General features: G+C 71.1%; 35 protein-coding genes and 1 pseudogene (1 of these 36 running past the window's edge). 21 read left to right on the top strand and 15 right to left on the bottom strand.

What is annotated here, in order from left to right; translation table 11 throughout:
* Nucleotides 1-200: 200 nt before the first annotated feature.
* The 5 genes from rpsL to EL493_RS31990 all read left to right on the top strand — a co-directional run bounded on the left by rpsL (nt 201) and on the right by EL493_RS31990 (nt 5578).
* Complete coding sequence (rpsL, locus tag EL493_RS32010) at nt 201-575, top strand: 30S ribosomal protein S12 (protein ID WP_019049359.1); 375 nt, start codon at nt 201-203, stop codon at nt 573-575.
* Between the two features lies 1 nt (nt 576).
* Nucleotides 577-1047, top strand: coding sequence for a 30S ribosomal protein S7 (gene rpsG / locus EL493_RS32005; RefSeq protein ID WP_019049358.1), 471 nt, complete (start codon nt 577-579; stop codon nt 1045-1047).
* Nucleotides 1048-1197: 150 nt separating this feature from the next.
* Complete coding sequence (fusA, locus tag EL493_RS32000) at nt 1198-3300, top strand: elongation factor G (protein WP_019049357.1); 2103 nt, start codon at nt 1198-1200, stop codon at nt 3298-3300.
* A gap of 114 nt (nt 3301-3414) precedes the next feature.
* Nucleotides 3415-4605 (top strand): elongation factor Tu, encoded by a 1191-nt coding sequence (gene tuf / locus EL493_RS31995; RefSeq protein WP_019049356.1) that lies wholly within the window; start codon nt 3415-3417, stop codon nt 4603-4605.
* Between the two features lie 157 nt (nt 4606-4762).
* Nucleotides 4763-5578 carry an alpha/beta fold hydrolase gene (locus EL493_RS31990; protein ID WP_022566208.1) on the top strand — a complete coding sequence of 272 codons (816 nt, stop codon included), beginning with the start codon at nt 4763-4765 and terminating at the stop codon, nt 5576-5578.
* Nucleotides 5579-5801: 223 nt separating this feature from the next.
* Here the strand turns inward: EL493_RS31990 and EL493_RS31985 are convergent, their stop codons facing one another.
* Nucleotides 5802-6230 carry a PPOX class F420-dependent oxidoreductase gene (locus tag EL493_RS31985; protein ID WP_019049354.1) on the bottom strand — a complete coding sequence of 143 codons (429 nt, stop codon included), beginning with the start codon at nt 6228-6230 and terminating at the stop codon, nt 5802-5804.
* A 187-nt stretch (nt 6231-6417) separates the two neighbouring features.
* Here EL493_RS31985 and EL493_RS31980 point away from each other — a divergent pair, with 187 nt between their 5' ends.
* Together EL493_RS31980 and fusA (EL493_RS31975) are read left to right on the top strand one after the other, a co-directional pair.
* Nucleotides 6418-7230: a hypothetical protein gene (locus tag EL493_RS31980; RefSeq protein WP_019049353.1), complete on the top strand. Its 813-nt coding sequence runs from the start codon at nt 6418-6420 to the stop codon at nt 7228-7230.
* A gap of 204 nt (nt 7231-7434) precedes the next feature.
* The gene (fusA, locus tag EL493_RS31975; protein WP_019049352.1) at nt 7435-9519 is read left to right on the top strand and encodes an elongation factor G; all 2085 of its coding nucleotides are present in this window, start codon (nt 7435-7437) and stop codon (nt 9517-9519) included.
* A 98-nt stretch (nt 9520-9617) separates the two neighbouring features.
* Here fusA (EL493_RS31975) and EL493_RS31970 read toward each other — a convergent pair whose 3' ends face one another.
* Complete coding sequence (locus tag EL493_RS31970; RefSeq protein ID WP_019049351.1) at nt 9618-10499, bottom strand: helix-turn-helix transcriptional regulator; 882 nt, start codon at nt 10497-10499, stop codon at nt 9618-9620.
* Between EL493_RS31970 and EL493_RS31965 the strand changes: the two are divergent.
* A pseudogene (locus tag EL493_RS31965) lies at nt 10435-11769 on the top strand (MFS transporter); the annotation flags it as partial. The gene EL493_RS31970 and the pseudogene EL493_RS31965 overlap by 65 nt on opposite strands.
* Nucleotides 11770-12039: 270 nt before the next feature.
* Here the strand turns inward: EL493_RS31965 and EL493_RS31960 are convergent.
* Nucleotides 12040-12657, bottom strand: coding sequence for a TetR/AcrR family transcriptional regulator (locus tag EL493_RS31960; protein ID WP_074965444.1), 618 nt, complete (start codon nt 12655-12657; stop codon nt 12040-12042).
* A complete protein-coding gene (locus tag EL493_RS31955) occupies nt 12657-13013 on the bottom strand; it encodes an SPW repeat domain-containing protein (protein WP_019049349.1) in 357 nt (118 codons plus the stop codon). Before EL493_RS31955 ends, EL493_RS31960 begins: the two co-directional genes overlap by 1 nt.
* Before the next feature lie 248 nt (nt 13014-13261).
* Here EL493_RS31955 and EL493_RS31950 point away from each other — a divergent pair, with 248 nt between their 5' ends.
* The 4 genes from EL493_RS31950 to EL493_RS31935 all read left to right on the top strand — a co-directional run bounded on the left by EL493_RS31950 (nt 13262) and on the right by EL493_RS31935 (nt 16428).
* On the top strand, nt 13262-14461 hold the full coding sequence (locus tag EL493_RS31950; protein WP_019049348.1) for an NAD(P)/FAD-dependent oxidoreductase: 1200 nt from the start codon (nt 13262-13264) through the stop codon (nt 14459-14461).
* 65 nt (nt 14462-14526) lie between these two features.
* On the top strand, nt 14527-14736 hold the full coding sequence (locus EL493_RS31945) for a KOW domain-containing RNA-binding protein (RefSeq protein WP_019049347.1): 210 nt from the start codon (nt 14527-14529) through the stop codon (nt 14734-14736).
* A 56-nt stretch (nt 14737-14792) separates the two neighbouring features.
* Nucleotides 14793-15557 (top strand): glutamate racemase, encoded by a 765-nt coding sequence (locus tag EL493_RS31940; protein ID WP_019049346.1) that lies wholly within the window; start codon nt 14793-14795, stop codon nt 15555-15557.
* Nucleotides 15558-15687: 130 nt separating this feature from the next.
* Nucleotides 15688-16428, top strand: a complete 741-nt coding sequence (locus tag EL493_RS31935; RefSeq protein ID WP_019049345.1) for a DNA alkylation repair protein — start codon at nt 15688-15690, stop codon at nt 16426-16428.
* 16 nt (nt 16429-16444) lie between these two features.
* On the opposite strand, the gene EL493_RS31930 is transcribed toward EL493_RS31935, so the two are convergent.
* Both EL493_RS31930 and mftR2 read right to left on the bottom strand, forming a co-directional pair.
* Complete coding sequence (locus EL493_RS31930) at nt 16445-17500, bottom strand: ferredoxin--NADP reductase (RefSeq protein ID WP_019049344.1); 1056 nt, start codon at nt 17498-17500, stop codon at nt 16445-16447.
* A gap of 37 nt (nt 17501-17537) precedes the next feature.
* Nucleotides 17538-18176, bottom strand: a complete 639-nt coding sequence (gene mftR2 / locus EL493_RS31925) for a mycofactocin system transcriptional regulator MftR2 (protein WP_022566209.1) — start codon at nt 18174-18176, stop codon at nt 17538-17540.
* 173 nt (nt 18177-18349) lie between these two features.
* On the opposite strand from mftR2, the gene mftA reads away from it, so the two are divergent.
* The 9 genes from mftA to EL493_RS31880 all read left to right on the top strand — a co-directional run bounded on the left by mftA (nt 18350) and on the right by EL493_RS31880 (nt 46863).
* Entirely contained in the window at nt 18350-18430 is an 81-nt protein-coding gene (gene mftA / locus EL493_RS31920) for a mycofactocin precursor MftA (protein WP_126406630.1), read from the top strand.
* A gap of 2 nt (nt 18431-18432) precedes the next feature.
* Nucleotides 18433-19926, top strand: a complete 1494-nt coding sequence (gene mftC, locus EL493_RS31915; RefSeq protein ID WP_019049341.1) for a mycofactocin radical SAM maturase — start codon at nt 18433-18435, stop codon at nt 19924-19926.
* A gap of 139 nt (nt 19927-20065) precedes the next feature.
* Nucleotides 20066-21463 (top strand): mycofactocin biosynthesis glycosyltransferase MftF, encoded by a 1398-nt coding sequence (gene mftF / locus EL493_RS31910; RefSeq protein ID WP_022566212.1) that lies wholly within the window; start codon nt 20066-20068, stop codon nt 21461-21463.
* A gap of 10 nt (nt 21464-21473) precedes the next feature.
* Nucleotides 21474-22874 (top strand): mycofactocin dehydrogenase MftG, encoded by a 1401-nt coding sequence (gene mftG, locus EL493_RS31905; RefSeq protein WP_019049339.1) that lies wholly within the window; start codon nt 21474-21476, stop codon nt 22872-22874.
* Nucleotides 22875-22979: 105 nt separating this feature from the next.
* Nucleotides 22980-24356, top strand: a complete 1377-nt coding sequence (locus EL493_RS31900) for a GAF domain-containing protein (RefSeq protein ID WP_022566214.1) — start codon at nt 22980-22982, stop codon at nt 24354-24356.
* Nucleotides 24357-24823: 467 nt separating this feature from the next.
* The gene (locus EL493_RS31895) at nt 24824-42673 is read left to right on the top strand and encodes a non-ribosomal peptide synthetase (RefSeq protein WP_022566215.1); all 17850 of its coding nucleotides are present in this window, start codon (nt 24824-24826) and stop codon (nt 42671-42673) included.
* Complete coding sequence (locus tag EL493_RS31890; RefSeq protein ID WP_020684144.1) at nt 42673-45768, top strand: AMP-binding protein; 3096 nt, start codon at nt 42673-42675, stop codon at nt 45766-45768. The genes EL493_RS31895 and EL493_RS31890 overlap by 1 nt, the downstream gene beginning before the upstream one ends.
* A complete protein-coding gene (locus EL493_RS31885) occupies nt 45765-45980 on the top strand; it encodes an MbtH family protein (protein WP_019049337.1) in 216 nt (71 codons plus the stop codon). The genes EL493_RS31890 and EL493_RS31885 overlap by 4 nt, the downstream gene beginning before the upstream one ends.
* Before the next feature lie 19 nt (nt 45981-45999).
* Nucleotides 46000-46863 carry a hypothetical protein gene (locus EL493_RS31880; RefSeq protein WP_019049336.1) on the top strand — a complete coding sequence of 288 codons (864 nt, stop codon included), beginning with the start codon at nt 46000-46002 and terminating at the stop codon, nt 46861-46863.
* A 12-nt stretch (nt 46864-46875) separates the two neighbouring features.
* Here EL493_RS31880 and EL493_RS31875 read toward each other — a convergent pair whose 3' ends face one another.
* From EL493_RS31875 to EL493_RS31835, 9 genes are all read right to left on the bottom strand, one after another.
* Complete coding sequence (locus EL493_RS31875) at nt 46876-48300, bottom strand: DUF1254 domain-containing protein (RefSeq protein ID WP_019049335.1); 1425 nt, start codon at nt 48298-48300, stop codon at nt 46876-46878.
* 103 nt (nt 48301-48403) lie between these two features.
* Nucleotides 48404-48880 carry a hypothetical protein gene (locus tag EL493_RS31870; protein WP_019049334.1) on the bottom strand — a complete coding sequence of 159 codons (477 nt, stop codon included), beginning with the start codon at nt 48878-48880 and terminating at the stop codon, nt 48404-48406.
* Nucleotides 48881-49008: 128 nt separating this feature from the next.
* Nucleotides 49009-50235, bottom strand: a complete 1227-nt coding sequence (locus tag EL493_RS31865; RefSeq protein ID WP_030201160.1) for a TetR/AcrR family transcriptional regulator — start codon at nt 50233-50235, stop codon at nt 49009-49011.
* 12 nt (nt 50236-50247) lie between these two features.
* A complete protein-coding gene (locus EL493_RS31860; RefSeq protein ID WP_019049332.1) occupies nt 50248-52191 on the bottom strand; it encodes an acetoacetate--CoA ligase in 1944 nt (647 codons plus the stop codon).
* 97 nt (nt 52192-52288) lie between these two features.
* Nucleotides 52289-53107, bottom strand: a complete 819-nt coding sequence (locus EL493_RS31855) for an HpcH/HpaI aldolase/citrate lyase family protein (protein WP_019049331.1) — start codon at nt 53105-53107, stop codon at nt 52289-52291.
* Nucleotides 53104-53580, bottom strand: a complete 477-nt coding sequence (locus tag EL493_RS31850) for a MaoC family dehydratase (protein ID WP_019049330.1) — start codon at nt 53578-53580, stop codon at nt 53104-53106. Before EL493_RS31850 ends, EL493_RS31855 begins: the two co-directional genes overlap by 4 nt.
* On the bottom strand, nt 53577-54737 hold the full coding sequence (locus tag EL493_RS31845) for an acyl-CoA dehydrogenase family protein (RefSeq protein ID WP_019049329.1): 1161 nt from the start codon (nt 54735-54737) through the stop codon (nt 53577-53579). Before EL493_RS31845 ends, EL493_RS31850 begins: the two co-directional genes overlap by 4 nt.
* Nucleotides 54734-56866 (bottom strand): acetyl/propionyl/methylcrotonyl-CoA carboxylase subunit alpha, encoded by a 2133-nt coding sequence (locus EL493_RS31840; RefSeq protein WP_022566217.1) that lies wholly within the window; start codon nt 56864-56866, stop codon nt 54734-54736. Before EL493_RS31840 ends, EL493_RS31845 begins: the two co-directional genes overlap by 4 nt.
* A gap of 5 nt (nt 56867-56871) precedes the next feature.
* Nucleotides 56872-57671 carry the final stretch of a carboxyl transferase domain-containing protein gene (locus tag EL493_RS31835; RefSeq protein WP_019049327.1) on the bottom strand. Its footprint extends 808 nt past the window's final position, so only the last 800 of its 1608 coding nucleotides appear in the window; the start codon falls outside the window, past its right edge; its stop codon occupies nt 56872-56874.

Here is a 57671-nt window from a genome sequence, read left to right as displayed (position 1 = left end):
TCGTGCGTGAACGTAGGCCAGCGAAAGCGGCCGGAACGTTCCAGCGTGCCCAGAAAAAGGGCCCTGAGCTGCGCGCGACACGCCCGACCGCGGGTCAACGGAAACACGGTCGGACGTGCGAGTGAAAGCTCGATGAACTGAAGACATATGTTCTGCCCACCGCAAAACAAGCCGCAATTACCAATAAGGAAAGCCGGTCTATGCCAACCATCAACCAGCTGGTCCGCAAGGGTCGCCGCGACAAGGTCTCCAAGACCAAGACTGCGGCCCTGAAGGGGAGCCCGCAGCGTCGTGGCGTGTGCACTCGCGTGTACACCACCACCCCCAAGAAGCCGAACTCCGCGCTCCGTAAGGTCGCGCGTGTTCGCCTGACCAGCGCAGTCGAGGTCACGGCGTACATCCCCGGTGAAGGCCACAACCTGCAGGAGCACTCGATGGTGCTCGTGCGCGGCGGTCGTGTGAAGGACCTCCCCGGTGTCCGCTACAAGATCATCCGTGGCTCGCTCGACACCCAGGGTGTGAAGAACCGCAAGCAGGCCCGCAGCCGCTACGGCGCCAAGAAGGAGAAGAGCTGATATGCCACGCAAGGGCCCCGCACCCAAGCGTCCGCTGATCAACGACCCGGTCTACGGGTCGCCGCTGGTCACTCAGCTGGTCAACAAGATCCTGCTGGACGGTAAGAAGTCCACCGCCGAGCGCATCGTCTACGGTGCCCTGGAGCAGGCGCGCGAGAAGACCGGCACCGATCCGGTCGTCACCCTCAAGCGCGCGCTGGACAACGTCAAGCCCGCCCTCGAGGTGAAGCCCCGTCGTGTCGGTGGCGCCACCTACCAGGTGCCGGTCGAGGTCCGTCCGGGCCGCGCCAACACCCTCGCGCTGCGCTGGCTGGTCAGCTACTCCCGCGCCCGTCGCGAGAAGACCATGGTCGAGCGTCTCGCCAACGAGCTCCTCGACGCCAGCAACGGCCTCGGCGCTTCGGTGAAGCGTCGCGAGGACACCCACAAGATGGCCGAGTCGAACCGGGCCTTCGCGCACTACCGCTGGTGATTGCCGCCCGGCCCGTCGCTAGTGTCGGCGCCGGAAGGCTTTCAGTCGGGACGCGGCACTTCGGTGCCGCCCCCGGCGTTGACATTGTGACGACCCGAACCAGGGTCGTTCCCGAGAATCCCAACTAGCTAACGAGCGGGGAAGATTTCCGTGGCACAGGACGTGCTCACCGACCTGAACAAGGTCCGCAACATCGGCATCATGGCCCACATCGATGCGGGCAAGACCACCACTACCGAACGCATCCTCTTCTACACCGGTATCACGTACAAGATCGGTGAGGTCCACGACGGCGCCGCCACGATGGACTGGATGGAGCAGGAGCAGGAGCGTGGTATCACCATCACCTCCGCCGCTACCACCTGTTTCTGGAAAGACAACCAGATCAACATCATCGACACCCCCGGGCACGTCGACTTCACCGTCGAGGTGGAGCGTTCGCTGCGCGTGCTCGATGGTGCTGTCGCCGTGTTCGACGGCAAAGAGGGTGTCGAGCCGCAGTCCGAGCAGGTGTGGCGTCAGGCCGACAAGTACGACGTGCCGCGTATCTGCTTCGTCAACAAGATGGACAAGCTCGGTGCGGACTTCTACTTCACCGTGCAGACCATCAAGGACCGCCTCGGCGCCAAGCCGCTGGTGATCCAGCTTCCGATCGGTGCCGAGAACGACTTCGAGGGCATCGTCGACCTGGTCGAGAACAACGCCAAGGTCTGGAAGGGCGAGACCAAGCTCGGTGAAGAGTACGAGGTCATCGAGATCCCGGCCGATCTGAAGGACAAGGCCGAGCAGTACCGCCAGGAACTGCTGGAGACCGTCGCGGAGTCCGACGAGGCGCTGCTGGAGAAGTTCTTCGGCGGTGAGGAGCTCTCGATCGAGGAGATCAAGGGCGCCATCCGCAAGATGACGGTCAACTCCGAGCTGTACCCGGTGCTGTGCGGTTCCGCGTTCAAGAACAAGGGCGTGCAGCCCATGCTCGACGCGGTCATCGACTACCTGCCCTCCCCGCTGGACGTCGAGGCCACCACCGGCCACGTGCCCGGCAAGGAAGAGGAGCTCGTCACCCGCAAGCCGAACGTCGACGAGCCGTTCGCGGCGCTGGCGTTCAAGATCGCGGTGCACCCGTTCTTCGGTGAGCTCACCTACGTCCGCGTGTACTCGGGCAAGGTCGACTCCGGCTCGCAGGTCGTCAACTCGACCAAGGGCAAGAAGGAGCGCCTGGGCAAGCTGTTCCAGATGCACTCCAACAAGGAGAACCCGGTCACCACGGCCTCGGCCGGTCACATCTACGCCGTGATCGGTCTGAAGGACACCACCACCGGTGACACCCTCTCGGACCCGCAGAATCAGGTCGTCCTCGAGTCGATGACGTTCCCGGACCCGGTCATCGAGGTCTCGATCGAGCCCAAGACCAAGTCCGACCAGGAGAAGCTCGGCACCGCGATCCAGAAGCTGGCGCGCGAAGACCCGACGTTCTCGGTCAAGCTGGATGCCGAGACCGGCCAGACCGTCATCGGCGGCATGGGCGAGCTCCACCTCGACATCCTCGTCGACCGCATGAAGCGCGAGTTCAAGGTCGAGGCGAACGTCGGTAAGCCGCAGGTGGCCTACCGTGAGACGATCACCAAGGCCGTCGAGAAGCTCGAGTTCACGCACAAGAAGCAGACGGGTGGCTCCGGCCAGTTCGCGAAGGTCATCATCGCGGTCGAGCCCTTCGTCGGCGAGGACGGCGCGCACTACGAGTTCGAGAACAAGGTCTCCGGTGGTCGCGTGCCCCGTGAGTACATCCCGTCGGTCGACGCGGGTGCCCAGGACGCCATGCAGTACGGCGTGCTCGCCGGCTACCCGCTGGTGAACCTGAAGGTCACCCTGCTCGACGGCGCCTACCACGACGTCGACTCGTCGGAAATGGCGTTCAAGATCGCGGGCTCGCAGGCCCTCAAGGAAGCGGCCCGTAAGGCCGGTCCGGTGATCCTCGAGCCGCTCATGGCGGTCGAGGTCATCACGCCCGAGGATTACATGGGCGACGTGATCGGCGACCTCAACTCCCGCCGTGGCCAGATCCAGGCCATGGAGGAACGCAGTGGTGCCCGTGTCGTCAAGGCGCTGGTTCCGCTCTCGGAGATGTTCGGCTACATCGGTGACCTGCGGTCGAAGACCCAGGGTCGCGCGAACTACTCCATGGTGTTCGCCCAGTACGCGGAGGTTCCGGCCAACGTGTCCAAGGAGATCATCGCCAAGGCGACCGGCGAGTAATTCGCTTGCCGGGGCCAAGTACGCTTGGCCCCGGCAACCGGGCGTCAGCACGACCCCCTTTAATAACCGCACTGCTGCAAAAAAGCACGCACTAACTAGTCCAGGAGGACAACAGTGGCGAAGGCGAAGTTCGAGCGGACGAAGCCCCACGTCAACATCGGCACCATTGGTCACGTCGACCACGGCAAGACCACGCTGACTGCCGCGATCACCAAGGTGCTGGCTGACAAGTACCCGGATCTGAACGCCGCGTTCGCGTTCGATCAGATCGACAAGGCGCCGGAGGAGAAGGCTCGTGGTATCACGATCAACATCTCCCACGTCGAGTACCAGACGGAGAAGCGCCACTACGCGCACGTCGACGCCCCGGGTCACGCCGACTACATCAAGAACATGATCACCGGTGCGGCCCAGATGGACGGCGCCATCCTCGTGGTCGCCGCCACCGACGGCCCGATGCCGCAGACCCGCGAGCACGTGCTGCTCGCCCGCCAGGTCGGCGTGCCCTACATCCTGGTCGCGCTGAACAAGTCGGACATGGTCGACGACGAGGAGATCCTCGAGCTCGTCGAGATGGAGGTCCGCGAGCTGCTGGCCTCGCAGGAGTTCGACGAGGACGCGCCGGTCGTGCGTGTCTCCGGTCTGAAGGCCCTCGAGGGCGATCAGAAGTGGGCCGACTCGGTCCTCGAGCTGATGGCTGCCGTCGACGAGTCGATCCCGGACCCGGTCCGTGAGACCGAGCTCCCCTTCCTGATGCCGGTCGAGGACGTCTTCACGATCACCGGTCGTGGCACCGTCGTCACCGGTCGCGTCGAGCGCGGCATCGTGAACGTGAACGAGGAAGTCGAGATCGTCGGCATCCGTCCGGAGAAGACCAAGACCACGGTCACCGGTATCGAGATGTTCCGCAAGCTGCTCGACCAGGGCCAGGCGGGCGACAACGTCGGTCTGCTGGTTCGTGGCATCAAGCGCGAGGACGTGGAGCGCGGCCAGGTTGTCGTGAAGCCGGGCACCACCACCCCGCACACCGAGTTCGAGGGCCAGGCGTACATCCTGTCGAAGGACGAGGGCGGCCGCCACACCCCGTTCTTCAACAACTACCGTCCGCAGTTCTACTTCCGTACGACTGACGTGACGGGCGTTGTGACCCTGCCCGAGGGCACCGAGATGGTCATGCCCGGTGACAACACCGAGATGTCCGTCAAGCTGATCCAGCCGGTCGCCATGGACGAGGGCCTGCGTTTCGCGATCCGTGAGGGTGGCCGCACCGTCGGTGCCGGTCGCGTCACCAAGATCATCAAGTGATTTCCTGAATCACTGACACCGCAACGGCGTCGCTCCCCCCGGGGAGCGGCGCCGTTCGGCGTTTTCCGGCGCGGCCGTGACCTCGGGGGTCATCGTGTCGCGCCGCCGGGGTCGGTAGCGTCCAGGGCAATTGCTGGTCCGGATCGGAGGGTGGCGCGTGGCTGAAGTGCAGGGGTTCGAGGTCACTGAGGGTGTGCTCGAGCACGGGATGCCGTATCTGGCGTTCGGGGCGGGGCGGCCGCTGGTGTTCCTGCGATGGTTCATGCCCGATCACGCGAATCCGACGGGGTGGATCCGGAAGTCGGAGGTGAAGACGCTGGCGCCGTTGGCGCGGCACTTCCGGGTGTACGCGGTGAACCGGGCGCCGGGGATGGCGGTGGGGACGACCATGGCCGATATCGCGCGGGAGCACGCGGAGGGACTGGCGGCCGAGTTCGGCGGGCCGGTGGACGTGCTGGGTATCTCCTCGGGTGGGTCGCTGGCCTTGCAGCTCGCCGCGGATCATCCGTCGGCGGTGCGGCGGCTGGTGATCGCGTCGTCGGGGTATCGGCTCGAGGACGAGGCGCGGGCATCGCAGATGCAGTACGCGACGGCCGCCGCCGCGGGCAGGCGATCGCTGCACCACCTGGCCACCCAGGGGATCGAGTCGCCGGTCAAGCGCCGGCTGGTGAGCGCTTTCGCCTGGCTCGCCGACCCGCTGGTGCGACCGAAGAATCCCGCCGACACCCTCGCGTTCGTGCGCGCCGAGGACGCCTTCGACGTCGACGGCGAACTCGCCGCCATCACCGCACCGACCCTGGTGATCGGCGGTGACCGCGACGAGTTCTACTCCGTCGACACCTTCCGGCACACCGCCGAGGGCATCCCCGGCGCCCGCCTGGTGCTCTACCCGGACACCACCCACCTCGGGGCGATCAAGCACCCACGGTTCGCGCCCGAGGTCACCGCGTTCCTCGACGCCCCGGAAGACTGACGCGCGAGCTCAGGCCGGAGCCAGGAGCCGGACCCGCACGGTGACCCGGCCACCGTCGCGGTGGGTGACCGCGTGGCCCGCGTGGTCGACACCCGCGATACGCAGCGTGACCGGGCCGCCGCAACGGCTTCTCCTGTCTGTGAAGGGCGGGCACGTGCGGCCCACGGTACCGAGCCCGCCTGGCAAAGCTCTGAGACTCGTTGGCGCCGAGCGGGTTACCGCGTCAGCGGATCTTGGCGCCGTAGACGTGGTCGACGGCCAGGGTCATGAGGACGCGGCGGTCGGCGACCATGACGTCGCGGTATTCGGTCCAGTCGGGGTGTTCGCCCGCGGCGGCGCGGTAGTAGTCCACGAGGGCTTCGACCTCGGGGCCGTTCGGGTCGGTGCCGGGGCCGGTGAGGGTGACGGTGCCCTCGGCGGTGGCCCAGGACCAGCCGTCGGGAGCGGTGACCTCGAGGGCGGCGCGCGGGTCGCGGCGCAGGTTGACGGTCTTGGCGCGGCCCTCGGTCATGGAGACGTAGATGCGGCCCGCCGCGCGGTCGTAATAGGGGGTGACCGGGGACAGCTGGGGACGGCCATCGGCCTTGATGGTGGCGAGCACGCCGAGCCTGGCGGCCGCGAGCAGATCGTGCGGGTCGAATTCCGCTGTCATCGGGGGACTCCTCTGCGTGGGCGGATCGCTGATCGGGGGCAGCGGCGAACCCGCGATGTCCCCTCGCTGTGACGAACGGCGTGGCCGGGGTATTTATGCCCGGCGGCTCGGTTCGAATCCGGTGGCCCGGCCCAGTACTCTCGCTGCGGGGGCGGGAGAGAGCCCTGTTCGTCTCGGGAGGGGAATCATGACGTATCCACCGCAGCAGGGCCCTGGCTGGGCGCCGAATCAGGGACAGTCCTACGGCGCGCCACCGCAGTACGGCGGTCAGCCGGACCCACGCTATGCCGCCCAGCCGTTCCCGTCGCCGGAGCAGGCCTACCAGCAGGGCTGGGGGCAACCGCAACCGCCGCGCCCCGATCCGTTCTGGAAGAACCCGCTGGTCCTGGCCGGCGCCGCGGTCGTCCTGGTGGGCGCCGTCGTGATCGGCCTCATCGCGGTCGCCGGCGGGGACGACGACAAGGGCACGGTGGCCGCCGTGACCTCGACCGCCCAGGCCGCGCCGTCCCCGGCCGCCGCCGCGCCGGCCACCAGCACCGGCAAGACCACGACGTCCCCGAGCAAGGCCGCCGCGCAGACGGTTTCGGCGAACGCGCAGGCGGTGCTCGACGCCATGCCCGCGCCGCTGCGCAAGGTCGTCGCCGCGAACAAGATCACCGAGAAGGAGCCGGTCGGCTCCGACACCTACAAGGTGCGGGTGGTCGGCACCGTGCCCGCCAAGGACGCGCTGACCGTGGGCCTGCTCAAGACGATCGACATCGACCGCTACCCGATCTCCTGGATCGACACCGATCCCGATCGCCTGCTGCGGATCTGGAACTCCCAGCACCCGGACTGGCTGATCGACAAGGGCGAGAAGAAGATCCGGGTCGACACCTCGATCCCGGGCGGCGGCGCCACCGTCGAGACGTTCGACACCACCACCAAGCTGTACTCGGTCATGTCGGGCTTCAAGGACAAGGAGTCGGCGCTGAAGTACGTGGAACGCGCCGGTTTCTGAGGTCGCGCGGAAAACCCGTCGACAGCGCGGCGGGCGAGCGCGTAGAACTGGTCGCATGGTTACAGCACGTCCGCAGTCGCGGTTCTAGCTCGCATCGGGTCCTCGGGCGCCGGTGTGGCGCCGCGTGATCCGACGCCCGTGCCGTCACCGGAACGCCCTACCGGCGAGCGTCGATCCATCGACGCGACCAGCTGGGGGATTCCCATGACCAGACCACGCACCGACCTCGCCCGCCTGCGCAATATCGGCATCGCCGCCCACATCGACGCGGGCAAGACCACCACCACCGAACGAATCCTGTTCTACACCGGCGTCACCCGCGTCCTCGGTGAGGTGCACGACGGCACCGCCGCCATGGACCGGATGATCCAGGAGCGCGAGCACGGCATCACCATCGCCGCCGCCGCGACGACCTGCGCGTGGCGCGACCACGAGATCACCATCATCGACACGCCCGGCCACGTCGACTTCACCGTCGAGGTCGAGCGGTCGCTGCGGGTACTCGACGGCGCGGTGGCGGTGTTCGACGCCAAGGAGGGGGTCGAACCGCAGTCCGAGCAAGTGTGGCGACAGGCCGACCGATACGGCGTGCCGCGGATCTGCTTCGTGAACAAGATGGACAAGCTCGGTGCCGATTTCGGGTTCACCGTGCGGACCATCGCCCAGCGGCTCGGGGTGCGGCCGTTGGTGATCCAGCTGCCCATCGGTGCCGAACGCGACTTCGAGGGCATCGTCGACCTGGTCGAGATGACCGCGAAGGTGTGGCGTGGCGACACCGGCCACGGTGCGCGCTTCGAGGTCGTCGCGATCCCGGACGAGTTGCGGACCGAGGCCGAGCAGTACCGCGAGGCGCTGATCGCCACGGTCTCCGATGCCGACGAGGCAGTGCTGGAGCGCTACCTGTCCGGCAGGCCGATCCCCGTCGACCTGCTGAAGGCGGCCATCCGCACGATGACGATCGACGCGCGCGCCTACCCGGTGCTGTGCGGCTCGGCGCTGGCCAACATCGGGGTGCAACCGCTGCTGGACGCCGTCGTCGACTACCTGCCGTCGCCGCTGGATGTGGCTGCGGTGCACGGCTTCTCGCCCGAGGGCGAGAACATCGAGCGCGCGCCCGAGCTCGCCGAGCCGTTCGCGGCGCTGGCGTTCAAGGTCGCGCTGCACCCGTTCTTCGGCAAGCTCGTATACCTGCGGGTGTACGCGGGTCGGGTGGAACCCGGTGCGGCCGTGCTGAATTCCGCCAACGGACGAAAGGAGCGCCTGGGCAAGCTGTTCCAGATGCAGTCGAGCACCGAGATCGCGGTCGATCGGGTCCACGCCGGACAGATCTGCGCGGTGATCGGGCTGAAGGAGACGAGCACCGGCGACACCCTGTGCGATCGGAACGCCCCGATCGTGCTGGAGTCGATGTTCTTCCCCGAGCCCGTCCTCTCGGTCTCCGTCGAACCGCGGACTCGCGCGGATCAGGACAAGCTGGGCACCGCCCTGGCGCGCCTGGCCGAGGAGGATCCCACGTTCACGGTGCACGTCGACGCGGAGACCGGTCAGACGGTCCTCGGCGGGATGGGCGAGCTGCACCTGGAGATCCTGGTCGACCGCATGAAGCGGGAGTTCCGGGTCGAGGCCGAGATCGGCGCGCCGCGGGTGGCGTATCGCGAAACCGTCACCGCCGCGGTCGAGCGGTTCGAGTACACCCACCGCAAGCAGGTGGGTGGGCACGGGCAGTTCGCCAAGGTGGTGATCGCGGTGCATCCGCACGTGGCCGAGGACGGCGCGGTCTACGAGTTCGAGAGCCGGGTGAGCGGCGGGCGTGTGCCGCGGGAGTATCTCCCCGCGGTCGACGCGGGCGCGCAGGACGCGCTGCGGGTCGGCGCGCTCGCCGGGTTCCCCCTGGTGAACGTGCGGGTGACGCTGCTCGACGGCGCAGCCCACGTGCAGGATTCGTCGGACCTCGCCTTCCGGCTGGCCGGTGCGGCGGCGGTGCGAGCCGCGGTCGCGCTGGCGAAACCGGTGCTGCTCGAACCGGTGATGGCCGTGGAGGTCGTCACCCCGGAGGAGTACCTCGGTGAGGTGATCGGTGACCTGAACGCCCGGCGCGGGCGAGTCACCGAGCTCACCGAGCGGGCGGGCGCGCGCGTCGTGCGGGCCCTGACCCCGCTCCAGGAGATGTTCGGCTACATCGGCGATCTCCGGTCGAAGACCCGGGGCCGGGCCACCTACGCCATGGTGTTCGACTCCTACGCGCCGGTTCCGCCCGGCGTCGCGGCGTCGATCATCGCCGGCGGATGAAAGACACCGGTGGCGTCGCGTCCACGGATGCGGCGCCACCGGTGCCTGCCGCGCGCGGTCGGACGACTTCGCGCGCACCCGGTGCCGGTGACGACCGACTACTCGGCGGCCACGTGGCCCCGTGTGTCCGTCGTCTCGGGCGTCGCTCCGCCGAGCAGCCGCAGTGCGTCGGCCGAGCGGGCGTCGTGCGGGGTGTAGACCTCGAGCCGATGATCGGGGCTGTCCGGTTGGAGCCACACCTGATAGTCGACGTCGACGCCGCCGACGGTCGGATGATGCAGCCGCATCGCACCGACGGTGCAGTCGGCCACCTCGCCCTCGGCCCACAGCGTCGCGAATTCCGCACTGCGCATGGCGAGTTCGCCGATCAGTTCGGCCAGGTGCGCGTCGGTCGGATAGCGGCCCGCGGTGAGGCGCAGATAGGCGACGTGGACGCGGGCCAGTTCGGCCCAGTTGCGATGCAGGTCGCGGGTGAGCGGGTCGAGGAAGAACATGCGCGGGATCGAGGGCCGCAGGGCCGGGTCGGCGGGTGCGGCGAAGTCCAGGTGTTCGGCGAACAGCGCGTGCCCGGTGCGGTTCCAGGCCAGCACGTCACCGCGTCTGCCGAGCACGATCGCGGGCATGGTCTCGCCGAGCGCGTCGAGCAGGGTGAGCACGCGTGGATGCGGGCGTTCGGGTTCGGAGCGGGTCAGGCGGGGCGCGGCGGGTCGTCCGGCCAGATTGTGCAGGTGCGTCGTCTCCGCCGCGTCGAGTTGGAGTACCCGGGCGATGGCCGCGACGACCTGCGGTGACGCGGTGCCCGCCTGGTCCTGTTCCAGCCGCGTGTAATACCCCGCGCTCACGCCGGCCAGCTGGGCCAGTTCCTCGCGGCGCAGCCCGGGCACCCGGCGGGTGGCGCCGTAGGTCCGCAGCCCGATGCGGTCGGGGGTGATCCGGTCGCGGCGGGTCTTGAGGAACGCGCCGAGGCTTTCCAGTTCCATACCGTCCCAGCGTAGGCAGCGCGGCGGGTCCGTGGGTATCCCGGCGAGGTGTACCCATGAGCGGGTCTGGTTGCCGGGCGCGTGGCGCCGCAGATTCGAGGTCATGACTCGAACCGACACAGCCCCACTGCGGGCCTGGCTGGGCCTGCTGGTGATCCTGGGCCCCGTCCTGCTGGTCGCCATGGACGGCTCGGTGCTGTTCCTGGCCATGCCCGCGATCACCGCCGCGCTCACCCCCACCGCCGACCAATCCCTGTGGATCCTGGACAGCTACGGCTTCGCCGTCGGCGCGCTGCTGATCGCGTTCGGCGCGCTCGGCGACCGGTACGGCAGGCTGCGCCTGCTGCTGACCGGTGCCACCGTCTTCGGTATCGCCTCGGCGGCAGCGGCTTTCGCGCCCAGCCCGGAGATCCTGATCGGCCTGCGCGTGCTGATGGGGGTGGCGGGAGCGACGCTGCTGCCCTCGGCGCTGGCCATTCTCAGCACGCTGTTCGCCGATCCGCGGCAGCGCGCGCAGGCGATCGGCGTCTTCGCCGCCACCTTCGCGGCCGGCTTCGCCCTGGGTCCGATCGTCGCGGGACAGCTGCTCACCCGGTTCTGGTGGGGTTCGGTGCTGTTGATCAATCTGCCGGTGCTGCTGGTGTTCCTGGTCCTCGCGCCGCTGCTGCTGCGTGAGGTGCGGGAGGCGCGGACCGGGCGGGTCGACGTGGCGAGCGTGCTCGCCTCGGCCGCCGGGCTGCTGCTCACCATGTACGCGGTGAAGCACGCGGCGGCGGCCGGGCTGTCCGGGAGCGGCCTCGGCGCCGGGTTCGTGGGGCTCGCGCTGCTGACGTGGTTCGCGCGCAGGCAGTCGCGGATCGCGAACCCGCTCGTCGACTTCGGGTTGTTCCGCAATCCGGTGTTCGCGATCGCGATCGTCACCGGGTTCCTGCCGCTGGCCGCGTGGTCGGCGACCGCCTATCTGGCGAGCGCCTACCTGCAATCGGTGCTCGGGCTGTCGGTCGCCCGCGCGGCGCTGCTGGCGGTGCCGGGCGCGGTCGTGCTCACCGTGGCCGCGGTGCTCACGCCGGTCGTGGTGGGCCGGACCGGCCGGTCGGCGGCGCTGATCGGCGCGCACTTCTTCATCGCGGCGGGCCTGTTCCTGCTGCTGTTCGCCGGGACCGGCGGCGGGACCGGCTGGTATGTCGCGTCGACCGCGGTGGCCGGGATCGGCTACGGCATCTCGTTCAGCGTGGTCGCCGATATCGCCGTCGCCGCGGTGCCCCCGGCGCGGGCCGGTTCGGCCGCCGCGCTCGCCGAGACCGGCAACGAACTCGGCAACGCCGTCGGCATCGCGGTCTTCGGTTCCCTGGCGGCCCTGCTGTTCCGGCTGACCGGCCCGGAGCTGGCCCCGACGCTCGGCGAGACGGCGCAGGTGGCGGGGATCGCCCCGGCCGCTCTCGCGGACGCGCGCGTGGCCTTCGTCACCGGCCTGCACGCCGTCGCCGCTGTCGCGGGCGTGCTGCATGTCGTCCTGGGCGTGGTCGCGGTGCGGGTCCTCTCAGCCCAGCTGGGTCATCCCCGCCGCCACCACCTGGGCGACATCGAGCAGGTCGTCGGGCGTCGGCACCGGGACGCCGTCGAGGGCGTGCAGGCGGTCGGTGCTGGCGATGGCGAACATGGCCGAGACCCACGCCGACGCGCAGGCGTGCAGCGTGCTGGGGCGGATGGGGGTGGGGACGCTGGCCTGGAGGACGCGGGCGGTGGCGTCGAGGAGCTGATCGCGCAGGACGCGCAGGGTGCGCCGGACGTCGGGGTGGGTGTCGGCCTCGCGCCACATGATCACCCGCAGCACCGAGGAATGGTGGTCGCGCAGGTTGATGGCGGTGTCGAGGTTGACCAGGCTGGCGGCGGGATCACCGGGCGCGACGACGGCGTCCAGATCGTCGAACGGGCGGCTGGGCACGCGTTCGCGCATGAGCGCGGACAGGATCGCGTTCTTGGTGGGGAAGTAGTAGAAGACCAGTCCCTTGGGCACACCGGCGGCCGCGGCCAGCGCGGCGGTCGGGGTGGCGTCGAAGCCCTGCGCGGCGAACAGGGTTTCGGCGGCATCCAGGATGAGTTGCCGGGCGTCGCCATCGCGCTTGGCGTTGCGGCGCCCGACGCGTCGGTTCGGCATCAGTGATGCGGAACCTGCTTGTGCAGGCGCTCGTTCATCGCCGGCAGCGCGGCGACCGCCACCACCGCCGTCACTACCCCGACCACCCATGCGGTCCAGGATGCGCCGCGGAAGGCGGTGAAGTCCATCGCCCACGGCGAGATGAACAGCAGCACGCCGAAAAGGCCCATCGCGTAGTCGGCGCTGGACATGCTCGCCCGTGCCATCTGGATCAGACCGGTCGCGGCGATGAGTACACCGAGCACGATCAGGGTCCAGCGGGCATTGTCGTTGGTGTCGACCCACAGGGGCGACAGCGCGGTGAATGCGCCGAGCACGACGGCGAGAAGATCCTGTGCGCGGCTGTCTGTGAACATGGGGATTGCCTCCTCGAGAGACGAAAAATACTTCTGACCTCGGTCTACTCCTGATTGACCGCCCGGTCGATATCGGGAGCGGCACGGTTGCGTTGCGACGTGGGTATCACCTGTGGCCGGGCGCACTGGTACAAACATTCGGGGGGCCGTAGTGGCCCGCGACACAAGACATGGCATGGGCGGTCGACCCCGGCGGCGGTGGCTCGCGTGAGCGCGGAGCGCGCCGCACATGCCGAGAGGACACAGGTATGAGCGCGCCCATCGTGATCGTCGGAGCGGGTCTGGCAGGCCTGCGCACGGCGGAGGAACTGCGCCGGGCCGGCTACGAGGGCGGCGTGGTGCTGCTCGGTGACGAGTCGCGCCCGCCGTACGACCGCCCGCCGCTGTCGAAGCAGTTCGTGCGCGGCGAGACCGACGACACCACCCTGCGCCCGCCGGAGTTCTTCGCGGACAAGGACATCGAGCTGCGGCTCGGTACCGCCGTCACCGGCGTCGACACGGCCGCGCGCACCGTCGCCCTGGCCGACGGCGGCACGCTCGCCTACGACCAGCTGATCATCGCCACCGGGCTGCGCCCGCGCAGGCTGCCGGGACTGCCCGCGGTGGCGGGCGTTCACGTGCTGCGCGCCCACGAGGACGCCGAGTCCCTGCGGACCGAGCTGGACGGCGCGGGCCGCGCCCTGGTCATCGGCGCCGGTTTCATCGGCTGTGAGCTGGCCGCGAGCTTCCGGGCCGCCGGGCTCGAGGTCACCCTGGTGGAGCCGCAGCCGACCCCGCTCGCCTCGGTGCTGGGTGAGCAGATCGGCGGGCTGGTCGCCCGGATGCATCGCGCCGAGGGTGTGGACCTGCGCTGCGGGGTCGGCGTGGACACCCTGCGTTCCGACGACTCGGGCCGGGTGCGGGGCGCGCTGCTCACCGACGGCACCGAGATCGCCGCCGACGTGGTGGTGGTCGGCGTGGGTTCGGTGCCGGTCACCGACTGGCTGGCCGATTCCGGCATCGAGCTGGCCGAACCGTCGGCCGGTGGCGGCGTGCTGGCCGACGAGGTGGGCCGCACCTCCGCCGCGGGCGTCTGGGCCGTCGGCGACGTGGCCGCCTGGCAGCACGACACCGGCGTCCGCAAGCGCGTCGAGCACTGGACCAGCGCGGGCGAGCAGGCCAAGCTGCTGGTCACCGCCCTGCTCGGGGGCGCGGCGCCGACCGCCGCGCGGGTGCCCTACTTCTGGAGCGACCAGTACGACGTCAAGATCCAGGCGCTGGGCACCCCCTCGCCCGCCGACGACGTCACCATGGTCACCGACGACGGCCGCAAGTTCCTCGCCTACTACTCCCGCGACGGGATCCTCACCGCCGTCCTGGGCGCGGGCCTGACCGGCCAGGTGATGAAGCTGCGCGCCAAGCTGGCGACCCCCACCCCGGTCGCGGACCTGCTCGCCGCCGCGGGCTGACCCCGCACACGCACGGCGGCCGCCGGACCGTGGCCGCCGCGCGTGGATCGGATTACTGTGGGGCCGTGGGGTTTACCGAGTACTCGGCCGGCGATGTCGTCTATTTCCCAGCGGGCCCGTTCAGCGGGGTCTGCGGTGTCGTCAAGGAGGTCGACGTCCATCGCGCCACCGTGCGGCTGGAACTGTCCGAGGGGGTGGCGCACCGCGAGGGCGGTGTCCTGCGCGAACGGCGCCACACCCTGACCGCCGCCTTCGACGAGATCGAACTGGTCTAGCCGGCCGGAACACGGTCGCGACGGGGACGTTCGCGGGCCTGTAATACGGTGGACCGGTGATCGTCGCGCTTATCGATTCCGGCCTCGGCCTGCTGCCGACGGCGGCGTGGTTGCGCAAGTCGCGTCCCGATGTGGATCTGCTGCTGCTGCTCGACCCCGAGGGCGCGCCCTGGGGGCCCAAGCCGGAGGACTGGGTCGTCGAGCGGGTGCTCGGCGCGGCCCGTCAGGCGCTCGAACTCGGCGCCGAAGTGATCGTGCTGCCGTGCAATACCGCGAGTGTGACGGCGCTGGCGCACGTGCGGGCCGAGGTGGGCGAGTCGGTGCCGGTGATCGGAACCGTGCCCGCGATCAAGCCCGCGGCGGCGCAGTGCCGGTCGGTCGCGGTGTGGGCGACCGCGGCGACCACCGCCAGCCGCTACCAGGCCGACCTGATCGCCCGTTTCGCCGGTGACGCGAAGGTGGTCGGCGTGGCCTGCCACGGCCTGGCCGACGCCATCGACCGCGGCGACCTGCCCGCCATCGCCGAATCCATCGCCGACGCCGCCGCCCGCACGCCGGCCGACGTCGAGGGCGTCGTCCTCGGCTGTACGCACTACCCGCTGGTCATCGACGCCATCGTCGGCGCGCTGCCGGACGGCGTCCGCCTGTTCGACAGCGCCCAGGCCGTCGCCGCGCAGACGATCCGCAAGATGGACGAACTGGGCCGCCCGACCACCGGCACCGGGAGTGTGACGGTGCGCAACAGTGGCCTGCCGGGGGAATTGCCCGGCAGCGCCGCCACTTTCGAGTCCGGCCGGGTGGTCGGCGCGCAGGTCGGCTGAGGCCGCCGCCCCTCGCCCCGGTACCGCCCGACCGGGTCGGCGCCGGAACACGCCTGCCGGAGTTCGCCGCGAATCTGTCGGTCCGCCGGTGTTGAATGCGAGGGAATTCCCCCGACGCCGGAGGTGCACCGTGTCCGAGCTTCCCACTGCCGCCCAGGTACGTGCGGCGCTCGCCGCGCTGGCCGATCCCGCCGATGCGATCCACCTGCAACGGTTCTTCAAGACGGGCGCGGGTGAGTACGGCGAGGGCGACGTCTTTCTCGGCGTCCGCGTCCCCGCCACGCGCAAGGTCGCCAAACAGTTCGCCACGCTCCCGCTGAAGCAGATCGGCGACCTGCTCGACGGCCCGGTCCACGAGGAACGCCTGGCCGCGCTGCTCATCCTGAACGCCCGTTTCGCGGCGGCCTCGAAACCGCGCACCCGCGACGACGCGGCCCGCGCGGAGATGGTCGAGTTCTACCTGGACGCGGTGCGCCGGGGCCGGGTGAACAACTGGGACCTCGTCGACGCCTCCGCCGAGCACATCGTCGGCCCGTGGCTGCTCGACAAGGACCGCGCCCTGTTGTTCGAACTGGCGCAGCGGGATTCGCTGTGGGAGCGGCGGGTGGCGCTGCTGTCCACCTTCGCCTTCCTCAAGGCGGGCGACGCGAGCACCACGCTGGAACTGGCGGCGGTCCTGCTCGACGATCGCCGCGACCTCATCCAGAAGGCGCTCGGCTGGATGCTGCGCGAGGCGGGCAAACGCGTGGACCCGGCGGTGCTCACCGGCTTCCTCGACACGTACGCGCCGCGCCTGGGCCGGACCGCGCTGAGCTACGCCACCGAGCACCTGACGCCCGAGCAGCGCGCCGCCTACCGCGCACTGCGGTGAGGCGGCGCGGGCGGGCTCAGAACTGGATCTTCAGGCGGTCGGTGACCGGCCGCGCCTGGCAGCCCAGGATGTAGCCGTTCTCGATGTCCTCGGGGTCGAGGATCTCCGCGTTCCCCATCTCGACCTTGCCCTCGAGCACGGTGCACGCGCAGGAGCCGCACTCGCCCTCCTGGCAGGAGTAGGGCACGTCCAGGCCCTTGTCGAGCATGATGTCGACCAGGGTCTGCTTGCGCGGCCAGGACAGCTCGTGCACCTGCCCGTCGAGTTCGACCTCCACGGTCGCGGCGTCGGCGGCTTCCTCGTCGCTCACCTCGACGGGCGCGTGGTCGGCGAACGGGTCGCCGGCCAGCGAGTTGAAGACTTCGGCGTGGGTGCGGGCGCGCGGGACATCGAGCGAGGCCAGCGCGTCGTGCACCAGGTCCATGAACGGCTTGGGACCGCACATGAACGCCTCGTAGCCGGTGTAGGGCGCGACCAGGGTGGCGACCATGTCGGCGGTGGGCAGGCCGAGCAGCGGTTCGAGCCAGTGGATGACGGTGAGCCGCTGCGGATGCTTGCCGACCAGGTCGCGCAGCTCGTCGGCGAAGATCACCGAGCCCGCGTCACGGTTGGCGTAGACCAGCACCACCTTGCCGGTGCCCTGCGACAGCGCCGACTTCAGGATCGACATCACCGGGGTGATGCCGCTGCCCGCGCCGAACAGCAGCATGTCCTCGTCGAGGTTCTTGGGGGTGAACACGCCCGAGGGCGGCAGCACCTCGAGCTGGTCGCCGGCGGAGATGTTGTCGCACAGCCAGTTCGAGCCGTAGCCGCCCTCGGTGCGCTTGACCGTCACCTTGGGCAGGTCGTCGGTGAACGGCGAGCTGGCCAGCGAGTAGCAGCGGGCGACCGAGCCGGTCTGGTCGCTGGGGATGCGCAGGGTGAGGAACTGGCCCGGCGTGTACTTCATGCGTTCGGCGAGCTCGGCGGGCACCTCGAAGACCACGGAGTTGGTGTCGGCCGTTTCGGCGATCACCGCGGCAACCCGCAGCACCACCGAGCGCGAACCGTGCGGAACCTCGACTGTGGTCATGTCGTCCTCTCGAACAAAACTAGAACGTGTTTCAGTTTCATGCTAGGTCGGGACGCGCCTGCAGGGCAAGCTGTGCCTCGAGTCCGGCGACGAGTACCTCCATCCCGAAGTCGTAGGAGTACTTGCCGCGCAGGTCCGCCATGTACTTCGTGGCCCTGGCCACCGCCTCGGGCAGCAGTACGTCCGGTGGAACCGAGCGATCTCGCGGATTCACCCTGCTGCGGCCGAACAGGTAGGTGTGGATGGTCGCGTAGGCGGCCAGCACGTTGCGGTCGCTGAACCCGGCGTCGAACAGGATCTCCATCACCGCGTCGATCAGGTCGAGCTGCTTGCCGAGCATCTGCTCGAGCAGGATGTCGCCCAGGCCGGGATGCCTGCGCAGTTTATCGTCTATCTGGTCCACCAGTTCACGCAGGCGCTGCTGCCACGGGCCCGATTCCCGCGGTGGTTTGCGTACCCCGACCAGGGCGGCGCTGGCGACCAGGTCGAGCAGCTCGCGCTTGTCGGCGACGTAGTAGTACGGCGCCATCGGCGAGACGCCCAGTTCCCGGGAGAGCCTGCGCATCGACAGCTTCTCCACGCCGTCCTCGCGCACCACGCGCAGTGCCGCCTCGACGATCTCCGACTCCGACAGCGTCGAACTGGCCCCACTCCCTGTCCCGCCGTGGTTACGCAAGCTTCCGCCTCACCTCTACCGCCACCGGGCACTCCGGCCCGTTCCCGTCCTGCCCCCGGAATTCTAGAGGGGTGCGCTGACGTGCTCCTGGCCATCGAGATTTTCGAATTCCGCCCTTTTTGGCAGTCACTGACGTTATGGTCGGCGGTGACCGGCAACACAAGGAGGTAGTGATGGCAGAGCACGACGAGGAACTGGTCACCGAGACGCTGATCGAAGAGGTCAGCATCGACGGCATGTGCGGCGTGTACTGACGATGGAGGCAGGCGTGCTCGACCTCGACACCCGCTGGACCCTGCACCCCCGGGTCTCGCTGCGACCGGAATCCTTCGGTGCGCTGCTGTATCACTTCGGCACTCGCAAGCTCTCATTCCTCAAGAGCCGCGATCTGGTCGAGGTGGTGCAGTCGCTGCCCGCCCACACCTCGGTGCGGGACGCGCTGCGAGCCGCGGGCGTCGGAGTGTCCGACATGCATGTCAAGGCACTCAGCCAGCTGGCCGACACCGACATGATCGTGCCCGCGCCGGGTCCGGTCACGCCGGTGACCCCGGTGCGCATGCCTGCCTCCACCGACACCACCCAGGGCGGCAGGCTGATCGACCGTTTCGAGTCGGGTCTGGCCGCGCCGATCTGCCTCACCTGGGAACTCACCTACGCGTGCAACCTGTCCTGCGTGCACTGCCTGTCCTCGTCGGGGCGCCGCGACCCGAACGAGCTCACCACCGAACAGTGCAAGGCGCTCATCGACGAGTTCGAGCGCATGCAGATCTTCTACGTCAACATCGGCGGCGGTGAACCGACGGTGCGCCCGGACTTCTGGGAACTGGTCGACTACGCCACCGCGCACCACGTGGGGGTCAAGTTCTCCACCAACGGCGTTCGGATCAACGAGGAGGTCGCCGCGCGCCTGGCCGCCAGCGACTACGTGGACGTGCAGATCTCCCTCGACGGCGCCGACGCCGCGGTCAACGACGCCGTGCGCGGGCCCGGCTCCTACGACACCGCGATCCGCGCCCTGGAGAACCTGCACAACGCGGGCTTCAAGGACGCCAAGCTCTCGGTCGTCGCGACCCGGCACAACATCGCCCAGCTCGACGAATTCAAGGCCATCGCCGACCGTTACGGCGCCACCCTGCGGCTGACCCGCCTGCGCCCGTCGGGCCGCGGCGCCGACGTGTGGGACGAACTGCACCCGCTGCCCGAGCAGCAGCGCGAGCTCTACGACTGGCTGGTCGCCAACGGCGAGGGCGTGCTCACCGGCGACTCGTTCTTCCACCTGTCCGCCTTCGGTTCCGCGCTGCCCGGCCTGAACATGTGCGGCGCGGGCCGGGTGGTCTGCCTGGTCGACCCGGTGGGCGACGTCTACGCCTGCCCGTTCGCCATCCACGACCGCTTCAAGGCCGGAAACATCGTCGCCGACGGTGGTTTCGACGCCGTGTGGACCAACTCCGAGCTGTTCGGCGAACTGCGCGAGCCGGTCGACGGCGGCGCCTGCACCAAGTGCTCGCACTACGACGCGTGCCGCGGCGGCTGCATGGCGGCCAAGTTCTTCACCGGCCTGCCCGCCAACGGTCCCGACCCGGAATGCGTGCAGGGCTATGGCGAAGCGGCGCTGTCGATGCCGGGACGCACCATTCCGCGACCGGCGGTCGATCATTCGCGGCCGGTTCGGACCCGCGGCCGGGTTTCGTTGCCGCTGACCGTCAAGCGCGCGCCCGCCAAGGCGTGCAACGAGAGTCCGCTCGGCTAGGACGATCGATTGCCGAAAGTGCGCTGCCGATCTTGTTGACGCGTCCGATTACCGGTCACAGCGGCATTTCTGGCGGACTTTCCTCCTTTTTTGTGGGGTGATGATGTCTGCGGGCTCGAGTGCGAATAGCATGCGAGGAATGCGCCATGATCGTCTGCCCGACGGCTTCGGGGTACGGATCGATCCACGGGTACGCGCATTTTCCGGGGGTCGGATCCTGATCGGCGGATCCCCCGCGCGGATGCTGCGACTGGCCCCGGAGGCCGCCGAGCTGATCGGCGACGGGTACCTGGAGGTGACCGACACGAAGTCCGCGATCGTCGCCCGCCGGCTGCTCGATTCCGGTGTGGCGAACCCGCGGCCGCGGCTCGAACCCTCGCTCGACGACGTCACCGTGGTCATCCCGCTGTACAACAACGCCGACGGCCTCACCCGGCTGCTGGCCACGCTGCGCGGGCACAACGTGATCGTCGTCGACGACGGTTCCGACGAGCCGGTGCTGCTGCCGCCGCGGCAGGGCCGGGGGCAGGTGACCGTGCTGCGGCACGAGTCCCCGCTCGGACCCGCCGCCGCCCGCAATGCCGGATTACGGGCGGCGACAACGGGCTTCGTCGCGTTCCTGGACTCCGACGTCGTCCCGCGCAGCGGCTGGCTCGAGGTCATGCTCGGGCACTTCAGCGATCCGCAGGTGGCGCTGGTCGCGCCGCGGATCGTGGCGCTGGACAAGGAGTCCAACGCACTGGCCCGCTACGAGCACACCCGCTCCTCGCTCGACCTCGGCAGGCGCGAGTCGGCGGTGCACGCGCGCGGTGTCGTGTCGTATGTGCCGAGCGCGGCGCTGCTGGCCCGGCGCGCGGCCGTGCTCGGCGAGGGCGGCTTCGACGAGTCGATGCAGGTGGCCGAGGACGTCGACCTGTGCTGGCGGCTGGAACGGGCGGGCTGGCGGTTGCGCTACGAGCCCGCCGCGCATGTCGCCCACGATCACCGGGTGGCCTTCCGCGCCTGGTTCGGCCGCAGGCTGTTCTACGGCACCGGTGCCGCGCCGCTGAGCAAGCGGCACGCGGGCATGGTCTCGCCGCTGTCGCTGCCCACCTGGACGGTGCTGGCGAGCATCCTGTTCGCGACGCTGTCGCGGTGGGGACTGCTCGGCGGCCTGGTCACCTTGGCCACCGCGCTGTTCCGGATGCGGCGGGTGTTCGCCGAGCTGGACAATCCCACCCGGATCGCGGCGGTGTATCTGGCGCGCGGTTACTTCGCGGGCATGTGGCGGCTGGCTTCGGCGATGTGCCGGGACTATTGGCCGGTGACCCTGCTCGCGGTGCTCACCTCGCGCCGGATCCGCAAGATCGCGATCACCATGGCGCTGGCCGACGGCCTGGCCGACTGGTTCACCCATCGCGACGCGGGCGGCCTGGACCCGGTGCGCTATGTGGCCTACAAGCGGATCGACGACATCGCCTACGGCAGCGGCCTGTGGCTGGGCGCGATCCGGGCCCGCAGCTTCGAGGCGCTCAAGCCCGACGTGCAGCAGCGCTGAGTTCGGCTGCGTGACGAACACTCTCGTCGTCGGCGCCGGATCGGCGGGCTGTGTGCTGGCGGCGCGGCTCAGCGACGACCCGGCGCGCACGGTGCGGGTGTTCGAGGCGGGACCGGTGTGGGCCGGGCCCGCCGACATTCCCGCACCGCTGCTCGACCCCGGGCACCTGCCGGTCGGTCCGGAATCCCGGGTGCTGTGGCGGTACCGGGGAAATATCGTGCGGGGCAGGCTCGTCGGCGGGTCGGGCGCGATCAACGGCAGCTACTTCGCCCGGCCGACCGCCGCCGACTTCGCGGCTTGGAGCGCGGCTGCCGACAGCGCGCTGTGGTCGTTCGAGTCGGTCCTGCCGACACTGCGCGACCTCGAACACGACCACGATTTCGGCACCGCCCCCGGTCACGGCGTCGCGGGCCCGATCCCGGTGCGGCGCACCGCCGACCCCGCCCCGGTCAGCGTCGACTTCGCCGAGCGTTGCGCCGCCGCCGGTTTCGCCGAGATCGCCGACCTCAACGCGCTCCCCGGCGCCGAGCCGAGCGACGGCTACGGCCGGGTCCCGCTGGCCTCGGCGAGCGGCCACCGCGCCGGACCGGCCCTCACGCATCTCTATCCCGTGCTGCACCGGCCCAATCTCACGGTCACCGGGGACACGATGGTGACCCGGTTGCTGCTGCGCGGTGACCGGGTGGTCGGCGTGGAGTGGGTGCGCGGTCGCGAGCGGGGGACGACGTTCGCCGATCACGTGGTGGTCTGCGCGGGCGCGGTGGAATCGGCCGCGCTGCTGATCCGTTCCGGCATCGGGCCCGAGCAGCAGCTGCGGGCGCTCGGGGTGCCGGTGGTACGTCCGGCGCCGGTGGGCGCGTGGTGCACCGACCATCCCGAGATCGGTGTCGAGTACCCCGGCGCCGCGCCGGCCGGGTCGACCGTCGCGCTCGAATACGTCCTGGAACTCGGCGACCTCGAACTGCGCCCGTACACCCCGATGTTCACCCCGGGACTGCGCAGGCTCGGGGTCGCGCTGATGAATCCGGAGTCCACCGGCGTTCTCACCCTGGTCTCGGCCGACCCGTCGGTCCCGGCCCGGATCGAGCAGCACCATCTCCGGGCCGCCGCCGACCGGGACCGCTCGCGCGCCGGGGTCGAACTCGCGGCCGAGATGCTCGGCCTGCCGCTGGGCGCCGTCGACGATGCCTGGCTGCGCGCGCATCTGGGAACCTCCCAGCATCTTTCGGGCACCTGCCGAATGGGCCCGGCGAGCGACCCGCGATCGGTGGTGGACGCGGGCGGCCGGGTACACGGTGTCGACGGCCTGACCGTGGCCGATCTGTCGGTGGTGCCGGTGCCGCTGCACCGCGGTCCGCAGGCCGCGACGGTGCTGCTCGCCACAGTCATAGCGCGTCGGCATGCGGTGTGACGAAGTGACATCTGCTACCACAATGTGACCTGCGGGACAAACCCGCACTTCTGACGAAGCTGCCGATAACTCACCGGTACAGTTTGTAGCGGGAAAGAAAGGCAAATGGTCAGCAATCTTGCAGGTGGGCGGCCCCCACGGCAGGCGACGGAGTCCGGCGCACAGCTCGGAGCTCTGGAAGCCTATGCCGCACAGGCCCATGGTTTTCTCAGTGCCGGTGGTGACCAGCTGACCCAGCTGGCCGGCCTGTTGCGTCCGCTCGTTCTCGAGTCCTGGCTACGCAGTATGCGTGGCGGGATCGATCCGGCGGACACCCTCGACGGTCGCGGTCTTCGCGGTGCCGATCTGGTGCGTTACCGGGATGCTCATCCCATCGCCGCGCTGATGCCACTGATCGACAAACTGCTGGTCCAGGACGCGGCACGCGCCGGTCTGATCGTGACGGTCGCCGACCAGTTCGGTCGGGTGCTGTCGGTACACGGCCACCCGGAACAGGTCGCGGCCGCCGCCGAGATCGGCGTGCGCGAAGGCGACGACCTCAGCGAGCGCCGCATCGGCACCAACGCGGTGGGTCTCGTCGTGCGCACCGGGCGCGCGACCTGGATCCACGGACCCGAACATTTCCTGCATCGCATGCATCAGATCACCGGTGCCGCGGCGCCGGTGCACGAGCCGGACGGCCGGTTGATCGGCGTGCTGATGATTGCCGGCGGTATGCGGGTGGCCAAGCCCGAGATCCTCGCTCTGGTCAAGGCCGCGGCCACGGCCGCCGAGATGGATCTGGTGCTGCGGGCGATGCGAGCCGGGCGCGGCGGTGCCGCGACCGAGGCCGCGGGCAACGGGCACACCGGCCATGTCGCCGAACCGACGCGGCTGGGGCTCGACGTGCTCGGCCTCGGCCAGCCGCAACTGAGTGTGGCGGGGGAGCGCATCTCCCTCTCGCAACGCCATGCCGAGATCCTGCTGCTGCTGACCGAACATCCGGAAGGGCTCGGCGCCGATCATCTGGCGCTGCTGCTCGACGACACCGATCTGGACAACGGCACGATCCGCGCGGCGATGTCGCGGCTGCGGTCGGTGGTCGGCGCGAATGTCGTCGGATCGCGTCCTTACCGTCTGCGGGTTCATGTCGCAACCGATGTGGAGGCCCTGCGGGCCGCCCTCGACTCCGGTGATATCGAATCCGCATTGCGCTTGTACGCCGGTCCGGTGCTCCCCAGATCGTCGGCTCCGGGTATTTGCGACATCCGGGACGAGCTCCGGGTGCGGCTGCGCACCGCGGTGCTCGCCTCCGCCGACCCCGGCGTGCTGCGCCGGTGGACCGCGGGCCCCGAGGGGCGTGACGATGCCGCCGCGTGGGCCGCCTACCGTGCCACCGTCGATCGCGATTCGCCCCTGTATGCGCAGATCGAGGCCAAGATCCGGGTGCTCGATCGGCGCCTCGGTGCCGATGCAACGCAGATGCAACGTTTCGGCTCATAGTCTCCATTTCTGAAAGTGCGGTAGCTCACACATCCGGCGTAGATGTGGCGGAGCACACACTGCTGCCCAGGTCATGGGCACCTCCCGAAACCCCCTGGACAATCGTCCGGATTTTTTAGCGGAAAAAGTTTCTTTTTATTAACTGACCGCCTAGTGTCTGCAATGCATGGACAGGCAGCCATGTGATGTAAGTGACAAAGCCGGGGCGCGAGGCTCGAGCCGCGGCCGCGATGTTGGAGGAACGATCAACAGCTAGGCACCCCGCGGCGGACCACCGTTCGTCGCGCCGGCGGCCCCCGGGTCGTCGATCTCGTCCACATGATCTGTCGGGGATCCTGCGCGAGTGCGGCGCTACGCGCCCACTGCGCTCCTAGGCGAATTTCTCGCATCACGGAGTACCAGAGGTGTCTTCGTGCTGCCCGAAAACGGTTCGCCTGTGCTTTTTTTCGCGATTCGAGGAGGCTCTGGTGCACGGTACGGAGTTGGGTGGGTTCAGCGCGCGACCAGAAGACGCGGAGGTCGGCGCCGCCGCGACGGCGCCGTTCCCGCTGACCCCGGCCCAGCTGGGAGTCTGGTACGCGCAGCTGCTCGACCCCGAAGTCCCGATCACCATCGCCCAGTACGTCGACATCACCGGCGAGCTGGATGCCGCTGTGCTGCAACAGGTCACGGCCGAGGCGGCGCACGCCTACGGCTCCCCGCTGGTGCGCATCGGCGAATCCGACGGCGTCCCTTACCAAGTCGTCGACCACAGCATCCCGGTCGAGACCGAGCTGCCGGTGATCGACCTGCGCCACCACGACGACCCCGTCGCCGCCGCCCAGGAATGGATGCGCGCGGAGTTCGGCGCGCCGCTGGACCTGCTCACCGACCGCCTGGTCGCCGGCGCGCTGCTGCGGGTGGGCGAGCGGCGCTGGTTCTGGTACCTGCGCGGACATCACATCGTGCTCGACGGCTACGGCGCCTTCACCAACTCCCAGCGCATCGCCGAGCTCTACACCGCGCGCGTGCTCGGCACCCCGGCCCGCGAGGTCGTGCCCGGTGACCTGGCCGAACTCGTCGAAGGTGAACAGCGCTACCGTGAGAGCACCCGCTTCGCCAACGACCGCGAGCACTGGGCCGAACGCATCGCGGGCCTGGACAGCCCGACCAGCCTGGACAGCCGCACCGCGCCGCGCGCCGCCATCAACCTGGTGACCGGCGGCAGGCTCTCGGAGAAGCTGGTCGACCGGCTGGAAACCATTGCCGCCAGCGATGATTCGACCATCTCTGCGGTCCTGCTCGCCGCCTTCGCCGCCTACCTCGGCCGGCTCACCGACCGCCCCGACGCGGTGCTGAGCCTGCCCGTCACCGCCCGCACCACCGCCGTCATGCGCCGTTCGGCGGGCATGCTCTCCAATATCGTGCCGCTGCGCCTGCCCACCGGCGCGGCCGGCGCCACCACCACCTGGGGCGAGCTGCTGCGCGCGGCCCGCGTCGAGGTGGCCGGGGCGCTGCGGCACCAGCGCTACCGGGCCGAGGACATCCGCCGCGACGCCGAGGACGACGGTCGTCCGGCCCGGCGCGCGCTGTTCGGCCCGCTCGCCAACTTCATGCTCTTCCGCAGCGATCTGACCCTCGGCACCACCACCGGCCGCTACCGGGTGCTGTCCACCGGCCCGATCGAGGACCTGAGCCTCAACGTCTACTACGGCGACCGCGACCGCGTGCACGTCGACTTCGAGGCCAATCCCCACCTCTACGACGCCGACACCCTCGCCCGCCACCACGCCCGCTTCCTCGGCTTCCTCGAGCGCCTGGCCGCGGCCGACCTGGACACCGCGATCGGCGCGGTCGAGGTGGCGACGGAGCTGGAACTGCAGGTCAGCACCAAGATCTGGAACGCGACCGGCTTCGACGTCGACGCCGCGCTGGCCGAGCGCGCGGTGCGGGCGGCGACCCTGCCCGCCCTGTTCGAAGCCCAGGTGGCCCGCACCCCCGACGACGTCGCGGTGCGGATGGCGGGCGAGGACTCCGCCACCCTCACCTACCGGGAGCTGGCGCAGCGGGTGAACCGGCTGGCCCGCCGCCTGCGCGCCGACGGCATCGGCCCGGAGTCGCTGGTGGCGCTGAGCATCCGCCGCTCGACCGATCTGGTCGTCGCCATGTACGCGGTGCTCGCCGCGGGCGCGGCCTACGTGCCGATCGACCCGGATCACCCGGCCGACCGGATCGCGCACATCCTCGACACCGCTGCGCCGGCCGTCGTCCTCACCACCAGCCGGGACGGCGCGCCCGGCGCGGGCACGCTGCCCGTGCTCGCGGTGGACACCCTCGACCTCACCGGGTTCTCGGCCCTCCCGCTGACCGACGCCGACCGCACCGCCGCGCTGCGGCCCGGGCATCCCGCCTACGTCATCTTCACCTCCGGCTCCACCGGGCTGCCCAAGGGCGTCGCGGTCGAGCACGCCGCCATCGTCAACCGGCTGGTCTGGATGCAGCACGCCTACCGCCTGCACGGCGTGGACGTAGTGCTGCAGAAGACGCCGATGACCTTCGACGTGTCGGTGTGGGAGTTCTTCTGGCCCTTGCAGATCGGCGCGACGCTGCTGCTCGCCGAGCCGGACGGGCACCGCGACCCCGGCTACCTGCGCGCCGTGATCGCCGAATACGGCGTCACCGTAGCCCATTTCGTGCCCTCGATGCTGGAAGCCTTCCTGGCGCAGCAGGAGATCGCCGAGCGCACCTCGCTGCGGCTGGTCTTCGCCTCCGGCGAGGCGCTGCCCGCCGCCCTGGCGCAGCGGCTGCGGCTGCTCACCGGCGCGCGGCTGCACAATCTCTACGGCCCGACCGAGGCCGCGGTCGACGTCACCTTCCACGAGGTGAACGACGCGGACCGGACCACGGTGCCGATCGGCGCGCCGGTGTTCAACACCCGGCTCCATGTTCTCGACTCGCGGCTGCGGCCGGTACCGGTCGGGGCTCCGGGTGAGCTGTATCTGTCGGGGGTACAGCTCGCCCGGGGTTACGTCGACCGCCCCGAGCTCACCGCGGGCCGCTTCGTCGCCGATCTCGCCGCGCCCGGCGAGCGGATGTACCGCACCGGCGACCTGGTCCGCTGGACCACCAACGGGGAACTGGAATACCTGGGCCGCACCGACTTCCAGGTGAAGCTGCGCGGTCTGCGGATCGAGCTCGGCGAGATCGAGGCCGTGCTGGACAGCGTCGACGGCGTGGCGCGGGCCGTGGTCGTCGTGCGCGGTGACGCGGGCGTCGGCGAACAGCTGGTCGCCTATGTCGTGGAGGCCGAGCCGGGTGTGGTCGCGGCCGAGGCGCTGCGCGAAGCCGCGCTGCGCGCGCTGCCCGCGTACATGGTGCCCGCCGCGTTCGTGCTGCTCGACGCGCTGCCGGTGAACGCCTCCGGCAAGCTGGACCGCAAGGCCCTGCCCGCACCGGCCCGGGTCGTGGTGGCCTACGCCGATCCCGTCGGCCCGGTGGAGCAGACCGTGGCGCGCGTGTTCGGCGAGGTGCTCGGGCTGGAGCGGATCGGCCGCGACGACGACTTCTTCGCCCTCGGCGGCAATTCCCTGGTCGCCACCCAGGTGGCGGCCCGCCTCGGCGCCGATCTCGGCTGCCGCCTCGGCGTGCGCGACCTGTTCGGCGCCACCACGCCGGCCCGGCTGGCCGCCGCGATCGCCGAGCGCGCCGACGCCGGTGTCACCGCGCAGCTGCCGGTGCTCGCGGCGCGTCCGCGTCCCGCGCTGATCCCGCTCTCGCCCGCGCAGCAGCGGATCTGGTTCCTCAACCGCTTCGATCCGTCGGCACCCGGCTACAACATGCCGTTCGTGGTGCGTTTGCGCGGCGCCGCGGACGCGGACGCGCTGGTCGCCGCGCTGAGTGCCGTCGTCGGACGGCACGAGGCGCTGCGCACGGTGTTCCCCGCCGTGGACGTGCCGGGCGAGGTCGCCGAACAGGTGGTCCACGCACCCGAACTCGTGCGGATCGGCGAGCCCACCGAGGTCGGCGCCGCGGAGCTGGACGCGGAGCTGGCTCGATTCGCCTGCGCCGGTTTCGATCTCGAACGCGAGGCGCCGTTCCGGGCGCGGCTGTTCGTTGTCCCCGGAGACGGCGCGAACCAGGGCGAGTCCGCGCTGGCAGTCGTCCTGCATCACATCGCCGCGGACGGTGTCTCGCTGCAGGTGCTGGTGCGCGACGTGCTCGCCGCCTACCAGGCCGCGGTCGCGGGCACCGAGCCCGGCTGGGCGCCGCTGAGCGTGCAGTACGCCGATTACGCCCTGTGGCAGCGCGAACTGCTCGGCGCCGAAACCGATCCGCAGTCGCTCGCCTCGCGCGAGATCGCTTTCTGGGAACGGACTTTGGCGGGGCTGCCGGACCAGCTGGAACTGCCATCGGCGCGGCAGCGGCCCGCCGTGCCGAGCATGCGCGGCGCCCGCACCAGCTTCACCATCGACCCCGCGCTGCACCGGCAGCTGGCCGAGCTGGCCGACCGGGCGGGCGCGTCGCTGTTCATGGTGCTGCACACGGCGCTGGCCGTGCTGCTGGCGCGGCTGTCGGGCACCACCGACATCGCCGTCGGCACCGGTGTCGCGGGCCGCGGTGACCGGGCCATCGACGACCTGATCGGCATGTTCGTCAACACCCTGGTGCTGCGCACCGAGATCGACCCGGCCGCGAGCTTCACCGCCGCGCTCGAGCACACCCGCGAGACCGACCTGGCCGCCTTCGCGCACGCCACCGTCCCCTTCGACCGGCTGGTCGAGGTGGTCAACCCGGCCCGCTCGCAGGCCAGGCACCCGCTGTTCCAGGTGGCGCTGAACTTCCAGGCCGGGCTCGACACCAGCTTCGAGCTGGGCGGTACCCCGGTCTCGGTGCACGAGATCGAGCTCGACATCACCAAGTTCGACCTGCAGATCACCCTCGCCGAACGGCGCGGCCCCGGCGGCGGCCCGGCGGGCATCGAGGCGGTCACCCTCTACGCCACCGACCTGTTCGACGCGGCCGAGATGACCGAGCTCGGCGCCCGTTTCGTACGACTACTCGCCGCGGCCGTCGCCGCGCCGACGACTCCGGTCGGCGACCTCCCGCTGCTCTCCGACGCCGAGCTGGTCCGGCTCACCGGCATGCGCGGCGCCCCGGTCACCGCCTCGGGACTGCTGCCCGATCTGCTCGCGGCCGCCGTCGCCGCCGACGCGGACCGGATCGCGGTCACCGACGGCGAGCGCGCCCTCACCTACCGCGAACTCGACCGTGCCTCCTCGCGCCTGGCCAGGGTGCTGGTGGACGGTGGCGTCGGCCCCGACGACATCGTCGCGGTCGGGATTCCGCGCTCCGTCGAATCGGTGCTGGCCGTGTGGGCGATCGCCAAGGCCGGCGCGGCCTGGCTGCCCGTCGATCCGAGCTACCCGCTCGATCGGATCACCCATATGGTGACCGATTCCGGCGCGCGAGTGGGTCTTACGGTGTCCGAGGTCCAGGACGCCCTGCCCGGGCCGGCCGAATGGCTGGTGCTGGACGAGCTGAAGCTGATGGCCGACTGCGCCGCCCGTTCCAGCGACCCGCTCACCGACGCCGAGCGGGTGCGCCCGCTGCGCGCCGAGCACCTGGCCTATGTCATCTACACCTCCGGCTCCACCGGTCTGCCCAAGGGCGTGCTGGTGACCCAGGCCGGCATCGCCGGGTTCGCGGCCGAGGAGACCGACCGCATGTTCGGCGCCCCGGACGCGCGGGTGCTGCAGGTCGGCTCGCCGTCGTTCGACATCTCGGTGATGGAACTGCTGCTGGCGGTGAACTCCGCCGCCACGCTGGTGATCGCCCCGCTGGGCCGCCACGTCGGCGCCGAGCTGGCCGAACTGCTGGTGCGGGAACGGGTCACGCACGCGCTGATGACCCCGTCCGGGCTGGCGGTGCTCGACCCCGCGCAGCTCGACGACCTGCGCATGGTCATGGTCGGTGGCGAGGCCTGCCCGCCCGACCTGGTCGCCCGCTGGACCGCCGGTCCGCGGCCGCGCGCGTTCGTCAACGCCTACGGCCCGTCCGAGACCACGGTCGCCACCAATATCAGCGCCCCGCTCACCGCCGACGCCCCGCTGACGCTGGGCACCCCGCTGCGCGGCATCGCGCAGTGGGTCCTCGACGACCGGCTGCGCCCGGTGCCCGCCGGGGTGGCGGGCGAGCTGTACGTGGCGGGCGCGCAGGTCGCGCGTGGCTACCGCGGCCGGTCCGCACTCACCGCGGGACGCTTCGTGGCCTGCCCGTGGGAGCCGGGCGCGCGGATGTACCGCACCGGTGACCTGGTCCGCTGGACCGCCGAGGGCACCCTGGAATACCTGGGCCGCAACGACGACCAGGTGAAGTTGCGTGGCTTCCGGATCGAGCTCGGCGAGGTCGAGGCGGCGCTGCTCGCCCAGCCGTCGGTGCGCCGGGCGGTCGCGCTGGTGCGATCCGACGCCCATCGCGGTGACCAGCTGGTGGCCTACTTGGTGCCGCACACCGAATCGTCGACGACCGACGTCGCGATTCCGACGCCGGGTGGGGTCGGCGCGGGGACCTCGGATGTCAAGGGCGGCGTCGCGGGAGTGCGGGGTGTCCCGGTCGACATCGACGCGATCGCCGCCGCGCTGCGGACTTCGCTGGCTCCGCACATGGTGCCTGCCGCGTTCGTGGTGATCGACGCGCTGCCGCTGACCCCCAACGGCAAGCTGGATCGCCGGGCGCTGCCCGCACCGGTGTTCGCCGCCCGTGCCTTCCGTGCCCCCGCCGCGGGCACCGAGACCGTGGTGGCCCAGGTGTTCGGCGAGGTACTCGGGGTCGAGCTGGTCGGCGCCGACGACGACTTCTTCGCCCTGGGCGGCAACTCGCTGGTCGCCACCCAGGTGGTGTCGCGGCTGGGCGCCGCGCTCGGGGTCACCGTGTCGCTCAAGGTGCTGTTCGAGGCGTCCACGGTCACCGCGCTGGCAGCGCGGCTCGGCGCCGGGGAGACCGCGCCCACCCGGGCGCCGCTGGTGGCGGGCGAACGGCCGCAGCGGGTTCCGCTGTCCTACGCGCAGCAGCGCATGTGGTTCCTCAACCAGTTCGACGCCGACTCGGTCGCCGACAATATCGCCGCCGCGATCCGGCTGACCGGCGCGCTCGACCATGCCGCGTTCGTGGCCGCCGTCGCCGCGGTCTTCGACCGGCACGAGGCGCTGCGCACCCGCTACCCGGCCGTCGACGGGATCCCGTTCCAGCAGGTACTGGCCGCCGGGCAGCTCACCATCACCCTCGAGCCGGAGACCGTGGACCCGGCCGGTCTCGACGACCGGATCCGCGCGCTGGCCGCGGTGCCGTTCGCGGTGGACCAGGAACCGCCGGTGCGCCTGCACCTGCTGCGCACCGCCGCCGAGGAGCACGTCCTCGTGCTGGTGCTGCACCACATCGCCGCCGACGGCTGGTCGGTCGCGCCGCTGACCCGCGACGTGATGGTGGCCTATGCCGCCCACCTGGCCGGTGAGACGCCGCGGTGGCACCCGCTGCCGGTGCAGTACGCCGACTACGCGCTGTGGCAGCGCGAAGCCCTCGGCGCCGAGGACGACCCGGACTCGCCGATGGCGCGCCAGATCGATTTCTGGACAGCGGAACTGGCCGACCTGCCCGACCTGATCGCCCTGCCCGCCGATCGCCCGCGTCCCGCGGTGGCGACCGGCCGTGGCGCCCGGCACGCCTTCCTCGTGCCCGCCACCATCACCGACCGGCTGCGCGCGCTCGCCGTCGACGCGCACGCCTCGCTGTTCATGGTGCTGCACGCCGCCTTCGCCGCCACCCTGGCGAAATTGTCCGGGCAGCACGACATCTCGATCGGCACGCCGGTGGCGGGCCGCGGCGATCAGGCGCTCGACGAACTCGTCGGCATGTTCGTCAACACCCTGGTGCTGCGCACCGCCGTCGACTCCGGCGCGAGCTTCGCCGACTTCGTCGCCTCGGTCCGCGACGGTGACCTGCGCGCGCTGGCCAACACCGATGTCACCTTCGACCGGCTCGTCGAAGCCGTCAATCCGGAGCGGTCCACCGCCCGGCACCCGCTGTTCCAGGTGATGCTGGACTTCCAGAACAACTCGCAGACCGAACTCGAGCTCGCCGGCCTGACCGCCGCCGAACTCGAGATCGACACCCGCACCGCCAAATTCGACCTCCAGCTCACCGTGCGCGAGACCGCCGACGGCCTGCTCGCCCGGTTCGAGTACGCGACCGACCTGTTCGACGCGCAGACCATCACGGATTTCGGCAGCCGCCTGCTGCGGCTGCTGGAGACGGTGACCGCCGATCCCAACGTCGTGATCGGCGACATCGACCTGCTGAGCGCGGGCGAGCGCACCCGGATCCTGGAGACCTGGAACGCCACCGAGTACCCGGTCGACCAGACCATGACCCTGGTCTCGCTCTTCGCCGCCCAGTCGGCCCGTACTCCGGGTGCGACCGCGCTGACCTTCGAGGGCGAATCCCTCACCTACGCGGCGTTCACCGAACGCGTGAACCGCCTTGCCCGCCTGCTGATCTCGATCGGCGTGCGGCCCGACCGCACCGTCGCCCTCGGTATGCGCCGCTCGGTGGACCTGGTCGTCGCCATGTACGCGGTGCTCGCCGCGGGCGGCGCCTACGTGCCGCTGGATCCCGAGCATCCGGCCGAGCGGCTGGCCGCCGTCCTCGACGCCGCCGACCCGGTCTGCGTGCTCACCCGCGCGGCCGACGGCCTCGACCTGCCCGCCGACCTGCCCGTCGCCGTGCTCGACCTCGAACAGCTCGACACCGCCGACTACGCGGCCGACCCGATCACCGACGCCGACCGCCTGGCCACCCTCACCCCGGCCGCGGCCGCGTACCTGATCTTCACCTCGGGCTCGACCGGCACGCCCAAGGGCGTCGTCGTGACGCACGCGGCGATCGTCAACCGCCTGGTGTGGATGCAGGACGCCTACCGACTCACCGCGAACGACACGGTGCTGCAGAAGACGCCGGCCACCTTCGACGTGTCGGTGTGGGAGTTCTTCTGGCCCTTGCAGATCGGCGCCCGACTGGTGCTGGCCCGGCCCGACGGTCATCGTGACCCGGCCTACCTGGCCGAGCTGATCGATGCCGAGTCGGTGACGGTCGCTCACTTCGTGCCCTCGATGCTGTCGATGTTCGTGGCCGCGCTCGGCGACACCGCGCGCTGCGCCTCGCTGCGGCTGGTGTTCGCCTCCGGCGAGGCGCTGCCGCCCGCCCCCGCGCACGCGCTGCGACGGCTGACCGGCGCCGCCGTGCACAACCTCTACGGACCCACCGAGGCCGCGGTCGACGTCACCTTCCACGAGGTCGTCGACGCCGACACGCACACCGTGCCGATCGGCGAGCCGGTGCACAACACCCGCGTCTACGTCCTCGACGGCAGGCTGCGGCCGGTGCCCGCCGGCGTGCCCGGCGAGCTGTACCTGGCCGGCGCCCAGCTGGCCCGCGGTTACGCGGGCCGGGTCGACCTGACCGCCGACCGTTTCGTCGCCGATCCGTTCGCGGCGGGCGAGCGCATGTACCGCACCGGTGACCTCGTCACCTGGAACGCGCACGGGGAACTGGAATACCTGGGCCGCACCGACTTCCAGGTGAAGCTGCGCGGTCTGCGGATCGAGCTCGGTGAGATCGAGGCCGTGCTGGGCGGGCTGCCCGAGGTCGCGCAGGCGGCCGTGCTGGTCCGCGACGACCTGCTGGTCGCCTACCTCGTGGCCGAGGATCCCGACCTCGACGAGGTCCGCGCCGCGCTCGGCCGGGCGCTGCCCGCCTACATGGTGCCCGCGGCGTTCGTCGTGCTGGCGGCTTTCCCGCTCAACGCCTCCGGCAAGCTCGACCGCAAGGCGCTGCCCGCGCCGGCGTTCGAGGCGGCGGTGTTCCGCGCCCCGGTCAGCGAGACCGAACGGATCGTGGCCGCCACCTTCGCCACGGTGCTCGGCTTCCCGGCCGATCGCGAGGTCGGTCTGGACGACGACTTCTTCGCCCTCGGCGGCAACTCGCTCAACGCCACCCAGGTGGCGGCCCGCCTCGGCGCCGCGCTCGACACCCAGGTTCCGGTGCGGCTGCTGTTCGACGCGCCGACCGTGGCCGCGCTGGCACAGCGGTGCGTGGCGCTGCGCGGCACCGGCCGCCGACTCGCCCTGACCAGTGGTGAACGGCCGCAGCGGATTCCGTTGTCGGCGGCGCAGCGCCGGATGTGGTTCCTCAACCGCTACCTCGCCGACGCGGAGGGCGCGGGCGACGCGGTGAACAACATCCCGGTGGCCCTGCGCCTGACCGGTGACCTCGACATCGCCGCGCTGGAGGCCGCGCTCGCCGATGTGGTCGGCAGGCACGAGACCCTGCGGACCAGCTACCCGGACGGCCCCGACGGCGCCGAGCAGCTGATCGCCGACGCCGTCGCGCTGCCGCTGCGGCCGGAGCCGGTCACCGCGGCCGAACTGCCGGACCGGCTGCTGTCCTGCGCCGCCGTGCGCTTCGACCTCACCGCCGAGATCCCCGTGCGCGCGGAGCTGTTCGAGGTCGACGGCGAGCACGTCCTGGTGCTGGTGATCCACCACATCGCCGCCGACGGCTTCTCCCTCGGCCCGCTGGCCGCCGACCTGATGATCGCGTACGCCGCCCGCCGTGACGGCGCGGCCCCGGCGTGGACGCCGCTGCCGGTCCAGTACGCCGACTACGCCCTCTGGCAGGACGCGAACCTCGGCGACGCCGCCGACCCGGACTCCCTGGCCCACGCGCAGCTGGCCTTCTGGCGGCGCGGCCTGGCCGGTGTGCCCGAGCAGCTGGAGCTGCCCACCGACCGGACCCGCCCGGCCGAGTCCAGCTTCCGCGGCGGGGTGCACCGCTTCCAGATCGACTCCGATCTGCACAGTGAACTGCGCGAACTGGCCCGCAAGCACGAGGCCACCCTGTTCAGCACCGTGCACGCGGCACTGGCCGTGCTGCTGGCCCGGCTGTCGGGCAGCGGCGACATCGCCATCGGCACCCCGGTCGCCGGTCGCGGCGAGGCCGCGCTGGACGGGCTGATCGGCATGTTCGTCAACACCCTGGTGCTGCGCAGCCAGATCGACCCGCGCGCGGAATTCGAGACCACCCTCGACGCGGTCCGCGCCGGCGACCTCGACGCGCTCTCGCACGCCGACATCCCGTTCGAGCAGGTCGTCGACGCCGTCGACCCGGCCAGGTCGCGCAACCGTCACCCGCTGTTCCAGGTGGCGCTGGTCCTGCAGAACTTCACCGTGCCCGCCCTCACGGCGGCCGGGCTCGCGGTCGCGCCGCTCGACATCGACGCCGCGGTCGCCAAGTTCGACCTCCAGTTCACCGTCACCGAATCCGACGACGTCGACGGCCGCGCCGACGGCATGGCCATCGAGATCGCCTACGCCACCGACCTGTTCGACGCGGGCAGCGTCGCGGTGCTGGCCCGCCGGTTCACCCAGGTGCTGGCCGCCGTCGTCGCCGACCCGACCGTGGTGGTCGGCGACATCCAGCTGCTCAGCGCCGAGGAACAGCAGCGCACGCTGCACGACTGGGCCACCACCGGCGACTCGGTCGCCACCGGCCGCGAGACCATGCTGGACCGGTTCGGCGCGATCGCCGCGGCACACCCGCACGCCGTCGCGGTGAAGGCCGGGCAGACCACCCTCACCTACGGCGAGCTCGACGCCTGGTCCAACCGGCTCGCCCGCAGGCTCGTCGGCGCCGGGGTCGGCCCGGAAACGCTGGTGGCCGTGGCCATGCCGCGCTCGGTGGAGCTGGCCGTCGCGCTGCTCGCGGTGCTGAAGGCGGGCGGCGGCTACCTGCCGATCGACCCGAACTACCCGGCCGACCGCATCGAGTACATCGTCGACGACGCCCGCCCGCTCTGCGCGATCGCCGCACCGGGGACCGGGCTGGCCCGGGACTGGTTCGGCGGCCCGGTGATCGACCCCGCCGCGCAGAACCTGTCCGGCTTCGCGGCCGCGCCGCTGACGGACGCCGACCGCCGCGCCCCGCTCGCCCCGGCCAACACCGCCTACGTCATCTACACCTCCGGTTCCACCGGCAGGCCCAAGGGTGTCGTCATCCCGCACGCGAATGTGCTGGCCCTGCTGGACAACAGCGCCCGGCACTACGCCTTCGGCCCGGCCGACGTGTGGACGATGTTCCACTCCTACGCCTTCGACTTCTCGGTGTGGGAACTGTGGGGCGCGCTGCTCACCGGCGGCTCGGTGGTCCTGGTCGACTACTTCACCTCGCGCTCGCCCGAGCAGTTCCGCGAGCTGCTGCTGGCCGAGCGGGTGACCGTGCTCAACCAGACCCCGTCCGCGTTCTACCAGCTCGTCGCCGCCGACCTGGCCGCCGAACCCGCCGACTACGCGCTGCGCGCGGTGATCTTCGGTGGCGAGGCGCTGGAACCGCAGCGGCTGTCCGGCTGGTTCGCCCGGTACCCGCACGCGCCGCGGCTGGTGAACATGTACGGCATCACCGAGACCACGGTGCACGTCTCCTACCGGGAGATCACCCCGGACACCGGCTCCGCCAGCGTGATCGGCGGCGCGCTCGCCGGACTCACGGTGCGCGTGCTGGATTCGCGGCTGCGGCCGGTCCCGGTCGGCGTGCCCGGCGAGATCTACGTCTCCGGAGCGCAATCGGCGCGCGGCTATCTCGCGCGGCCCGCGCTCACCGCGAGCCGGTTCGTCGCCGATCCGTACGGCGCGCCCGGCACGGTGGCCTACCGCTCGGGCGACCTGGCCCGCTGGACCGCCGACGGCGACCTGGAGTACCTGGGCCGGGCCGACCAGCAGGTGAACCTGCGCGGGTTCCGGATCGAGCTCGGCGAGATCGAGTCGGCGCTGCTGGCGAGCTCGGTGGCCCCGCGCGAGGTCGCGGTACTGGTGCGCACCGACCTGGTCGACGAGCCGCGGATCGTGGCCTACCTGGTCGCCGGTCCCGAGACCGGTCGCGTCGACCCCGCCGCCCTGCGCCAGGAACTGGCCCGCACGCTGCCCGAGCACATGCTCCCGGCCGCCGTGGTGTCGGTCGAGCGGATCCCGCTGACCGTCAACGGCAAGCTGGACCGGGCCGCGCTGCCCGCGCCGGTGTTCGAGACCACCGCCTACCGCAAGCCGGCCACGGTGACCGAGGAGATCATCGCCGCGGTCTACGCCGAGGTGCTCGGCCGCACCGCCGACGAACGGCCGGTCGGCGCCGACGACGACTTCTTCGCCCTCGGCGGCTCCTCGCTGCTCGCGGCCAAGGCGGTCACCCGCGTCGGCGCCGCCCTGGACCGCCGCGTCGGGGTGCGGGCACTGTTCGAGGCGCCACGGGTGGCCGACCTGGCCGCCGCGGTGGACGCGCAGGCGCGCGTCGACCGTCCGGCCCTGGTCGGCCGGGCCCGGCCCGAGCGGCTGCCGCTCTCGCCCGCGCAGCAGCGGATGTGGTTCCTCAACCGCTTCGACCGTGCGTCGGTGGCCTACAACATCCCGTTCGCGCTGCGCCTGTCCGGCGCGCTCGACGTGACCGCGCTGCGCGGCGCGGTGGGTGATCTGGTGGCCAGGCACGAGTCGCTGCGCACCGTGTACCCCGAGCTCGACGGCACGCCGGTGCAGTCGATCACCCCTGCGGCGCAGGCGGTTCCGGAGCTGGCGCCGGTGCCGGTCACCGAGGCCGAGCTGCCCGCGGCGATCCGTACGCTGGCGGCCACCACCTTCGACGTCACCACCGAGATCCCGGTGCGGCTGCGGCTGTTCCAGCTCGGCGACACCGAGTTCGTGCTCGCCGCCGTGCTGCACCACATCGCCGCCGACGGCTCCTCGATCACGCCGTTCGTCGCCGACCTCATGCGGGCCTACACCGCCCGCCTGGCCGACACCGCGCCCTGCTGGACCCCGCCCGCCGTGCAGTTCGCCGACTACGCGCTGTGGCAGCGTGAGCTGCTCGGCGACGAGGCCGACCCGGCGTCGGTAGCCGCCCAGCAGGTCGCCTACTGGCAGACCCAGCTGGCCGGCCTGCCCGATCAGCTCGCCCTCCCGACCGACCGGCCCCGCCCGGCCCGGCAGAGCCTGCGCGGCGACAAGGTGAGCTTCACGGTCGACGCCGACCTGCACGCCGCGCTCGTCGCCCTCGGCCGCCGCGGCGGCGCCACCCTGTTCATGGTGGTGCACGCGGCCTTCGCCGCCCTGCTGGCCCGGCTCTCGGGCACCGCGGACATCGCCGTCGGCACCCCGAACGCGGGTCGCGGCGAAGCCGAACTCGACGAGGTCATCGGCATGTTCGTCAATACGCTGGTGCTGCGCACGGCGGTCGCGGGCGACGCGCCCTTCACCGACCTGCTGGCCGCCGCCCGGGCCGCCGACATCGCCGCCTTCTCGCACGCCGACGTCCCGTTCGAGCGGCTGGTCGAGGTGATCAACCCGGCCCGCTCGACCGCCCGGCACCCGCTGTTCCAGGTCGGCTACTCGTTCCAGAACCACGAGCGCGGCCAGCTGGAGCTGCCCGGGCTCACCGTGTCCGACATCGAGTTCGACGCCGGGGTGGCCCAGTTCGACCTGCACCTGTTCGCCCTGGACAACTACGCCGCCGACGGCACCCCCGCAGGCATCGACCTGGCGCTGGGTTACGCCACCGACCTGTTCGACGCCGCCACCGCCGAACGGTTCGCCGGCCAGCTGCGCCGCATCCTCGAAACCGTCTGCACCGCACCGGAAACCGTGGTCGGCGAGCTCGACCTGCTCGGCGCGGACCGGGCGCTGCTGCTCGACACCTGGAACGCCACCGCGCACCCGGTCGACCAGCTCACCCTGTCCGACCTCGGCGCCCGGCAAGCGGCCGCGACCCCCGGCGCGCTCGCTCTGGTGGACGCCGACACCGGCGACTCGCTCGACTACGCCGCCTTCGACGCGCGGGTCAACCGGATCGCCCGGCTGCTGATCGCCGAGGGCGTCGGCCCGGAACGCACGGTCGTGCTGGCCATGCGGCGTGGTCTGGACCTGGTGATCGCCATGCACGCCGTGGTGCGGGCGGGCGGCGCGTACGTGCCGATCGACCCCGATCACCCGGTCGACCGGATCGCCTACATCGTGGCCACCGCCGCCCCGCTGTGCGTGCTCACCACCGCCGCCGACGGCGTCCCGGTGACCGTGGACGTGCCGGTCTTCGAGCTGGATCACCGCATCCTGGAGGAACTCTCGGACGAACCGGTGACCGATGCCGAGCGCGTCGCCCCGCTGCGGCCCGAGCATCCGGCCTACGTCATCTTCACCTCGGGCTCGACGGGCCTGCCCAAGGGCGTCGCCGTGCCGCACGCGGCGATCGTCAACCAGCTGGCCTGGCTGCGCGACCGCTTCGCCATGACCGGCGCCGACCGGGTGCTGCTGAAGACCCCGGCCACCTTCGACCTGTCGGTGTGGGAGTTCTGGTCGCCGCTGACCTCCGGCGGCGCGCTGGTCGTCACCCGGCCCGGCGACGAACGCGATCCGGACCGGTTGCGCGACACCATGTCCCGGCACGGCGTCACAGTCCTGCACGCGGTGCCCTCGCTGGTCGGCATGCTGCTGGCCGCCGAAGCCGCGCCGGCCCTGCCGGATTCGCTGCGCGCCGTGCTGGCCATCGGCGAGGCGCTGCCCGCCGCGACGGCCACGCAGTTCCGCGCCCGCGCCCCGCACGCCCGGCTGCACAACCTGTACGGGCCGACCGAGGCCGCGGTGTCCATCACCGAATACGAAGTGGCGCAGGACCCCGCGCACTCGGTGCCGATCGGCACGCCCGCGTGGAACAGCGAGCTGTACGTGCTCGACGCCCGGCTGCGGCCGGTACCCGTCGGGGTCGCGGGTGAGCTGTACCTGGCCGGTGCCCAGCTGGCCCGCGGTTACCACGGTCGCTCCGCGCTCACCGCGGACCGATTCGTCGCCAACCCGTTCGTCCCGATTGCAGAGGCCGCGCCGCGCGACCGTGCCGTCGGCACCCGCATGTACCGCACCGGCGATGTCGTCCGGTGGCGGGCCGACGGCACCCTCGAGTACCTGGAACGCGCCGACTTCCAGGTGAAGATCGGCGGGTTCCGGATCGAGCTCGGCGAGGTCGAGACGGCGCTGCTGCGCTGCGCGGGAGTGCGTGCCGCGGTCGCCGTCGCCAAGACCGACGAGCGGGCGGGCGCGCGTCTGATCGCCTACGCCGCCGTCGCCGAGCTCGCGCCCGGTGACGAGGTGGCCGTGGCCGCGCGACTGCGTGGCACTCTCGCCGCCGAACTGCCCGCCTATATGGTGCCCGCGGCGCTGGTGGTGCTGGAGTCGTTGCCGCTCAATGCCAACGGCAAGGTCGACCGGGCCCGGCTGCCGGAACCGGAGTTCGGCGAGGCGGTCTTCCGCGCACCGGTCACCGCCGCCGAACTGCTGGTCGCGCAGACCTTCGCCGAGGTGATCGGCTGCGCGAGCGCCGGCCTGGACGACGACTTCTTCGCCCTCGGCGGCAACTCGCTGATGGCGACCCGGCTGGCCGCCCGGCTGGGCGCCGCGCTCGGCACCCAGGTGCCGGTGGCCGAGGTCTTCGACGCCCCGACCGTGGCCGCCCTGGCCGAGCGGCTCGGCGCCATCGACCGCTCGATCGCCCGCCCGCCGCTGACCCGGCGCACCGGCGACGGACCCGCGGTGCTCTCGCCCGCGCAGCAGCGGATGTGGGTGCTGCACCAGCTGGCGCCGCAGTCGGCGGCCTACCACATCCCGGCCGCCATCCGGCTCACCGGCGAACTCGACCTGCCCGCGCTGCGCTCGGCGGTCGGCGATCTGCTGGCCCGCCACGACACGCTGCGCACCCGCTACCCCGACACCCCGGCCGGCCCGGTCCAGCAGGTGATGCCCGCCTGGTCGGCGGCGGTGGAACTCACCCCGCTCCCGGTGACCCCGGCCGATGTCGAGGCCCGGATCGCGGCTCTGGTCGCCCAGCCGTTCGACATCACCGCCGCGCCGCCGGTGCGGGTGGCGCTGTACCACCTGGGCGCCGACGATCACGTCCTCGTGGTCGTGGTGCACCACATCAGCGCCGACGGCTACTCCATCGCCCCGCTCACCCGGGACCTGGTGCGCGCCTACGTGGATCGCAGCGAGGGCCGCGCGCCCGGCTGGACGCCCCTGGACATCCAGTACAGCGATTTCAGCGCCTGGCAGCACGAACTGCTCGGCGCCGAGTCCGATCCCGACAGCGTGCTCAGCCGCCAGCTCGGCTACTGGACCCGCGAACTGGCAGGCGCGCCCGAACTGCTCGCCCTGCCCACCGATCGTCCCCGCGCCGCCCGGCGCGAGATGCGCGGCGACGCGGTGCGGTTCGAGGTCGACGGCGCGCTGACCCGGCGCCTCGACGAGGTGGCCCGCGAACACCACACCACGCTGTTCACCCTCGTGCACAGCGCGCTGGCGGTGCTGCTGGCCAAGCAGACCGGCAGCGCCGACATCACCATCGGCGCGCCGGTGGCCGGTCGCGGCGCCCGCGAACTCGACGATCTGGTCGGCATGTTCGTCAACACCGTCGTGCTGCGCACCGAGGTGGACTCCCGCGCGCCGTTCACCGACCTGCTCGCCCAGGCCCGGCGCCGGGACCTGGCCGCCATCGCGCACGCCGACGTGCCGTTCGAACAGGTCGTCGACGCCATGGGCCGCACCCGCTCGGGCGCCTACACCCCGCTGTTCCAGGTGATGCTCACCTTCCAGAACATGCCACCCGGCGGGATAGAGCTACCCGGGCTGCGGGTGCGGACCCTCGACCCCGGCCTGACCGAAGCCAAGTTCGACCTGCATCTGACCGCCCTGCAGCGCTACGACGCCGCCGGTGCGCTCGACGGGCTGGACCTGCACTTCGGTTACGCCACCGATCTTTTCGACGCATCGACCGTCCGGACCCTGACCGAGCGGTTCCGCAAGGTCCTCGTGGCCGTCGCGGCCGACCCGGCCGTCGTGGTCCGGGCGATCGACGTGCGCACCGACTCGGAACTGACCCCGCGTCCACGCGCCTACACCATTGCCGATCTGCCGGGCCTCGTCGGCTCGGCGGCCCGGCTCGCGCCGGCGACCGTGGCATTCGCCCACGGCGAGCACGCCATCTCGTTCGGTGCCCTCGACGCCAAGCTCACCGCGGTGAGCAAGGCGATGGGGGCCGCGATGAAACCCGAAGCGCTGGTGAACGTCGCGCTGGCCGGGCTGGTGCCCGGCGTGCTCGCCGCACTCGGCGCGTCCGGACTCACCACCACTTTGCAAACACTGGTGACCGATGCCGCCGCGGTGATCGCCGGGTCGGGGTCGGCTGACGACTCGGAAGGACAACTCTGATGTCGCACACGGATTCGGTCACGGCCGCTGTCTCGCTCGACGCGCTGCTGCGTGACTCCGCCGACGAGCGCAGGCGTGACCCCGCCACCTTGCTCGCCGCCTTCACCACCCGGATCACCCAGGATCCGGACGCCGTCGCGGTGCGCGACGGCGCCACCGAACTGAGCTACGGCGACCTGGGCGAACGGGTCGACACGCTGGCGGCCTGCCTGGCCGGGCGCGGCGTCGGCCCGGAGACCGTCGTCGCCGTCGACCTGCCGCGCTCGATCGAGCTGGTCGTGGCCGTGCACGCGGTGATCACCGCGGGCGGCGCGTTCGTCCTGCTCGACCCGGACGCCGCCGCCGACGTGCGGCAGCGCACCCTCGCGCTGGCCGCGCCGGTCCTGCTGATCACCGCGCCCGACGCGGCGCCCGTCGCCGAGGTGCCGACGGTGCGGGTCGACGCGGTCGCCGCCGACGACATCGGGGCCGACGAATTGGCGGGCCCCGGCGCCGACAATCCGGCCTACCTGGTGGTCGACGTGTCCGGCGCCAACGCCGTCGTCGTCGGACACCGTGCCGCGCAGGCCAATTCGGTGTGGCGGCAGCGACTCTGCGGCCTCGGCCCCGGCGACTCGGTGCTCTGGCACGCGCCGCTGACCGGTCAGGCGACAGTGGGGGAGATGCTGCTCGCCCTGCAGACCGGCGCCACCCTGGTACTGCCCACCGGCGACTCGCTGGCCCGCTCGATCGCCGAGACCCGCGCCACCGCAGCCTGTTTCGATCCCGAACAGCTCGCGGCGCTGGCCGCGCTGCCCGACGCCGAGGAGCGGCTGGACTCGCTGCGCATCGTGCTCAGCTACGGTGCGCCGCTGCCCGCCCGCACCGGGGCCGCGCTGCGCGCCGTCAGCGGCGCGACGCTGTGGCACGTGTACGGCAGGCCGGAGACCGCGGGCGAGGTGGTCGCGCACGAGGTGACCGGCGCCGACCTCGACGTGGTCCCGCTCGGCTCGGCCGCCGACGACGTGGAACTGCTGATCCTCGACGAGCACCTGTGCCCGGTGCCCGACGGGGAGGTCGGCGAACTCTACGTCTCCGGCGTGCAGCTGGCCCGCGGCTACCTGGGCAGGCAGGCCACCGCGGCCACCTTCCTGGCCAACCCCATCGGACCGGTCGACGACCGGATGTTCGCCACCGGCGACCTCGTGCGGCGCAGGCCGCCGGGCGACGGCTGGACCGCCGAACTCGAGTTCGTCGGCCGGGTCGACGACCGGAACCCGCTCCCCGCCGCGCCCCAGGGTGGCCTACCCGGGGAACTGCTGCTCGACGAGTTCGAAGCGCAGGCCGCTGCCACCCCTTTCGACCCGGCGGTCGTGTACGCCCCGAGCACGGGTGAGGCGGCCTCGATCATCACCTACGGTGACCTCGACCGCCGCACCAATCAGCTGGCCCGCCACCTGAGCGCGCTCGGCATCGGCCCGGAATCCGCTGTGCTCGTGGATATTCCGCGTTCGGTGGAACTGGTGGTCGCGATGTACGCGGTCCTCAAGGCAGGCGGCGCGGTGGTGCCGGTCGATACCGCGACCAGCCCCGCCGTGCTGCCGCCGGTCGCCGACCCGGCGCTGGTGCTGACCGTGCGGACCCGCGATCACGGTGCGGTGTACGGCATTCCGTGTGTCGTGGTCGACGAGGTGGCGCTCGCGGAGTACTCCGACGAGCCGATCGCCAGGTCGGAGCGGCGCGCGCCGGTGCTGCCCGAGCATCCGGCGTTCGTGCTGTACCCGCACGGCGTCACCCAGGGCATCACCGTCAGCCACATCGCCGCCGTCCACCGGCTGACCGGCATGCAGGGCCGGCACGCCTTCACCGGCCGCGACGTGTACCTGCATCAGGCGGTCGTCGGCGAGGTCACCGAATGGCACGGTTACGTGCTGCCGTTGCGGGTGGGCGCGACCGTCGTGCTCACCGAGCCACCCGATCCGGCGCGGTTAGCCGAGCTGGTCGCCGCCTACGGCGTCACCGCCGCCGACTTCACCCCGCGGCGGCTCACCGCGTTCACCGAGCACGTCCACCGGGCCGGGCTGCGCGCGGAGATCGCGTCGCTGCGCAGCGTCGTCGTCCTCGGCGCGCCGCTGTCCGCCGCCGAGGTCCGCGCCTTCGGGGCCGTGACCGGCGCCCGCCTGCACCACGACTACGGCAGGGCCGAGGCCACGGTCACCCTCACCTATCCCGCCGCGGCGCACACCGACGGCGTCGAGCCGCCCGCCGTGCGGGTGCGCGAATGGAACCGGCGGGTCTACGTGCTCGACGCCCGGCTGCGCCCGGCCAGTCCGGGTGTCGCGGGCGAGCTGTACCTGTCCGGCGCGCAACTGGCGCGCGGCTACCGGGACGACCCGATCGGCACCGCGGGCAGTTTCGTCGCCAATCCCTTCGGCATCCCCGGCGAACGCATGTTCCGCACCGGCGAACTCGCGCGCTGGGAGATCGACGGCACCGCGGCGGCGCTGGTCCGCCTCGGCGCCATCGGCGCGCCGGACACCGGCACACCCGCGGCGCCGCCCGGCCGCGGCGCGAGCATGCGTGCCCGGATCGGTGCCGGTGTCGGCGCCCGGATCACCGAACTGTCGCGGCGGCACGCGGTTCCGCCGTTCGCGGTGGTCCGGGCCGCGATGACGGTGTTGCTGGGCTGGCGGTCCGGCACCGCGGACGCGGGCACTCTGGCCGAAATGCTCTGTGCCGAACCGGATTCCGTCATCACCTCGACCACCGCGGCGACCAGCGAGACGTGCGCGCTGAGCGGCCCGCTCGGCGCGGTGACCCTGAGCTACCTCGACACCGGCGCCGAGGCCTTCGGCGTCCCCGGGCTCGACCTCACCGAGGTCCGCTTCGACGGGCCGACCGTCGCCGACGGCGTGCACTTCATCGTCTCCGCGGGCGCGGGCCCCGACAGCGACCTCGGCGTCGAGATCGAATACAGTGCGGACCGTTTCGACGAAGCCGCCGCCGCCGCGCTGCTGCGCCGCTTCGCCCGCGCCCTCGGCCTGCTCACCGCCGACCCGGACGCCCCCAGCGCGGCGTTCGACCTTCGTACCCCCGCCGAAAGGAACACCCCATGAGCAATCCGTTCGACGACGAGAACGCCCAGTTCTACGTTCTGGTCAACGCCGAAGGCGAACACTCCCTCTGGCCCACCTTCGCCGCCGTCCCCGGCGGCTGGACGGTCGCCTTCGGCGCCGCCACCCGCACCTCCTGCCTGCACTACGTCGAATCCCACTGGCTCGACATGCGCCCCAACTCCCTCATCGCCGCCATGGCCAACGAAAGCTGACCCGCCCGTACAGTGAGGTATGCGAACCGTCACGCGCTACCGGATCGGCGTCGCGGTGGCGCTCGTCGTCGGTGTGGCGGTCGGCGGGTGGCTGACCGCGGTCCTCGGGTCGACGAACCCTGATCCGCCGGGGCGGAAGTCGGCGAGCCACGACGTCGAGCACGCCGAGACGGTGCTGTTCGAGTCCGATCGCGGATTTCCCACCGTCCGGACGGTGCTGCGGTCGCCCGCCGATGTCAGCCAGTTCGCCGGCCGGTTCAGCGATGCCGGTGAGGACCTGCCGCAGAAGATCGAAAAGGCGCTGTCCGGACGTGATTTCGAGGCGGAGGCGCTGATCGCCCTGTCCTGGGGCGCGGGATGCCTGCCCGGCGACGGTGCGAAGCTGACCAGCACGGGTGGCGCGGACTATTCCGCCCGCCTCACCGGAGCCGACGACCCGCCGCCGGAATGCTATGCGCCGTGGGACATTCTCTCGGTGTTCGCCCTGCCGAAGGCCGACGTACCGCCGGATACCCGGCTCGGCGGCCTGCGCCCCGACCCGCCCGGTCCCGCCGAGCTCACGCACTTCACGAGGATCGCCGCGGCCACCGCGCGCGCAACGGAGGTCTCGCAGCCGGATCAGCTCGCCGCGTTCGTCAGCGGGCTGGAACCCGCCGCGGCCGCCGACATCCGCTCCGCGAGCCGGCGGAGCGCGGGGGACCGCAGCTTCGCGTTCGTCCTGACCGGGTGTCACAACGACGGCGCCTACCTGGTCGTTTCCCGCGAGCGGCTGCGCCCGGTACTCACCGCGGCCGAACCCGTGGTCTGCGTGGCCCCGGACTTTTACGTCGCGGTGTTCACCATGGCGGCGGAGTCGGTGCCGCCTACGGCGACCATCGGCTGATCCCGGATTCGTTCAGTCGGCGCGGGTCAGTGGTGGGGGCTCCCAGGTGCCGTCCATCGCGGGCTCTTTCGGCGCGTAGAGGCGCAGGGTGAGGGAGAAGGTGCCCTCGGCGGGGATGGGGAGCCAATTGCCGGTCGGGACGCGGGGGCGGGGATCCTCGGCCTGGATGACGATCTCGACCGAACCGTCGGGTGCGACGGCGGGCGGCGGGACGTGGCCGACCGTGTAGATGTCGTCGGCGTTGGGGATCAGGAAGCCCTGGGGATCGTAGGCGGTGAGCGAGGCGAAGGCGTGCGTCGGCGGCCACTGGCCAGGGCCGAAGCGGAGGCGATAGCGCGCCGGCGTGCCCGCGTCGTCGGTGGCGCGGGCCGACCAGATCGTGGCGTAGAGGACGTCGCGGATCGGGGCGAGACCGGGGGAGCGCATGGTGAGGGCGGCGCGGCGCAGGTAGTCGGTGCCGAAATTGCCCAGGTCCAGCGGGATCTCCCAGCCGTTCACGTGCCGGGCGGTGGGATCGGGCCAGTCGGCGATCGTGCGGTGTGCCCGGCGCACGGCCTCGTCGAGCAGGTCGCTCGGGTGCTGGTCGACGGTGCCGCCCGGTCGCACCCCGATCGTCGCCAGCTGCCGCATCAGCGGGGCGTCGGCGGGGGCGGGCGGATTCTCGACCATCAGCCGGCACATGCGGTCGAAGTAGGTGCGCCCGTCCAGCGCCGCGATCCGTTTCACCGGCGGCTCCGGGCCGCGGTCGATCGGGTGTACGCGGCTGATCGTGCGGTCGAGTTCGCCGCGCTGCCAGGCGCTCAGCGGGACCAACCGGATCTGCTGCTGGAAGCGGTTCACCGCGGGCGCGTCGGCGGTTCCGTTGATCTGGATCCTGCCCACGATCGTCGCCATGGCCGAGGGCATGTGCAGCCGGGTGGTGTCGGCGGGTACCTGTCCCGACCAGGCCGGACCGGTGAGGACGTAGGTGTAGGGCGGCCCGTCGACGGTGCTGCGCGGCTGCAGGCCGGTCAGATCGTGCACGGTGTTGCCCCACCCGTCGACCAGCTGGAAGATCCAGTACCGGTCCGCTTCCATGCCGGGGATCTGCAACACCAGCGGTTCGTCGGTGAGATCGAGCCAGGCTTGCGAGTACACCATGTCGTGGCTGAGCCGGGCCACGCCGCGATCGTAGGGATCGGGCAGCACGCTGTGGTCGATCGTGTTGGTCGGCCCGCTCGCCGCCCGCATCATGTCCAGCATGATCATCGGATAGCCGAAGATGTAAGCCGCCTCGGACAGTCCCAGCACATCGGGCGTACCGGTTGTGTGCACCGGCCCCGGTATCGCCACCTCGTCGTCTCCGCACCCCGCCAGGACGGCGGCCACCGAGACCCCGGCGCCGAGCCCGAGCAGCGCGCGCCTGCTCAGCCCCTCCGCACCCCGGTCCCTGGCCATCGATTCACCCTAATCGCCGTCGCCGCGGCCCAGCCTCACACACAACGGGTGAAATCCGCAGGTCAGCTGGTCGGCGCCGACTGATTTTCGGGCGGTGGACGATTCAGAACAGGACCAGTGCGGCGCACAGGCCGGCGAGGGCGACGAACTGCAGGGCGACCCGGTACTTCAGGATGCTGTCCCACCGGTCCTGCAGCGCGCGGGCATCGGCCGGGACGACGCCGCTCAGGGCGGCAGCGGTCTGCCTGGTGTTGATCGGCTTGGCGACGCGGACGTAGAAGCCGAGCCAGGTCACCAGCGCCGCGACCGTGATCCCGGCCGCGACGGCGGCGCCGATCTGCCCGGCGCACAGCGCGATCACCAGGGTGAGCACGGCGGTGACCACGCCGCCCACGCCGGCGATCGGCATGCGCTTGTCGCCGTAGTAGTGGCCCCAGCCCGCGCTCAGGGTGACGGTGGCGTCGTCGAGCTTGCGGTAGACGGACCGGGTGATGACGGTGGCGCAGACATCGGTGCCGTAGATGACGGCATTGGCGAGCACGGCGGCGATGGCGACGATCTGGCCGGTGGCGATGAGCATTTCGGTCTCCCTCTCGTGATACCTAGCAATGCTAGGAACTGGAGCAAAGGTAGCACCGATTCCGCTAGCTTGTCTAGCGTTGCTAGATTTCCAGCCCGTCGACGACCAGGACGCATCGGACCTCGACTTCAGCCGAGCAGCACCCGGTGCATGAGATGGGATACCCGGGCCCGGGACGCGACCGGATCGGGGCCGAAGGCCTGACCGAGGTCGATGACCATGGCGAAGGCGGCGTGCACCAGGAACCGGGCCTCGGCGGCGGACAGTTCGGGGCGTTCCTCGCGGACCAGGCGCGCCCATTCCTGCACGCTGAGCCGCTGGATATTGCGCAGGACCGCGCGCTCCTCGGCCGGGACATGGCCGAACTCGGCGTAATAGACCACGGCGAGCGCGCGCTCGTCGAAGGTGTCGGCGACGAACTGCTCGATCAGCACGTCCAGAGCGGCGGCACTGCCGTCGGTACCGGCCACCGCGGGACCGATCGCGCCGGACACCCGATCGGCGGCGCGACGGAACGCGGCCGCGAGGATGTCGCTCTTGCCGCGATAGAAGCGGTACACCGCCGAGGCCGCCGACAGACCGGCCGCCGAGGCGATGTCTTCGACGCTCACGTTCGGATAGCCGCGCTCGTGGAACAGCTCGACCGCTTTGCGCAGCAGCAGTTCGTGTTTGAACGACTCCGGGATCTCGATCTGCGCCGCCTGCTCGGAATTCACTGCCGCGGGCGGCAATTCGTCGTCGATCAGGGCCAGGCAGGCCGCGCCGAGCAGCCGGTTGAGCGTGCGGGCGGGAAGCGCGGCATGGTGATCGGCGATGCTGGTGATCACGCCGAACATCGCGGTCGAGAGCATGCGCAGGTCCGGTGCGGCCAGCTCGGGCCGCAGGATCGCGAGCTGTGTGTCGAAGGCGGCCAGCACCGTGGCGCGCTGTTCGTCGAGCACCAGCCGGTCGGCGGGCTCGAGGTAGCGGCCCTCCCAGCGCACCAGCGTGACGGTGGAACGGTTCTCCACCGTCGCGCCGACGAGCCCGGTCAGCATGTGCCGCAGCCGTTCCGCCGCGGTGAGCGTCGCGTCGGCAGGCACCTCGATCGAGGTGGTGAAGGCGTTGCCGACCCGCAGCAGTTCCTCCCGGAACAGGGCGTACTTGCTCGGGTAGTGCCGGTACAGCGCCGCCGAGCTGATCCCGAGCCCCGCCGCGATGTCCTCCATGCTCACGCCGTGATACCCGGCCGCGCCGAACGCCATCGCCGACGTGGCCGCGATCTGCGCCCGCCGATTCTTCGGCCGCCGCCGCACCCCGTCCTTCGTTCCGCCGACTACCGATCCACGCGCACCACGAGACTCGCCGACATTCATGCGAGAAGTGTATTAGGGCTTGTGGGGTGGGGTTATCCGGGCATACCAGTCGAGCAGGGACGGGTCGTCGACGGCGCTGCGTTCGACGACGCGAGCGGGGTCGGCGCCCTGGAAGAGTTTCTTGATCGGGACTTCGAGTTTCTTGCCGGTACGGGTGTGCGGGACGCCGGGGGCCTCGCGGATCTCGTCGGGGACGTGACGGGGCGAGACCTCGGTGCGGATGGCGGTGGCGAGGCGGGTCTTCAGATCGTCGGTGAGGATGGCGCCGGGGGCGAGGACGACGAACAGCGGCATCCAGTAGCCGCCGTCGGGTTGTTCCGCGCCGATCACCAGGGCCTCGGCGATCTCCGGGAACTGTTCCACCACCTGGTAGATGTCGGCGCTGCCCATCCGGATGCCGTGCCGGTTCAGGGTGGAGTCGGAGCGGCCGTGCACGACGATGCTGCCGTGCTCGGTGAGGGTGATCCAGTCGCCGTGCCGCCACACGCCGGGGAAGGTGTCGAAATAGGCGTCGTGGTAGCGCTTTCCGTCGTCGTCGCGCCAGAACCGCACCGGCATCGACGGCATCGGCTGGGTCACCACCAGTTCGCCGACCTCGCCGCGCACCGGCGCGCCCTGCTCGTCGAAGGCGTCCAGCGCCACACCCAGATACGGCGCCGACAGCTCGCCCGGCCAGACCGGCACGGTGGGCGCGCCGCCGATGAAGGCCGACACCACGTCGGTGCCGCCGCTGATCGAATTCACCTGCACGTGCTCGCCCGCGTGCTCACCCAGCCACAGCGCGCTCGACACCGGCAGCGCGGATCCGGTGATGCCGACGGTGCGCAATGCCGACAGGTCGTGATCGGCGCGCGGAACCGACCCGGCCTTGATGCAGCCGAGCACATAGCCGGGACTGGTACCGAGCACGGTGGCCCGCACCTGGGCGGCGATGCGCCACAGCGCGTCCGGCGCGCCCGCGGTGGGGCTGCCGTCGTAGGTGACCACGGTCGCGCCGGTGAGCAGGCCGGCGACCTGGAAGTTCCACATCATCCAGCTGGGGCTGGTGTACCAGAAGAAGGTGTCGTCGGGACCGATGTCGGATTGCAGGCCGACCGCCTTCAGGTGCTCGAGCAGCACGCCGCCGTGCCCGTGCACGATGCCCTTGGGCAGTCCGGTGGTGCCGGAGGAGAACACGATCCACAGCGGATGATCGAAATCGACGGCGGTGGTATCGATCACGCCGAGCCCGGGATCGGCGATCGCGTCGGCCCAGGCGATGGAATCGGGGACGTCCAGGCCGAGCTGCGACACCACGACGGTCGCGCGCAGTCCGGGCAACCCCTCCTGGAGCGCGGCGATATCGGCGCGCTTGTCGTGCTGCTTACCGCCGAACCGGTAGCCGTCGGCGGTCACCAGCACCGTCGGTTCCAGCTGACCCAGCCGGTCCAGCGCCGCCTTGGCCGAGTAGTCCTGGCCGCAGGCGCTCCACACCGCGCCGATGCTCGCGGTGGCGAGGAAGGCGACGATCGCCTCCGGGATGTTGGGCAGATAACCGATCACCCGGTCACCCGCGTCCACGCCTTCGGCGCGCAACGTCCGCGCGAACGCGCTGACCTGCTCGATCAGCGCCGCCCACGAGATCTCCACCGGCTCGGCGTCCTCGTGCAGGGCCAGTACGGCGGGCCGGTCGAACCGCGCCTGCCGCACGATCTGGTCGACATAGTTCAGCCGCGTCCCCGGGAACCACTGCGCGCCGGGCATCGCCCGCGCGCCCAGCACCTCGCCCGCGATCGGACCCAGTTCGAAGTAGTCCCACACCGCGTGCCAGAAACCGGCGATGTCGTCGACCGACCACTGCCACAGTGCCCGGTAGTCGGGGTACTCCTCGCCGGTCCGGCCACTGACGAAGGTGGCGAAGTCGGTGATCCGTGCCGCGGCGATGTCCTGGGCAGTCGGTTCCCATTGCGGTCGCACCGGATGTCCTCCTCGTACTGGTTGCGCGGGCCGGGACGACCCGGCCGATGATTACCCCGGTGCGCGCGCGGTACTCGGCCCGCGCACCGGGTGGTGCTCAGCCGGACAGTTCGGCCCGGCGGACGATCCGCTCCGCGTGCCGCAGCACCGGCGCGTCGACCATGCGTCCCTCGAACGCGAAGACGCCCCGATGGTTCGGCACCGCGGCCAGCACCCGGCGGGCCCAGTCGAGCTCGTCGGGGTCGGGCGCGTAGCCCTCGCGGATGACCGCGACCTGGCGGGGATGGATGGCGACCTTGGCGTCGAAGCCGACCGCCACCGCGTCCAGCGTCTCCACCGCCAGCCCTTCCAGGTTCTCGATGTCGAGGAACACCGAATCCAGGGCGAACCGGCCGAAGGCCTTGGCCGCCAGCAGACTCGACGACCGCACGTGCCGGGCGACATCGCGGTAACCGCCGTCGGCATGCCTGCTGGAATTGCCGCCCAGCCCGGCCACCAGATCCTCGGCGCCCCACATCACGCCGACGGCGTTGTCCACGGCGACCGTCTCGGCCACCCGCACGGCGCCGAGCGGCGACTCGACCAGCACGATCACCTCGTAGCCGGTCAGGCTGCGGACCTGTTCGGCCGCTTCGCATTTGGGCAGCATCACCCGGCGATAGGCGGTCTGCGCGAGCGCGGCCAAGTCGGCCGGGTACTCGTCGGTGTCGGCCGCGTTCACCCGGACGACGGTGCGCTCCGGGTCGAGCGGTGTCTCGATCAGCGCCTTCTTGGCCGCGGCCTTGTCGGCGGCGGCCACCCCGTCCTCGAGATCGAGGATCACCACGTCGGCCACGGCGGCGGCCTTGGCGAAGCGCTCGGGGCGGTCGGCCGGGCAGAACAGCCAGGCGGGTCCGGCGGGTTCCCAGGCGCTCATGTCGTCGGCGCCTTCCGGACCAGGGTCTGGCGCACCGCTTTCGCCACGATCACGCCGTCCTGGTTGCGCGCGGTGTGGGTGAGGCTGACGATGCCCTCACCCGGGCGGCTCTTGGACTCGCGCTTGTCGGTGACCAGCGTTTCGGCGTACATGGTGTCGCCGTGGAACAGCGGCGCGGGCAGCGACATCTCGGAGAAGCCGAGATTGGCCACCAGCGTGCCCTGGGTGAGCTGGGCGACCGACAGGCCGACCAGCGTCGAGAGGGTGAACATCGAGTTCACCAGGCGCTGGTTGAACGGCGGCTGCGCGTCGGCGAAGTGCGCGTCCAGGTGCAGCGCCTGGGTGTTCATGGTCAGCGTGGTGAACAGGACGTTGTCGGCCTCGGTGATGGTGCGGCCGGGCCGGTGCTCGTAGATCGTGCCGATCTCGAACTCCTCGAACCACAATCCCCGCTGGACGACCCGCCGCGTCACAGACCCAGCTCCCGAGCGATCAGCATCAGCTGCACCTCCGTCGTGCCCTCACCGATTTCCAGGATCTTGCTGTCACGGTAGTGCCTGGACACGGGGTATTCGTTCATGAAGCCGTTGCCGCCGAAGATCTGGGTGGCGTCGCGCGCGTTGTCCATGGCGGCCTCGCTGGCCACCATCTTGGCGATCGAGGCGGCCTTCTTGAACGGCTTGCCCGCCAGCATCAGCGCGGCCGCGTCGTAGTAGGCGGTGCGGGCCACGTGGGCGCGCGCCTCCATCCGGGCGATCTTGAACGCGATGGCCTGGTTGCGGCCGATGGCCTGCCCGAACGCCTGGCGTTCGCCCGCGTAGCGCACGCTCTCGTCCACGCAGCCCTGCGCGGCGCCGACCGCGAGCGCGGCGATGGCGATGCGGCCCTCGTCGAGGATGCGCAGGAAGTTGGCGTAGCCGCGGCCGCGCTCGCCGAGCAGGTTCTCCTTCGGCACCCGCACGTCGGTGAAGCTGAGCGGGTGGGTGTCGGAGGCGTTCCAGCCGACCTTGTTGTAGGCCGGTTCGGCGACGAAGCCGGGGGTGGAGGTCGGCACCAGGATGGTGGAGATCTCCTTCTTGCCGCCGGTCTGCCCGGTCACCGCGGTGACGGTGACCAGCCGGGTGATGTCGGTGCCGGAGTTGGTGATGAACTGCTTGGCGCCGTTGATCACCCAGCTCTCGCCGTCCTCGACGGCGGTGGTGCGGGTGCCGCCCGCGTCGCTGCCCGCGTCGGGCTCGGTGAGCCCGAAGCCGGCCAGCGCCTGCCCGCTGGTGAGCTGGGGCAGCCATTCGGTCTTCTGCTTGTCGTCGCCGAAGCGGTAGATCGGCATGGCGCCGAGCGAGACGCCCGCCTCCAGGGTGATGGCCACGCTCTGGTCGACCTTGCCGAGTTCCTCGAGCGCCAGGCACAGGGCGAAGTAGTCGCCGCCCATGCCGCCGAACTCCTCGGGGAACGGCAGGCCGAACAGGCCCATCTCGGCCATGCCCGCCACCACTTCGTACGGGAAGCTGTGCTCGGCATCGTGTTTCGCCGAGACCGGGGCGACGACCTGCTGGGCGAAGTCGCGCACGGTCAGGGCGAGCTGGCGGTACTCCTCCGGCAGCGATCCGGTGGACAGGTAGTCGGTCATGCGGGGTTTCCTTCGGGCTCGGTGTGGGCGACAGCGGAATCAGTTTCGGCGGGGTGGGCCAGCACGCGGACCAGCACCTGGTCCAGCTTCACCTGCGCGCCCGGCTGCACCAGCACCTCGACGGTGCCCGCGACCGGCGCGGTGAGGGCGTGTTCCATCTTCATGGCCTCGATGACGATCACCGGATCGCCCGCGGCGACGGTCGCGCCGTCGGCGACGGGGGCCGCGATCACCGCACCCGGCATGGGGCTGCGGATCTCGGCGTCCCCGACATGTCCGGCGTCACCGCGCACGCTCGCCTCGGCGACCTCGCGCAGCACGGCGACACCGTCGCGGGTGCTCACCCACAGCTGGCCGTCGGCCTCGGCGACGCGATGGGTGCGCCGGAGCCCGTCCACGGTGAGCGTGAGCACGTCGCCGGTGAGAGTCGCGGTGAGCGAACGGATTCCGTCATCGATGGGCGTGGACGCCCGGGCCGCGGGTTCGCCGTGCGGGGCGGTCCGGGCGCCGGCGCCCGCAGCGGATTCGCTCGCGGCGTCGTCGGTGAGCCGCACGGTCGCGGATTCCGGTGTGCCCGTGAGGAAGACGTGGCGGGTCCGGTCCCCGGCGGCGAGGCGGAGCACGGTGGGCGCCGGTGCGCCCAGGCGCCAGCCCGAGGGCGCCGACCACGGATCACCGTCGGTGGCCGACCAGCGGCGCAGCCAGTGGTAGGTCGCGGCGGCGACGAACTCGTCGTCGGAGACCGGGGCGGGGTGGAAGTCGGCGACCCGGCGGTCGAGCAGGGCGGTGTCGAGGCGGCCCGCCTGCACGTCGGCGTCGGCGAGCAGGAAGCGCAGGAATTCGATATTGCTCGTCACGCCGAGCAGCACCGTCTGCGCCAGCGCGCGGTCGAGCCGGGCCAGGGCGTCGGCGCGGGTGTCGCCGCGCGCGATCACCTTCGACAGCATCGGGTCGTAGTCGCTGCCGACCACGGTGCCTTCGAGCAGACCCGAATCCACCCGCACGCCTCCGCCTTCCGGCTCCGACAGCGCGAGCACGGTGCCACCGGTCGGCAGGAAACCGCGACCCGGGTCCTCGGCGTAGACGCGCGCCTCGACGGCGTGGCCCACCAGGCGGATCTCGTCCTGGGTGCGCGCCAGCTGCTGTCCCGCGGCCACCCGCACCTGGCACTCCACCAGATCGACGCCGGTGACCAGCTCGGTCACCGGGTGTTCCACCTGCAGGCGGGTGTTCATCTCCATGAAGAAGAACTCGTCGGGCCGGTCGGCGGAAACGATGAACTCCACGGTGCCCGCGCCGACATAGTCGACGCTGCGCGCGGTATTGCAGGCCGCGGTGCCGATGCGGGCCCTGGTCGCCGGGTCGAGCAGCGGCGACGGCGCCTCCTCGATCACCTTCTGATGCCTGCGCTGCAAACTGCACTCGCGCTCGCCCAGGTGCACCACATTGCCGAACTTGTCGGCCAGGACCTGCACCTCGATGTGCCGGGGCCGGGTGACGAACCGCTCCAGGAACAAGGTGTCGTCGCCGAACGCGGCACCTGCCTCACGGCGTGCGCTGACCAGCGCGGCGGGCAGATCCTCGGCCCGGTCGACCCGGCGCATGCCCTTGCCGCCGCCACCGGCCGACGGCTTCACCAGGACCGGGTAGCCCACGTCGGCGGCGGCGGTGATCAATTGGTCGTCGGTGAGTCCCGGCTCGGCGATGCCGGGCACCACGGGCACACCGAACGCGGTGACCGTGTTCTTGGCGGTGATCTTGTCGCCCATCACCTCGATCGCCTTGGCGGGCGGACCGAGGAACACGATGCCCGCGTCGGCCAAGGCCGCGGCGAAGGCCGAATTCTCCGACAGGAAGCCGTAACCGGGGTGCACGGCCTGCGCGCCGGAGCGGATCGCGGCGTCGACCACCTTCTCGATCGACAGGTAGCTCTCGCGCGCGGGCGCGGGCCCCAGACGCACCGCCACATCGGCCTCGCGGACGTGGCGCGCGCCGGCGTCGGCGTCGCTGTACACCGCGACCGAGCGAATACCCATGGCGCGCAAGGTCTTGATGACCCGCACCGCGATCTCGCCGCGATTGGCGACGAGCACGGTGTCGAAGTCGACGGGGTGGGAATTGTTCAGCATGTCGCTCACATCCGGAAGACGCCGTAGGAAACGGGCTCGAGCGGCGCCTGCGCGCACACCGAGAGGGCAAGTCCGAGCACGGTTCTGGTGTCAGTGGGCGCGATCACGCCGTCGTCCCAGATCCGCGCGGTCGCGTAGTAGGGATTGCCCTGGTTCTCGTACTGCTCCCGGATCGGCGCCTTGAAGGCCTCCTGATCCGCCTCCGACCAGGGCTTGCCCGCGCTGTCGAGCTGGTCGCCGCGCACCGTCGCCAGCACCGAGGCCGCCTGCTCGCCACCCATCACCGAGATCCGCGCGTTCGGCCACATCCACAGGAAGCGCGGCGAATACGCGCGCCCGCACATGGAGTAGTTACCCGCGCCGTGCGAGCCGCCGATCACCACGGTCAGCTTGGGCACCCGCGCGCACGCGACGGCGGTGACCATCTTGGCGCCGTGCTTGGCGATGCCGCCCGCCTCGTAGTCGCGGCCCACCATGAAGCCGGTGATGTTCTGCAGGAACAGCAGCGGGATCTTGCGCTTGTCGCACAGTTCGATGAAATGCGCGCCCTTCATGGCGGATTCGCTGAACAGCACGCCGTTGTTGGCGACGATGCCCACCGGATGACCGTGGATGCGGGCGAAACCGGTGACCAGCGTCTTGCCGTATTCGGCCTTGAACTCGTGGAAGCCCGCCTCGCCGTCGACGATCCGGTCGATCACCTCGTGCACGTCGAACGGGGTGCGCGGGTCGACCGGGACCACGTCGTAGAGCTCGTCCTCGGCCTTGGCGGGCGGGGTGGTCGGCAGCACCTCCCACGGCGCCT

The organism is Nocardia asteroides (genome assembly GCF_900637185.1).
In the GTDB taxonomy this organism is placed as follows: domain Bacteria; phylum Actinomycetota; class Actinomycetes; order Mycobacteriales; family Mycobacteriaceae; genus Nocardia; species Nocardia asteroides.
The sequence above is the reverse complement of the archived record's forward strand: the minus strand, read 5'-3'. Positions and strand labels throughout refer to the sequence as shown.

What these genes read in the sequence shown, in the direction of transcription:
- EL493_RS31890 (WP_020684144.1), top strand. Translation starts at nt 42,673, where the DNA reads ATGTCGCACACGGATTCGGTCACGGCCGCTGTCTCGCTCGACGCGCTG.
- EL493_RS31900 (WP_022566214.1), top strand. Translation starts at nt 22,980, where the DNA reads ATGGTCAGCAATCTTGCAGGTGGGCGGCCCCCACGGCAGGCGACGGAG.
- EL493_RS31875 (WP_019049335.1), bottom strand. Translation starts at nt 48,300, where the DNA reads ATGGCCAGGGACCGGGGTGCGGAGGGGCTGAGCAGGCGCGCGCTGCTC.
- EL493_RS31870 (WP_019049334.1), bottom strand. Translation starts at nt 48,880, where the DNA reads ATGCTCATCGCCACCGGCCAGATCGTCGCCATCGCCGCCGTGCTCGCC.
- EL493_RS31955 (WP_019049349.1), bottom strand. Translation starts at nt 13,013, where the DNA reads ATGTTCACAGACAGCCGCGCACAGGATCTTCTCGCCGTCGTGCTCGGC.
- EL493_RS31960 (WP_074965444.1), bottom strand. Translation starts at nt 12,657, where the DNA reads ATGCCGAACCGACGCGTCGGGCGCCGCAACGCCAAGCGCGATGGCGAC.
- EL493_RS31970 (WP_019049351.1), bottom strand. Translation starts at nt 10,499, where the DNA reads ATGGAACTGGAAAGCCTCGGCGCGTTCCTCAAGACCCGCCGCGACCGG.
- EL493_RS31885 (WP_019049337.1), top strand. Translation starts at nt 45,765, where the DNA reads ATGAGCAATCCGTTCGACGACGAGAACGCCCAGTTCTACGTTCTGGTC.
- EL493_RS31980 (WP_019049353.1), top strand. Translation starts at nt 6,418, where the DNA reads ATGACGTATCCACCGCAGCAGGGCCCTGGCTGGGCGCCGAATCAGGGA.
- EL493_RS31880 (WP_019049336.1), top strand. Translation starts at nt 46,000, where the DNA reads ATGCGAACCGTCACGCGCTACCGGATCGGCGTCGCGGTGGCGCTCGTC.
- mftA (WP_126406630.1), top strand. Translation starts at nt 18,350, where the DNA reads ATGGCAGAGCACGACGAGGAACTGGTCACCGAGACGCTGATCGAAGAG.
- rpsL (WP_019049359.1), top strand. Translation starts at nt 201, where the DNA reads ATGCCAACCATCAACCAGCTGGTCCGCAAGGGTCGCCGCGACAAGGTC.
- EL493_RS31930 (WP_019049344.1), bottom strand. Translation starts at nt 17,500, where the DNA reads ATGACCACAGTCGAGGTTCCGCACGGTTCGCGCTCGGTGGTGCTGCGG.
- mftC (WP_019049341.1), top strand. Translation starts at nt 18,433, where the DNA reads ATGGAGGCAGGCGTGCTCGACCTCGACACCCGCTGGACCCTGCACCCC.
- EL493_RS31855 (WP_019049331.1), bottom strand. Translation starts at nt 53,107, where the DNA reads ATGAGCGCCTGGGAACCCGCCGGACCCGCCTGGCTGTTCTGCCCGGCC.
- EL493_RS31865 (WP_030201160.1), bottom strand. Translation starts at nt 50,235, where the DNA reads ATGAATGTCGGCGAGTCTCGTGGTGCGCGTGGATCGGTAGTCGGCGGA.
- EL493_RS31950 (WP_019049348.1), top strand. Translation starts at nt 13,262, where the DNA reads ATGAGCGCGCCCATCGTGATCGTCGGAGCGGGTCTGGCAGGCCTGCGC.
- fusA (WP_019049352.1), top strand. Translation starts at nt 7,435, where the DNA reads ATGACCAGACCACGCACCGACCTCGCCCGCCTGCGCAATATCGGCATC.
- EL493_RS31985 (WP_019049354.1), bottom strand. Translation starts at nt 6,230, where the DNA reads ATGACAGCGGAATTCGACCCGCACGATCTGCTCGCGGCCGCCAGGCTC.
- rpsG (WP_019049358.1), top strand. Translation starts at nt 577, where the DNA reads ATGCCACGCAAGGGCCCCGCACCCAAGCGTCCGCTGATCAACGACCCG.
- mftF (WP_022566212.1), top strand. Translation starts at nt 20,066, where the DNA reads ATGCGCCATGATCGTCTGCCCGACGGCTTCGGGGTACGGATCGATCCA.
- EL493_RS31840 (WP_022566217.1), bottom strand. Translation starts at nt 56,866, where the DNA reads ATGCTGAACAATTCCCACCCCGTCGACTTCGACACCGTGCTCGTCGCC.
- EL493_RS31845 (WP_019049329.1), bottom strand. Translation starts at nt 54,737, where the DNA reads ATGACCGACTACCTGTCCACCGGATCGCTGCCGGAGGAGTACCGCCAG.